The 44,765-nt window shown below is 67.2% G+C and carries 34 protein-coding genes and 3 pseudogenes; 18 read left to right on the top strand and 19 right to left on the bottom strand.

All coding sequences use genetic code 11. The features are described 5' to 3' along the window. Positions 1–13 precede the first annotated feature (13 nt). Positions 14–358, top strand: a pseudogene (locus A9W96_RS30380) (AMP-binding protein); the annotation flags it as partial. Positions 359–406: 48 nt separating this feature from the next. On the opposite strand, the pseudogene A9W96_RS11445 reads toward A9W96_RS30380, so the two are convergent. The 5 genes and pseudogenes from A9W96_RS11445 to A9W96_RS11425 all read right to left on the bottom strand — a co-directional run. Further along, positions 407–2,524: pseudogene (locus A9W96_RS11445) on the bottom strand (AMP-binding protein); the annotation flags it as partial. Position 2,525: 1 nt separating this feature from the next. Continuing rightward, positions 2,526–5,573 (bottom strand): mycobactin polyketide synthase MbtD, encoded by a 3,048-nt coding sequence (mbtD, locus tag A9W96_RS11440; RefSeq protein ID WP_067139856.1) that lies wholly within the window; start codon positions 5,571–5,573, stop codon positions 2,526–2,528. Next, positions 5,573–6,913 carry a polyketide synthase gene (locus A9W96_RS11435; protein WP_369830828.1) on the bottom strand — a complete coding sequence of 447 codons (1,341 nt, stop codon included), beginning with the start codon at positions 6,911–6,913 and terminating at the stop codon, positions 5,573–5,575. The genes mbtD and A9W96_RS11435 overlap by 1 nt, the downstream gene beginning before the upstream one ends. Next, a complete protein-coding gene (locus A9W96_RS11430; protein ID WP_066867791.1) occupies positions 6,910–7,671 on the bottom strand; it encodes a thioesterase II family protein in 762 nt (253 codons plus the stop codon). Before A9W96_RS11430 ends, A9W96_RS11435 begins: the two co-directional genes overlap by 4 nt. A gap of 8 nt (positions 7,672–7,679) precedes the next feature. After that, positions 7,680–11,183, bottom strand: a complete 3,504-nt coding sequence (locus A9W96_RS11425; protein WP_067139844.1) for a non-ribosomal peptide synthetase — start codon at positions 11,181–11,183, stop codon at positions 7,680–7,682. A 106-nt stretch (positions 11,184–11,289) separates the two neighbouring features. On the opposite strand from A9W96_RS11425, the gene A9W96_RS11420 reads away from it, so the two are divergent. Beyond that, positions 11,290–12,954 (top strand): (2,3-dihydroxybenzoyl)adenylate synthase, encoded by a 1,665-nt coding sequence (locus tag A9W96_RS11420; protein WP_067139841.1) that lies wholly within the window; start codon positions 11,290–11,292, stop codon positions 12,952–12,954. A 27-nt stretch (positions 12,955–12,981) separates the two neighbouring features. Here A9W96_RS11420 and A9W96_RS11415 read toward each other — a convergent pair whose 3' ends face one another. Both A9W96_RS11415 and A9W96_RS11410 read right to left on the bottom strand, forming a co-directional pair. Further along, positions 12,982–14,043, bottom strand: a complete 1,062-nt coding sequence (locus A9W96_RS11415) for a 3-deoxy-7-phosphoheptulonate synthase (RefSeq protein ID WP_066867800.1) — start codon at positions 14,041–14,043, stop codon at positions 12,982–12,984. 313 nt (positions 14,044–14,356) lie between these two features. Beyond that, the gene (locus tag A9W96_RS11410) at positions 14,357–15,217 is read right to left on the bottom strand and encodes a LysR family transcriptional regulator (RefSeq protein WP_067024315.1); all 861 of its coding nucleotides are present in this window, start codon (positions 15,215–15,217) and stop codon (positions 14,357–14,359) included. Positions 15,218–15,322: 105 nt separating this feature from the next. On the opposite strand from A9W96_RS11410, the gene A9W96_RS11405 reads away from it, so the two are divergent. Further along, on the top strand, positions 15,323–16,033 hold the full coding sequence (locus tag A9W96_RS11405; protein WP_066878427.1) for an SDR family oxidoreductase: 711 nt from the start codon (positions 15,323–15,325) through the stop codon (positions 16,031–16,033). A 29-nt stretch (positions 16,034–16,062) separates the two neighbouring features. On the opposite strand, the gene A9W96_RS11400 is transcribed toward A9W96_RS11405, so the two are convergent. The 3 genes from A9W96_RS11400 to A9W96_RS11390 form a co-directional block, all read right to left on the bottom strand. Then, the gene (locus tag A9W96_RS11400; RefSeq protein WP_066867806.1) at positions 16,063–16,680 is read right to left on the bottom strand and encodes a TetR/AcrR family transcriptional regulator; all 618 of its coding nucleotides are present in this window, start codon (positions 16,678–16,680) and stop codon (positions 16,063–16,065) included. A gap of 100 nt (positions 16,681–16,780) precedes the next feature. Then, positions 16,781–17,527 carry a maleylpyruvate isomerase family mycothiol-dependent enzyme gene (locus A9W96_RS11395; protein ID WP_082972134.1) on the bottom strand — a complete coding sequence of 249 codons (747 nt, stop codon included), beginning with the start codon at positions 17,525–17,527 and terminating at the stop codon, positions 16,781–16,783. A 211-nt stretch (positions 17,528–17,738) separates the two neighbouring features. Next, a complete protein-coding gene (locus A9W96_RS11390) occupies positions 17,739–19,397 on the bottom strand; it encodes an NAD-dependent malic enzyme (protein WP_067139835.1) in 1,659 nt (552 codons plus the stop codon). An 821-nt stretch (positions 19,398–20,218) separates the two neighbouring features. On the opposite strand from A9W96_RS11390, the gene A9W96_RS11385 reads away from it, so the two are divergent. The 5 genes from A9W96_RS11385 to A9W96_RS11365 all read left to right on the top strand — a co-directional run bounded on the left by A9W96_RS11385 (position 20,219) and on the right by A9W96_RS11365 (position 28,081). Then, the gene (locus tag A9W96_RS11385; RefSeq protein ID WP_067139832.1) at positions 20,219–21,610 is read left to right on the top strand and encodes a condensation domain-containing protein; all 1,392 of its coding nucleotides are present in this window, start codon (positions 20,219–20,221) and stop codon (positions 21,608–21,610) included. 36 nt (positions 21,611–21,646) lie between these two features. Then, positions 21,647–23,293 (top strand): ABC transporter permease, encoded by a 1,647-nt coding sequence (locus tag A9W96_RS11380; protein WP_067139829.1) that lies wholly within the window; start codon positions 21,647–21,649, stop codon positions 23,291–23,293. Then, positions 23,293–24,633: a hypothetical protein gene (locus A9W96_RS11375; protein WP_067139826.1), complete on the top strand. Its 1,341-nt coding sequence runs from the start codon at positions 23,293–23,295 to the stop codon at positions 24,631–24,633. Before A9W96_RS11380 ends, A9W96_RS11375 begins: the two co-directional genes overlap by 1 nt. Continuing rightward, positions 24,633–25,880, top strand: a complete 1,248-nt coding sequence (locus A9W96_RS11370; protein WP_067139822.1) for a hypothetical protein — start codon at positions 24,633–24,635, stop codon at positions 25,878–25,880. The genes A9W96_RS11375 and A9W96_RS11370 overlap by 1 nt, the downstream gene beginning before the upstream one ends. An 836-nt stretch (positions 25,881–26,716) precedes the next feature. Then, the gene (locus tag A9W96_RS11365) at positions 26,717–28,081 is read left to right on the top strand and encodes a PPE family protein (RefSeq protein WP_067139819.1); all 1,365 of its coding nucleotides are present in this window, start codon (positions 26,717–26,719) and stop codon (positions 28,079–28,081) included. Between the two features lie 16 nt (positions 28,082–28,097). Here A9W96_RS11365 and A9W96_RS32605 read toward each other — a convergent pair whose 3' ends face one another. After that, the gene (locus A9W96_RS32605; protein WP_231999662.1) at positions 28,098–28,235 is read right to left on the bottom strand and encodes a hypothetical protein; all 138 of its coding nucleotides are present in this window, start codon (positions 28,233–28,235) and stop codon (positions 28,098–28,100) included. On the opposite strand from A9W96_RS32605, the gene A9W96_RS32600 reads away from it, so the two are divergent. Beyond that, the gene (locus A9W96_RS32600) at positions 28,228–28,422 is read left to right on the top strand and encodes a hypothetical protein (protein ID WP_231999661.1); all 195 of its coding nucleotides are present in this window, start codon (positions 28,228–28,230) and stop codon (positions 28,420–28,422) included. The genes A9W96_RS32605 and A9W96_RS32600 overlap by 8 nt on opposite strands. On the opposite strand, the gene A9W96_RS11355 is transcribed toward A9W96_RS32600, so the two are convergent. From A9W96_RS11355 to A9W96_RS11345, 3 genes are all read right to left on the bottom strand, one after another. Beyond that, the gene (locus A9W96_RS11355) at positions 28,419–28,916 is read right to left on the bottom strand and encodes a MarR family winged helix-turn-helix transcriptional regulator (protein WP_066867830.1); all 498 of its coding nucleotides are present in this window, start codon (positions 28,914–28,916) and stop codon (positions 28,419–28,421) included. The two genes, A9W96_RS32600 and A9W96_RS11355, sit on opposite strands and share 4 nt — an antisense overlap. Positions 28,917–29,129: 213 nt before the next feature. Beyond that, on the bottom strand, positions 29,130–30,074 hold the full coding sequence (locus tag A9W96_RS11350; protein WP_067139850.1) for an NADP-dependent oxidoreductase: 945 nt from the start codon (positions 30,072–30,074) through the stop codon (positions 29,130–29,132). A 188-nt stretch (positions 30,075–30,262) separates the two neighbouring features. Beyond that, positions 30,263–31,096 (bottom strand): helix-turn-helix transcriptional regulator, encoded by an 834-nt coding sequence (locus A9W96_RS11345; RefSeq protein WP_067139816.1) that lies wholly within the window; start codon positions 31,094–31,096, stop codon positions 30,263–30,265. A 101-nt stretch (positions 31,097–31,197) separates the two neighbouring features. Here A9W96_RS11345 and A9W96_RS11340 point away from each other — a divergent pair, with 101 nt between their 5' ends. Beyond that, complete coding sequence (locus A9W96_RS11340; protein WP_067139813.1) at positions 31,198–31,899, top strand: SDR family NAD(P)-dependent oxidoreductase; 702 nt, start codon at positions 31,198–31,200, stop codon at positions 31,897–31,899. A gap of 48 nt (positions 31,900–31,947) precedes the next feature. On the opposite strand, the gene A9W96_RS11335 is transcribed toward A9W96_RS11340, so the two are convergent. Further along, a complete protein-coding gene (locus tag A9W96_RS11335; RefSeq protein ID WP_067139810.1) occupies positions 31,948–32,538 on the bottom strand; it encodes a TetR/AcrR family transcriptional regulator in 591 nt (196 codons plus the stop codon). Between the two features lie 100 nt (positions 32,539–32,638). Here A9W96_RS11335 and A9W96_RS11330 point away from each other — a divergent pair, with 100 nt between their 5' ends. The 6 genes from A9W96_RS11330 to A9W96_RS11305 all read left to right on the top strand — a co-directional run bounded on the left by A9W96_RS11330 (position 32,639) and on the right by A9W96_RS11305 (position 38,405). Then, complete coding sequence (locus A9W96_RS11330) at positions 32,639–33,115, top strand: DUF1772 domain-containing protein (RefSeq protein ID WP_067139808.1); 477 nt, start codon at positions 32,639–32,641, stop codon at positions 33,113–33,115. 54 nt (positions 33,116–33,169) lie between these two features. After that, positions 33,170–33,484 carry an NIPSNAP family protein gene (locus A9W96_RS11325; protein WP_067139804.1) on the top strand — a complete coding sequence of 105 codons (315 nt, stop codon included), beginning with the start codon at positions 33,170–33,172 and terminating at the stop codon, positions 33,482–33,484. 22 nt (positions 33,485–33,506) lie between these two features. Continuing rightward, complete coding sequence (locus tag A9W96_RS11320) at positions 33,507–33,890, top strand: DUF4267 domain-containing protein (RefSeq protein ID WP_067139801.1); 384 nt, start codon at positions 33,507–33,509, stop codon at positions 33,888–33,890. 72 nt (positions 33,891–33,962) lie between these two features. Beyond that, positions 33,963–34,628 (top strand): TetR/AcrR family transcriptional regulator, encoded by a 666-nt coding sequence (locus A9W96_RS11315; protein ID WP_231997999.1) that lies wholly within the window; start codon positions 33,963–33,965, stop codon positions 34,626–34,628. Between the two features lie 409 nt (positions 34,629–35,037). After that, entirely contained in the window at positions 35,038–35,508 is a 471-nt protein-coding gene (locus A9W96_RS11310; RefSeq protein WP_304441480.1) for an MmpS family transport accessory protein, read from the top strand. Continuing rightward, positions 35,505–38,405: an RND family transporter gene (locus A9W96_RS11305; protein ID WP_067139797.1), complete on the top strand. Its 2,901-nt coding sequence runs from the start codon at positions 35,505–35,507 to the stop codon at positions 38,403–38,405. Before A9W96_RS11310 ends, A9W96_RS11305 begins: the two co-directional genes overlap by 4 nt. A 335-nt stretch (positions 38,406–38,740) precedes the next feature. Here A9W96_RS11305 and A9W96_RS11300 read toward each other — a convergent pair whose 3' ends face one another. Genes A9W96_RS11300 through A9W96_RS11285 form a run of 4 tightly spaced genes read right to left on the bottom strand, consistent with a single transcriptional unit; the run spans position 38,741 to position 43,612 of the window. Next, a complete protein-coding gene (locus A9W96_RS11300) occupies positions 38,741–39,943 on the bottom strand; it encodes a cytochrome P450 (protein ID WP_067139794.1) in 1,203 nt (400 codons plus the stop codon). Between the two features lie 17 nt (positions 39,944–39,960). Next, a complete protein-coding gene (locus A9W96_RS11295; protein ID WP_067139791.1) occupies positions 39,961–41,538 on the bottom strand; it encodes a bifunctional 3-(3-hydroxy-phenyl)propionate/3-hydroxycinnamic acid hydroxylase in 1,578 nt (525 codons plus the stop codon). Continuing rightward, entirely contained in the window at positions 41,535–42,473 is a 939-nt protein-coding gene (locus tag A9W96_RS11290) for a fumarylacetoacetate hydrolase family protein (RefSeq protein WP_067139789.1), read from the bottom strand. The genes A9W96_RS11295 and A9W96_RS11290 overlap by 4 nt, the downstream gene beginning before the upstream one ends. After that, positions 42,470–43,612 (bottom strand): VOC family protein, encoded by a 1,143-nt coding sequence (locus A9W96_RS11285; protein WP_067139786.1) that lies wholly within the window; start codon positions 43,610–43,612, stop codon positions 42,470–42,472. Before A9W96_RS11285 ends, A9W96_RS11290 begins: the two co-directional genes overlap by 4 nt. Positions 43,613–43,724: 112 nt before the next feature. Here A9W96_RS11285 and A9W96_RS11280 point away from each other — a divergent pair, with 112 nt between their 5' ends. Continuing rightward, entirely contained in the window at positions 43,725–44,444 is a 720-nt protein-coding gene (locus A9W96_RS11280; protein ID WP_067139783.1) for a TetR/AcrR family transcriptional regulator, read from the top strand. 244 nt (positions 44,445–44,688) lie between these two features. Further along, a pseudogene (locus tag A9W96_RS31390) lies at positions 44,689–44,765 on the top strand (VOC family protein); the annotation flags it as partial.

The following is a 44,765-nucleotide window of genomic DNA, read 5'->3' as shown; positions in this document are numbered from 1 at the left end:
CGGCACGTTGATCATGGGGGCCCGCTTGGTGATTCCGCGGCCCGACGGGCTGCGCGACATCGGCTATCTCACCGATCTTTTGGCCCGCGAAGGCATCACCTCCATGCACTTCGTGCCGTCGTTGCTGGGGCTCTTCCTGTCCCTGCCGGGCGTCAGCCAGTGGCGGACGCTGCGGCGCGTGCCGATCGGCGGCGAGGCCCTGCCCGGTGAGATCGCCGACAAGTTCCACGCCACCTTCGACGCGTCGCTGTACAACTTCTACGGGCCGACCGAGACCGTGGTGAACTGCACCAGCTACCCGGTGGAAGGCACCCAGGGCACCCGGGTGGTGCCGATCGGCCGACCCAAGATCAACACTCAGGTATATCTGCTCGACAATGCCCTGCAGCCAGTTCCCGTCGGCGTGATCGGTGAGATAGCCGATGTCGCGCAGCCCGTCGGGCCGCGGAATCACCAAGCGGGCCCCCATGATCAACGTGCCGAAGATCTCGCCCATCGACACGTCGAAGCTGGGCGAGGCGACCTGCAGCAGCCGGTCGGTGTCGTCGATGCGGTATTCGTCGCCGAACCAGACGAAGTACTCGGCGATGGGCGCGTGCGGCACCGGCACACCCTTGGGCAGCCCGGTGGAGCCCGAGGTGTAGATCAGGTAGGCGGTGTTTTGCGGGCTCAGCGGCCGGATCAACTTCGTGGGCGCGGTGCCCGGATAGCGTGCGGCGTCGGAAACCGGCTCGCGCAGCACCAGTTTGGCGTCCGCGTCGTCGAGAATGAAGCTCAGCCGGTCCTCCGGATAGGTGGGATCCACCGGCAGATAAACCCCGCCCGCCTTGAGCACCCCGAGCGCGGTGATGACCAATTCGGGCGACTTGTCCAGCAGCACCGCGACGCGGTCTTCGGTGCCGATCCCCTGCTCGATCAGCCAGTGCGCCAACCGGTTCGACTCTTCGTCGATCTCCCGGTAGGAGTAAGCACGCCCCTCGTAGACGACCGCAACGGCATCCGGCGTCAGACCCGCCCGGCGGCTGACCAGCTCGGGCAACGTGCTGGCCGGTGTGACGAACTCCTCGCCGGTCGACACCGCGCGCAGCCACTCGGCGTCTTCTGCGCCCATCAGCGCGCACGCCGACAGCTTCACGTCGGGGTCGGACAGCACGCCATCCAGCAGGGCGGCGTAGTGGCGCAGCAATTGCTCGACCAACTGCTGGTCCATCACCTCGACGAGGTATTCCGCCTCGATCACGCCACCGCCGGCGCCGTCGGGTGTCCGGTCCAGCTCGACCATCAGGCTCAACGGCAATTGGTTGAAATGGCCGCGCAATTCGCCGCGTTCGCAACGCACGCCCGGCGGGCAGAAGCCGCGGCCATCGGGCTCCCGCTGCCCGAAGCTCACCCGGGTCATCCGGTCGGCGCCATGCCGGCGATCGGGATTCGACTCGCGGACCAGCCAATCCAGGTCGGCGCGCGAATGAGCGAAGGCGCCCACCGCGCCGTCACGGGTCTGGCTCAGCAGCTCACGGAACGTCTGGTGCGGCTGCGGGCGCAGCCGGATCACCACCGTGTTGCCGTGGTAGCCGATGACATCCTCGGTGCCCACGCCGCGGTTGAGCACCGGGGCGGCCACCAGGAAGTCGGTCGACTGGGTATAGCGGTGCACCAGGGCGGCGAAGGCCGCCATCAACACCATGTACGGGGTGGCACCCGTGTCGCGGGCCAACGCCGCGGCCCGGTCGACGGTGTCGGGCGACAATTGCGCGACCGCGCGCTGCGCGCGCCAGGTCGTGGGCACGACCGAACCGTTGGGCCCGGGAAGCTCGAGTGGCTCCGGCAGGTCGGCCATCAGCGGGCGCCAGTAGTCCAGATCCGCCTGACGAACGGCGGCCGCATCCCCCGAAATGCCTGGGCGGACCTGCGCATCGCCGAAGGCGTCGGGGTCGGTGTAGGCGCGAGTCAGATCCGCGAAGAACGGTGCCCACGAGCCGTCGTCCCAGGCGATGTGATGCGCGGTGATCAGCAGCATCAGCTCGTCGTCGGCCAGCCGCGCCACCGTGACCCGCAGCGGCGAATCCTTGCTCAGGTCGAATGGGCGGCGAAAGTCGCGCTGCGCCAACACGTCCAGCCGCAGCCGGCGCGCCTGGTCGGTCAACCCGGCCAGGTCGTGTTCGGCCCACTCGGGCCGCAGGTCCTCGCGAATCACCGGATGCGGATCGCCCTCGGCGTCGCTGGCATACGTCGTGTGCAGCACCGGGTGTCGCGCGGCGACGGCGTCGACCGCACGATGCAGCTGTGCGATGTCGACGGTGCCGGACAGGCGGTAGGAGACGCAGATGTTAAGCAGCGCGCTGTCAGGATCGACTGACTGCACGAACCACATCCGGTGCTGGCCGACCGACATGCGTGGCCCGTCGTCGGCCGACGCGGGCGCCGCGCCCGCCGTCCTGGCCAGGCCGCGTTCGGTCAGCTTGCGGCGCAGCAGTTCCAGGCGTTCGTCGTCGAGCCGGGTGCTGACGCCGGTGGTGTTAGTCACGCTAGGAGTCCAACCTTTCTAGCATCGCGAGCGTTGAGTGGTGCGCACCGTTGGCGGCGCCGGCGCGCTCGAATGACGGCTTCGCCGCGGGCGCGCCGGTCGGGTCGGCACGCAGCGCGTCGATCAGCTCGGTCACCGTGATGCCGCCGAGCATGCGGGACACCGGAACCGAGTTCCCCACCGTCCGGCGCAGCCGTTTGCGTAAATCGAGTGCGAGCAAGGAGTCCACACCCAGGTCGATCAGCGAGGCGCCCGGGTCGATCGACAGCGAATCACCCAGGTGAAGCGTCGCCGCCAGTTCGGCCCGCACGATGTCGGCGAGCGGCTTCTCAGTCGAGGTGTCGGTTTCCTCGCCCTCGCCGGTGCGTGCATCGCTGAACGGCATTGGCATGCCCTGGCTTTCGAAGAAAACCTGAAGCCGCTCGAAGTCGGCGTCGAAGATCAGCGGATCGCCGTCGTAGCCGTACAGGCTGGCCTCGATCGCCCGCTGCGGGTCCATCGCCACCAGACCGGAACGCTCGGTGCGCGTGATCTCGGTGCCCACCACGACCCCGGCGCCCTGCCACAGGCCCCAGCGGATCGCCGTGCAGTCGCGGCCGGCGGCGCGCAACTGGGCGGCCAACACGTCGAGCATCCGGTTGGATGCCGCGTAGGCCGCGTGGTGGTGCCCGCCCCAGACCCCGAATACCGACGAGCAGGCCAGGATCCGGCAGTCCGGGCGCAGCGGCCACACGTCGGCCAGCAAGGCCAGTCCGCGGACTTTGGCCGCGCACACCGCCGCAACGTCAGCGCCGCTGAGATCCGATCGTGAAAGGGCCCGCGCGATGCCCGCGGTGTGGATCAGCAGTGACGCGCCCGAACCCGCATATTCGGCGGCGACGGCGGCCAGGGCGTCCCTATCGGTGATATCGCATTGGGGGGCGTGGACTTTGGCGTCATACTGGCCGACGAGCTCGCGCAGCACCGTCGGACCAACACCGTGGCGGCTCAGCAGGGTGACGGTCCGGGCGCCGCGTTCCAGGCAATACCGCGCGTACTGCAGGCCGATCGCTCCGCTGCCGCCGGTGATCACCACGTCGTCCAAGGCGGCGGTATCGAGCGGGCGCGGGGTCGCCGATTGGCGGCACGCACGGAACGTGCGGACGTGGCGTCGCGGCGATCCGGCGCCGCGCACGGCGACCTCGGCCACCTCATCCAGCAGCACGTCGATGGCGAGCCGTGCCGTTGCGGGGTCGAAATCGCGGTGTTCGAGGTCCAGGTGCCCGAATGCCTGGTCCGGGAATTCGAAGCCGATGCTGCGATGCATCGCCGCCAGCGCCGCCTGTGCGGGAGACACATTGGCGTCATCGCGGTCGACGTGTTCGGCACCGGCGGTGAGCAACCAGACGGTCCGGCACCGGGGGCCGATGAGTGCGGGGTAGTCCGGTAGGCCCGCGTCGGGGCGGCCTGCGATCCGCTCGATTGCGGAGGCGGGGTCGAGCGGGTCGAGTCCCGGGGCGGCGATCACAAGAATTTCCGCCTCGTCCGGTGGCACCGCTCGGCAAGCACCATGCGCGGCAACGGTTTCGAGCAGCCACTGCGTCAGGGTGCCCGCACCGACGAAGGCGATGTCGAGGCTGCTTGCGCCGGGTGTGACGGGCGCCGTGACCGGCTGCCAGTCCTCGACGGCCACGGTGAGCGCCGGCGCCGGCGCCGCTTCGGTCACCCGTTGCGGCGCCGCCCACAGGTGCACCGCACGCATCGGCGCGTTGGGGAAGCCGCGCAGCGCGGGCAGATCGGCCGTCGGGATCGCGTCGGCCCACCGGCAGCCGGGGTCGGCGGCCGCGAGTGCGGTGATGCTCGCCGACAGCGAATCGGTGATGGACCGGTCGCGATGACCCGAGCCGACGATGACGGCGGACTCGTCGTCGACGATGTCGCCCAGCGGGTACAGCAAGGACGGGTGCGCCGAGAGCTCAACGAACGCGTCGGCCCCACAACCGCGGGCATATTGCACGGCCAGGTCGAATCGTACGGTGCCGCAAAGGTTTTCATACCAATAGCCGGAGAAGTCGGTCGCCTCCCCCAGCTCGGTCCCCAGCGTCGATCCGATGAACCGCACCGGGGCATCCCGGAAGGTCGACTTCGGTGTCAGCTCGGCCAGGCTCGAACGCAACGGTCGGAGCGCACTGGTGTGTCCGGGATAGTCGACGGACAGTTGCTGGCTGAAGATGCCGCGCCGTTGGGCCAGTGCGACCGCGGCGGCCACCGCGTCATGATCACCGGCGACCACGGTCGACGACGGGCCGTTGACCGCCGAAACTTCCAACCAGCCCGGCGTTTCCGCGAGCAACGACTCCGCGATGTCCAGCCCGGTGCCCAGCACCGCCATTGCGTAGTGGCCGGTGAGCTGGTCGACCACGGTCGCGCGAGCAACCACCAAAGCGACCGCGTCGGGCAGTGCTATCGCCTCCGCCACATAGGCCGCCGCCACCTCACCGAGGCTGTGACCGATGGTGATGTCGGGCAGGACCCCGCGGGACCGCCATGCCTCGGCCAGGCTCACCGCGTGGGTGAACTGCGCGCCCTGGATCTCGGGGCGCGACCAGTTGCGCGGTTCGTCGCCCACCAGATACGGCAGCGGAGAAGCGAATCCGGCGGAAGCGAATGCCTGCGCGCACCGGTCGGCGGCCTCGCGGTAGGCCGGTAACCGTTGGTAGGCGCCGGCCCCCATCGCCTGCCATTGATTGCCCTGGCCGGGAAACACGAACGCGACCCGCGGCGGTGTCGTCCTCGCGGAGTACGAGACCAGCTCGTGCTCCTCGCCGTTGGCGATCGCGGACAGACCCGCGACGAGCTCGGTGCTGCCTGCCGCGCGCACCACCGCGCGGTGCCGTCGCAACCTCCGCAACCTCAGCAGGGTGGAAGCGACCGCGGCGGTCAGATCCGCCGAGTCCGGGACGCGGCCAAGGTAATCGGCGATCGCGGCGGCGTCGCGGCGGATCAGCTCTGGATCGTGGGCGCTCAGCAGCACCGGGATACGCCCGTCCGGCAGGCCGTGGGTGAGCATCATGCAACCTCGGGGACGGAGACGATCAGGTGCGCGTTGGTGCCGGCGATGCCGAACGCGGACGCCGCGGCGGTGCGCTGCCCGTCGACGGCCGGCCACGGTGTCAAGGTCTGGGCCAACCGCAGTCCTTGCTTGTCCCATTCGATTTCGGGGCTGGCGTCGCCGGCGTGCAGGGTGGGTGGGACGGCGCCGTGCTCGGCGGAGACCAGCACCTTGGCCAGACCCAGCGCGCCGGCGGCGGCCAACGAGTGACCGACGTTGGATTTGACCGAACCCAGCAATGCTCCGGCGCCGGGCTCGGTGTCGCCGTAGGTCTGGGCCAGCGAGCGCAGCTCGGTTCGGTCGCCCAGGCGGGTCCCCGTGCCGTGCCCCTCGATCATCCCCACCTCGGCGGGCTTGACCCCGGCCTGGCTGATGGCCCGCTGGAACAGCCGGACCTGGGCCTCGCCGCTGGGCGCGCTCAGACCGGCGCTGCGCCCGTCCTGATTCATGGCGGTGGCGCGCACCTCGGCGACGATCCGCCGGCCGGCACGCAGGGCGGCCGATTTGCGTTGCAGCACAAACATCGCCGCGCCCTCGGCCCACACGGTCCCGCTGGCCTGCGCGCTGTAGGGGCGGCAGTATCCGTCGTCGGAGAGCGCGTGTTGCTTGGAGAACTCGACGAAAAAGCCCGGTGAGCCCAGCACGTTGACCCCGCCCGCGATCGCCAGATCGCAGTCGTCGTTCTGCAGTGAACGCACCGCGACGTGGAAGGCCACCAGCGCCGACGCGCACGAGGAATCCAAGGTCAGCGCCGGCCCGGCCAATCCCAGCGTGTAGGCGATGCGACCCGAGATCACACTGAGCGCGGTCCCGGCGAGCAGATGACCGCTGTGTTCGGAGAATTGGGCCATGTCGGGTCCGTACCCAGTGGCCGAGGCGCCGACGAAGCAGCCCACATCGTGACCGGCCAGCTCGTCGGGATTGATGCCGCTGTTCTCGCACGCCCGCCAGGCCACCCGAAGCGCCACCCGCTGCTGCGGATCCATCACGACGGCCTCGCGGGGCGAGATCCCGAAGAATTCCGGATCGAAGGTGGTTGCCCCGGTGAGGAATCCGCCGCGGTCATGGATCTCTTTGAAGCCGTTGCGGCGCGAGCCGGCGAGCAGTTCTGGCACCGCCCAACCGCGGTCGGTGGGAAACGGGCCCAGCGCCTCACGGCCGTGGGCCAGCAGATCCCAGTAGGCCTCGGCGGTTTCGATGCCCCCGGGTGCCTCCACACCCATTCCCACGATCACGACCGGGTCGGCATACTCGGCGCCGCGGCCCGAGCCGAACCCCTCGTCAGACATTGGCATCACCCGGCATTCACCTGCGCGGCGATCGCTTCGACGTGGTCGTAGACGTAGAAGTGCCCGCCGTCGTACAACGACAGGGCGAAGGATCCGGCGGTGTGCCTTTCCCACTGCCGCAGCACGCCGGTGGCGATGCGGTGGTCGTCATGGCCGCCCAGCACGTGAATGTCGGCGCCGATGCGGACGTCGGGGCTGGGGTCATAACCGTTGAAGGCCTGATAGTCGGCGCGCACCGCGGTGGTCAGCAGTTCGGAGAACTCTTCGTCGGCAAGCAGTTCGGGGTCGGTACCGCCCAGATCGGCGATATCGGCCAGCAGCCCGTCATCACTGGTCGGCAGTTCGGGCATGTCGGCGACGACGCACGGTGGCGGGCCGGCCGACACCCACAGCTTTTGCACGGCCGTGCCGTGCGTCTCGGCGACCCGGGCGAACTCGAAGGCGACGACGGCACCCATGCTGTGCCCGAACAACTTCAGCGGCGCGACGCTGGACCACGGTGCCGCTTGGAAGAGGCTGGCGGCCAGGTCGTGCACGCTGTCGTGGCCGGGCTCGCTGAGGCGGTCGGCGCGTTGCGGGTACTGCACGATGTAGGTGTCGCCGCCGGCGGCCAGCGCCGCCGCCAGCACCCGATAGCTTGCGGCGGCCGCGCCGGCGTGCGGAAACACCACGGTGGCTCCGGTGGACGACCCGTTGTTGCGGCCCGGGGTCAGTTTGATCCAGGACGGGAACGTGGCAGACACGGTGATCAGATTATTCAATGTCATTGCGCAATCTACGATTTCGCGGGTTGCTGAGAGGCCGCCAGAACCGATTCGGCGTCCATGCCGATAACCTCCAGATAGAGCTCGGCGACCTGGTCGAGCCGGCCGGGGTCGTCCTCGCCGGCACTGAGCACCGCGGCCAGCGTCGACACGGTTCGATTGGCGAAGATGTCGGCGACCATGATGTCCGGCGCATCCAGCCAGGCCCGAATTCTCGCCACCGCCTGAGTGGCGAGCACCGAATCGCCGCCGAGGGCGAAGAAGTCGTCGTCGACCCCGATATGTTCCCGACCGAGCAGCTCGCCGACGATCAGTGCCAGCGCGGTTTCCAATGGCGTCGACGGCGCCCGGTGGCCCGGCCGCTGCGATTGCGCCACAGCGGCTTCCAACTCGCGTGCCACGGCCCGGCGGTCGAGCTTTCCGGCGTCGGTGAACCCGATCCGCTCCACCACCGCGATGTGGCGCGGGACCATGTGTGCGGGCACGAGGTCAGCGAGACGCTGCCGGATTCGCTCGGCGGTCAGGGCGGCGTCGTCGGTGCACACCTGGGCGGCCAGCACGTCGGATTCGCCGGACACCGCGATCAGGGCGGCCACCGCCGTGCGCACCCCGGGCACGCGCCGCAGCGCGGTCTCGACCTCACCCAACTCGACGCGATAGCCGCTGATCTTGACCCGGTGGTCGGCGCGGCCCACGAATTCGAGGGTGCCGTCCGGCCAGTACCGCACCAGATCGCCGGTGCGGTACCAGATTCGGCCGTCGTGCTCGACGAAGCGTTCGGCGGTGAGATCGGGACGCCCACGGTAGCCGCGCGCGATGCCGCGTCCGGACACCCAGTATTCGCCGGGCACCCAGTCCGGGCAGTCGGCCCCGGTGTCATCGACGACACGGCAGGCGTTATTGGGAAGCGGGACGCCGAACGGCAAGGCCGTCCAATCCTCCGGAATCGCTTCGGTCACCTCGAAAATGCTGTTGTGCACCGGGGTTTCGGTCGCACCGCCGAGGCCGGCGAAGCGCAGGTCGGGCGCTTCGGCGTGGAAGCGGCGCACCACCTCGGGCCGCACCCAGTCGCCGCCGGTCGGGATCACCCGCACCGAGGACAGCCGCCCGCGGCCGACTTCGACGAGCATCTCCAGCCAGCCGGGCATGAAGTGCAGCACGGTGATCTGGTGAGTCTCGATGAGCCGGGCCCAGGCGTCGGGATCGCGTCGCTGCGCTTCGTCGACCACCACGAGGGAACCGCCCGTGCGCAGGGTGACGAAGACGTCCATCACCGAGATGTCGCCCTCCAGGGTCGACAGCGCCAGGCATCGATCCGCGGGGCCGATCTCGAAGTGGCGGGCGATGAATTCCACGGTGTTCATCGCCGCGTCGTGGGTGACCTCGACGCCCTTGGGCTCGCCGGTGGAGCCCGACGTGAACAACACGTAGGCGAGCGCGGCGGGATCGATTCTCGCTGAAGTAATCTCGGCGCTCGCAGGGGCGTCGCGAAGGATATCGGCCAGCACCAGTTCTGGCACCGGCACGGACAGCGGTCGTCCGCCGCAGACGAGGGCCAGCCTCACCGCACCGGTTTCGAGGATGCGCTCGGCGCGATCGCGCGGCTGGTCGGCGCCGATCGGCAGGTAGACGGCACCGACGGACAGGATGCCCAGCAAGGCCGGAATCTGCTCGGCGGTTTTGGGCCCCATGATCGCGATGGTCTCGCCGGTGGCCACCCCGGCGGCGCGCAGCGCCGCGGCCACCGCCAGCGCCTGGTCGCGCAGTTGTGCATAGCTGAGGTCACCGGTGCTGGCGAACACCGCCGGGGCGTCGGGCTGCCGCTCGGCCTGCCGGAAGAACCCGTCGTGCAAGGCTTCTCCGCTGGGTTCCGCGGTGCGGGCGTTGGCCGCCTCGCGCACCGCGCGCTGCGCCTGGGGCAGTGCCGGCGGGCCCGGCGCCTCCCACGCGTCGTCGGCGCAGGCCAGCCGCAGCAGCTCGTCGATGTGGTAGGCGAACATGGCGTCGATGACGCCCGGGGGGAACATGCCTTCGCGCACATCCCAATTCACCAGGACGCCGCCGTCGAATTCGGTGACCTGCGCGTCCAGCAGCACCTGCGGCCCCTGGGAGATGATCCATCCCGGTGTGCCGAATCGGTCCGTCACCTCGCGGCTGAACAGTTCGCCGAGTCCCAGCGCGCTGGTGAATACCACCGGGGCGAGCACCTGAGTGCGGCGATGACGGCTGAGGTCGCGCAGCACCGACAGTCCCGGATAGGCGGAATGGGCGGCGGCCGTGCGCATCGCGCCCTGCACGGCCTGGGCCCGCGCCGCCGCGGTGTGGGCGCCGGCGAGATCGACGTCGAGCAGCAGCGAGGAGGTGAAGTCACCGACCAACGAGTCGACGTCGGGGTGCAGGGGCTGCCGCCCGAACAGTGGGACGTTCAGCAAAAAGCGCGACGTGGTCGACCAGCGCGCCAGGGTATTGGCGAATCCCGCGGCCAGGGCCATGGCCGGGGTGATGCCGCGCGCCTGAGCGCGGGCGAACAGCGCATCGCGGGTTTGCGGGTCCAGCCAGTGCCAGCGCCGCGTGCTCTGCTTCGAGCCGCGGCCACCGATGGACGGCAACGCCGGCGGGTCGGGCAGCTCCGGCAGACGCTGCGCCCACCAGTCCCGGTCGGCGTCGCGGGCCGGTTGCGGCTGGGCCTCTTCGGCCTCGATGGCTTGGCGGTACTGCCGATAGGTGTAGCTCAGCTCGGGGAGGTCGCGGCCGCCGTAGAGGGCCGCCAGGTCGCCCATCAGGGTCCGATAGCTCATCGCGTCGGCGGCCTGCATGTCCAAATCGACATGCAGCCGGGACCGCCCGCACGGCAACAGCGTCACCGCCAGTTCGAACACCGCGCCGTCGAGCTGCTGGTGTGATTTCGCGTCGCGGATGTCGGCGAGCCGCCGCTCGACCTCGTCGGTGCTCAGCTGGCGCAGGTCCTCGACCTCCACCGGGAAGGCGCCGCTCTGGTCGGCCGGGGGGATGTGTTGCGTGCCGTCGGGCAGGAACCGCACCCGCAGCATCGGATGGCGACGTGCCAGCGCGGTGGCCGCCGCGCGCAGCCGCTCCGGATCGATCGGGCCACCGTCGAATTCGACGTAGAGGTGCCCGGCGACACCACCGAGCTGCTGGTGGTCCTGGCGGCCCACCCACATCGCGTGCTGCATCGGGGCCAGGGCAAACGGCTCGTCCTCGGCCGACGGCTCAGCGCTCCGGTCCGTCTCGGCGGGAACGGTCCGCCGGTCGGCGCCGTGCCCGTCGGCGGCGACCAGCCGGGCCCAGGCGTCGATCGTCGGCTGCTCGGCCAGGGCGGCGAAGTCGATGGCGACGCCCCGGCGGCGCCACCGGCCGGCCAACGTCATGATCCGGATCGAGTCCAGGCCCTGGCTGATGAGGTTGTCACCCGGCTGAACTGCATCGACGTCGACGCCGAGCAGTTCGGCCACCTCCGCCCGGATGTCCTCCGAGCGTGCCGAGGCGTGCACCACAGACCCTCCCTGAATTAGCACAGGCTGCCCTAATTTTTTGGTTACCCTATCCTTACTCCCTGCGTCCCCGCTACTAGCCCCGTCCGAAGCCCCCGCTGAAGGAGCCATGAGCCCGAACACACCGCAGCCGCCGGCCGGAGTCCTCGACGGGTTCGTGCCCTTCCCCGCCGATCGGAGCGCCGCCTATCGGGCGGCCGGCTACTGGGCGGGGCGGCCCCTGGACACGATCCTGACCGACGCGGCCCAGCAATGGCCCGACCGAGTCGCCGTCATCGACGCCATGAGCGACACCGGCCTCAGTTATGCGGACCTGGACGACCAGGCTAACCGCGCGGCCGATGGACTGTGCGGCGCGGGTATCGCGCCGGGCGATCGGGTGTTGCTGCAATTGCCGAACGGCTGTCAGTTCGCGGTGGCGCTGTTCGGGCTGCTGCGGGCCGGGGCGATACCGGTGATGTGCCTGCCCGGTCACCGGGCCACCGAACTGGGACATTTCGCCACGGTCAGCGAGGCCACCGGGTTGCTGATCGCCGACACCGCAGGCGGATTCGACTACCGGACCATGGCGCAGCGCCTCGTCGAGCGGCACGGCGCGCTCAGGCACGTCATCGTCGACGGCGACCCGGGACCGTTCACCTCGTGGACCCAACTGCGCGATGGGACGACCACCGGCGCGCGGCCACCGGCACCCGATCCGGGATCGCCTGCGCTGCTGTTGGTTTCGGGCGGCACCACCGGCACGCCCAAGCTCATCCCCCGCACCCATGACGACTATGTCTTCAACGCGAAGGCCAGCGCCGCACTCTGCGGGCTCACCCGCGACGACGTGTATTTGGCGGTGCTGTCCGCCGGGCACAACTTCCCGCTTGCCTGTCCGGGTCTGCTCGGTGCGATGACGGTCGGCGCCACCACCGTTTTCGGCACCGACCCCAGCCCCGAGGCGGCCTTTGCCGCCATCGAACGCCACCGCGTCACGGTGACCGCCCTGGTGCCGGCGTTGGCCAAGTTGTGGGCGCAAGCTTGCGACTGGGAACCCGTGACACCAAAGACGCTGCGGCTCTTGCAGGTTGGCGGCGCCAAGCTGGAAGCCGAAGATGCCCGCTTGGTGCGCAGCGCATTGACCCCGGGCCTGCAGCAGGTGTTCGGGATGGCCGAGGGGCTGCTGAACTACACCCGGCTCGACGATCCCCCGGAACTCACCGAACACACCCAGGGCCGGCCATTGTGTCCGGCCGACGAACTGCGCGTCGTCGATGCGGAGGGCAACCCGGTGCCGCCGGGCGAGGAGGGCGAACTACTGGTCCGCGGACCGTACACGTTCAACGGCTACTTTCGGGCCGAGCGCGACAACGAACGCAGCTTCGACGCGCAAGGGTTCTTCCGCAGCGGTGACGTGGTGCGGCTGCGCAACGACGGCTATCTGGTGGTGACCGGTCGGGTCAAGGACGTGATTTGCCGTGGCGGAGAGACCATTTCGGCGGCGGACCTGGAGGAGCAGCTGCACAGCCATCCGACGATCTTCTCGGCCGCCGCCGTCGCGCTGCCCGACCCTTACCTGGGCGAGAAGATCTGTGCGGCCGTGGTTTTCGACGGCCCTGAACTGTCGCTGGCGGAATTGAACGGCTACCTCGACGAGCGCGGTGTGGCCGCGCACGCCCGCCCCGACGTCTTGGTGGCGATGACGTCCCTGCCCACCACCCCGATCGGCAAGATCGACAAGAAGGCGATCGCCGGCCAGGTTTCGTCGCGACAGGCGCCCGCCCCTCGGTGACGCGGGCCCAGCCCCCGTGGCCCGCGGTCAGCCCATCGCCGCGTAGAGGTCAGCCAACAGCCCCGCGGTCGTGGTGAAGTCCATGCACCGATCGGTCACGGACTGGCCGTAGACCAGCTCCCCGCCGAGCGATTGGGCGCCGGCGACCAGGAAGCTTTCCAGCATCAGTCCGGCGATACCGCGCTCGCCCCCGGCGATGCGTGCGGTCACCTCGGCGGTGACCTCGGCTTGGCGCACATGGTCTTTGGCCGAGTTGGCGTGTGAGCAGTCGATCATGACCTGCCCGGAAAGCCCGGCCTTGCCAAGCCGTTCGATGGCGCTGGCCACCGCGGCGGCGTCGTAGTTTGGTCCGGTGGTGCCACCCCGAAGGATGACGTGGCAGTCGGGATTGCCCATGGTCTCGACGACGGCCGCACGACCGAAGTCGTCGGTACCGAAGAAATTGTGCTGCGCCGCAGCGGCTTTGACCCCGTCGATGGCGACCTGAACGTTGCCATCGGTGCCGTTCTTGAACCCGACGGGCATCGACAGGCCCGACGCCAACTGGCGGTGCACCTGCGACTCGGTGGTGCGGGCGCCGATCGCGCCCCACGCGACGGCGTCGGCGATGTACTGAGGACTGGTGGGCTCTAAAAATTCGCACCCCACCGGCAGGCCGACGTCGATGATGTCGAGTAACAACCCGCGCGCGACGCGGATGCCCCGCTCGACGTCGAAGCTGCCATCCATGTTGGGGTCGTTGATCAGTCCCTTCCACCCGACGGTGGTCCGCGGCTTTTCGAAGTAGACGCGCATCACGATCTTCAGCCGATCCGCGTAGTCGGCGGCCATCGGCGCGAGCCGGCGTGCGTAATCGAGCGCGGCGACGGGGTCGTGCACCGAGCACGGGCCGACCACCAGCAACAGCCGATCGTCACCACCGGCCAGGATCGCCGAGATCTCGTCACGATCGCGCTGGACGGCCTGGGCGCGCCGGGCGGTCAACGGCAGTTCGGTGCGAATCACCGCCGGTGCCGACAGTTCCCGGAACGAGACGATCCGGTGGTCGGACGTGTCGATGGTCGCCGTCTCGTAATTGATGATGGACATGGAGGGTGTGTGCCTTTCTGTGCTGGCTCCCAGGGCACGCCCGCTGGTTCCCGATGCCCTGAAAAACGAAAAGCAGCGACCGTGTGGTCACTGCTGGGCTCCGGGTATCAGTCGTGCGCGTGCGTCAATCGGCCGCCGCATCGCCGGCTCCACCCGGAGCCACGATAAAGCGCCAATACGCGCGCACGCCGATAGTCACGTCGGCGAAGATACCACGTCGGGTCGGTGCGGCTGAAAACGCGTCGCGCCGCGCACGTGGTCACCGACAGCCACGAGTCCCGTCGGGGATCAAAACCGCGCTGGCCCAATCGAATCAGCGCAGATTCAGCGCGGCGATCTGGTCGAGGAATGCGCGCGCGGGGGCGGACGCACTCGCGGAGACCGCGACGCCGAGGCGCCGCACGGTCTGGGGCAGCAGCGGACGCACCGCGACGCCGGGCAGTTCTGGCAGGCCGGCGCTGGGCAGGATGCTCACTCCCAGGCCGGCGCGCACGATCTCGAGCGTCGCCGCGATCTCGCGTGCTTCGAAGGCCAGGTCGAATTCGACCCCGGCGCGGCGCGCGATCGGCATGAACACATCCGCACATCCGCCCGTACCACGAACGAAGGGTTCCTTGGCCAAGTCGGCGTAGGTGACGACGTCCTTGGCTGCCAGCCGGTGCTCGGCCGGCACCACCGCAACCATGTCCTGTTCGCCGAGGACGGCGACGTCAAGGCCCTTGCTGGGCAGGCTGACCACACCGGCTTCGGCGGCCCCCTGGTCGAGCCAATCCCGAATCTCTTGCTCACTACCCTCGAGCAGCCGGATGGTGACGGCCGGATGCCGCTGGGCGAACGCCCGGAGTTGGGGCGCGACGAGCGTTGCGGTGGCCGACGGCAGGCTCGCGAGGCTCAGCGTCCCGGTGATGTCGCCCGCCAGGCCGGCGACCTCGGTGCGCATCAACGTGAGGTGGCGCGCCGCCTCTCGCGCGTGCGTCAGCGCGATGGCACCCGCTTCAGTCAGGGAGAGCCCGTCTCGGCGGCGAACGAACAGCGGCAGGCCCAGCTCTTTTTCCAGCGTGGCGACGGTGCGGCTGACGGCCGGCTGGGATAACCCCAGCCGGCGGCTGGCCGCCGTGAAACCGCCCTGATCGACCACCGCAATGAACGTTCTGAGCTGCGCCAACGTCGTCATCGATCCTCCATAAGGGCAACGCCATCGCCCATAACAACAACGTTATGCAACATTTGCATTCCAGAACGTTTCAGTAATCATACGAAGCCGTTGAAGGAGGACACCATGACCGCAAGGCGCGTACTGATCACCGGGGCATCGAAGGGGATCGGCCGGGCAGTCGCCGACCGGGTGAAGAGGTCCGGCGACATACCCGTCGGCCTGGCTCGCACCGCGCCCGACGACTTCCCGGGCGAGTTCTACGAGGCGGACCTCACCGATCGGGTCGAGACCGACGCCGCGCTCGGGCGCGTGCTGGCGAACGGGCGCATCGACGCGGTGGTCAACAACGTGGCCGTCGCCCGGTTCGGCCGCATCGGTTCGATCAATCTGGACGATCTGGCCGTCACGTACGACCTGAACGTGCGCGCCGCCGTGCAGGTGGTCCAGGCGGTGCTGCCCGGCATGCTGGTCAACGAGTGGGGGCGCATCGTCAACGTCACCAGCTTGACCACACTGGGCACCTCGGAGCGCACGCCCTACGCGGCGACGAAGGCGGCACTGGAAGCGTGCACCCGGATCTGGGCCGGCGAGCTCGCGCAGTCCGGCATCACGGTCAACGCCGTGGCGCCCGGGCCCATCGAAACCGAGATGTACCGCGCGCTCAGCCCGGCCGGCTCCGAGCGCGAAGCGCGTATGCTGCAGACGATTCCGCTGCGCCGCCTCGGGACACCCCGCGAGATCGCCCATGCGATCTGCGCACTGTTGGACGACGACGCCGGCTACATCACCGGTCAGATCATCCGAGCCGACGGGGGCGGCAGCATCGCGGCGTAACGACACCTATCGGCGAGCGGTGCGGCGGACTAGCCAGAACCGTTGGCGCGCAACGCGTCGATGAGTCGGTCCATCACCGCGCCGGCTTCCGCGCGGGCCCGACGATGATCGTCGGCGCGGGCGATGTAGAGCGTCGCCTCGCGTAGTGCTCCCATGATCGTCAGGGCGGTCACCTCGACGGGCTGGCGGGGAATACTGCCGGATTCGATGGCGTCGGTGAGCAGTCCAGTCACGAACCCGATGTTGTAGCGGTGGCCGATGTCGCTCCAGCGTTCCCATCCCAGCACCGCCAGCGCCTCGAGCAAGACGATGCGCTGGATCTCGGGTTCGGCGCACGCATCCAACCAAAGTCCCGAACAGAGTCGCATGATCTCGACGGGATCGGAGTGTCCGGCGGCGGCGACCGCGTCGACCATCCGGGCGGCCATCTCCCCCTCGACGCGCTCGAACACCGCCGCGAATAACTCTGTCTTGTCGGCGAAATGGTGATAGAGGGCGCCGCGTGTCACCCCAGCGTTGCGGACGATCGTTTCCAGGGACGCGTCGGCGAATCCCACTGACGCAAACAACGGCCGGGCGGCACCGATCAACGCATCGCGTGTCTCAGCCGCGCGTTCGGCCTGCGTGCGGCGACCACCCTGCGCCATCGACCCTTACCTTTCACGCCTCCGTAGGCATTCTCATACATACCGTATGAAGGTCCGGGATCGCGCGACCGACCGGTGTGGCGTCGCGTTCGGACCCGGCTCAGAACACCCTGAGCCGGCGAACGACATCAAGCGACGACGGGTCACCCTCCGCCTGCACACCCAACTCCCCCCAGGTGCCGCGCTGGGTCACCCAGCGCACGAAGGCCTGCGAGTCGGACGTGACACGCGCCCCGACCTCGGCGCGCGGGCCGATGTGCAGGGTGCGGGCGCACAGCCCGTCGAGGCGAACCTCCACGCCCGTGTGTAAGTCGTTGAGCAGCGGCACATTCTGCTGTGGCAGTGCCGCTTCGATCCAATCGAGGGTGGGGGCAAGCCGCAGCTCGTCGACGGGCGGTGGGTCCCCCGGCAGCGGCCCGTCGGGGGCAAAGAGGTCGTAGCGAGTGTGGATGAGTGATTCGAAGACAAAGGTTGTCGGCACCACCGACGCCGGGTAGGTTCCGACGTCGCCGATGGGGATGTCGATGTCCTGGCCCTCTATCGCAGCGAGCACCTCGAGCCCTCGGGCACTGACCGATTCATAGTCGGCCACCACCTCTTCGGGGGTCATAGAGCGTCGCGATTCCACATAGAGATCGGCCGCGCGTTCGGCCGGCAAATCGCCGGGACTGGGCAGCCTCGACGGATCGACAGCCAGCCAGAAGCTGCACGCCATGTGCGACACGAGGTCTTGCACCGACCAGCCCGAGCAACCACTGTCCTTCGCCCACAACGGATCCGGCATTTGCGAGCAGAGCTCCAGAACAATTCTGCGTTCTTCCGCTATGGCGTCGAGCGTGGCGCTCATGAGACCCACCTTTCAGATACATACTGTATGTATTAACATACACACTGCATGTATGAAGTCAAGGTGATGTCGATATTGAGGCCGTACCGGGTCAACCGGTGCCGAGGAGGCGTTGCTTCTGCGTCGAAAGTCATTGCGCTTGGCCAAGACCGGTGCAGGTAGGGGCACTGAAATACTGACACCGCCATCCGGTGCCCATGACCACCACCCGTCACGGGTCGACTGTCGCGGGGTACTCGGGTTGCCAACGCACCTGCGCGATGCGTTCGGCGAGCTCTGCGTCGCTGCGCGTCGGGGCGACACCGTCCGCGACCGCCTGCACGGCGACGGCGTGCGCGATGCGCACGGCGACATCCGGTACGTCCGACCACGCCGGTAGCAGCGGCTGGTCGGGGTCGGCGAGGGCGGGCGAAGCCTCGCCCAAGGTCTGCGCCGCGACGCGCATCATCTCGTCGGTGACCCGGGTCGCCTGAGCCGCCGTCACCCCGAGCCCCATCGCGGGAAAGATGTAGACGTTATTACACTGCGCGACACCATGTTCCACGCCGTTGCGGTGTAGCGGCGCGAACGGCGAGCCGGTGGCGATCAGCGCCCGCCCGTCGGTCCACTGATCCAGCTCGGCTGGGCGCGCCTCGGCGCGGCTGGTGGGATTGGAAAGCGGGAAGATGATCGGCCGGTCGGTCTTACCGGCGAGCTCACGCACGATGCTCTCGGTGAAGGCACCCGCGGCGGTCGACAGGCCGAGCAGCACGCCCACCTCGACGTGGTGGACGACGTCGGCCAGCTGAGCGGGACTTGACAGACCCCATTGCGCGACTCGGGCGGCAGGCTGGGCGAACCCGCGCTGTGCATCGGACAGGTCGGTGCGGTCATCGGTGAGCAGGCCGACGACGTCGACAACCCAGATACGCTGCGAGGCAGCCTGTTCGGACAGCCCTTCGTTCATCATCTGCCGTCGAATCATGTCGAGCACTCCGATACCGGCCGAGCCGGCGCCGAGCATCACGATCTGTTGCTGCGAGAGCGGGCGGCCGGCGACCTTGGCGGCGCCGTGCAGCGCTCCGAGCGTGACGGCGGCCGTTCCCTGGATGTCGTCGTTGAAGGTGAGCAGCTTGTCGCGATAACGGGCCAGGATCGGCAGCGCATGCGTGGTGGCGAAGTCCTCCCACTGCAGCAACACATTCGGCAACTGCTCGCGCACCGCGGCGACGAACTTGTCGATGAACGCGTAGTAATCCTCGTCGTCGATGCGCCGGTGCCGCCAGCCCAGATATTGGGGATCGTCGAGGAGCTCGCTGTTGTCGGTACCCACGTCGAGCACGATCGGAAGCGTGCGCGCGGGATCGATGCCACCGATCAGGGTGTAGAGGGACAGTTTCCCGATCGGGATCCCCATGCCCCCGATCCCCTGATCGCCCAGGCCGAGGATACGCTGTCCGTCGGTCACCACGATCACATCGACCTCACGTTGCGGCCGGTTGTTCAGTACCTCGTCCAGGCAATCACCCTCGGTGTAGGACACGAACAATCCCCGAGGCCGCCGGTAGATCTCACTGAAACGCTGGCAGGCCTCACCCACGGTGGGTGTATAGACGACGGGCAGCGCCTCGGGAATGTGGTCGCGCAATACGCGGTAGAACAACGTCTCGTTGCGGTCCTGCAATGCCCGCAGATAAATGTGTTTGTCGAGATCGTCGCGCCGAGTGGAGAATTCGTGCCAACAATGCGCGGCTTGCTGCTCCAGCGTCTTCACCGTCGTCGGCAACAGACCCAAGAGACCCAGCCGCCGGCGCTCGGCTTCGGTGAAGGCGGTGCCCTTGGTGGTCAGCGCATCGAACAGTCTGGCCGGACCGCGGAGCTCATCGGGCATCGTCTAGGTCCCTTCTTTGCGACTCTCGCGAAACGGGAAACGGCGGTGTCCAGATCATCATCGATCATCGAGGGCGCTTTGTCTGCTGAGCCCTCGCGGCTTCGGCCCCGCGTGGCTCGCCTTTCGATGGGTGCTCAAGGATTGAACCCGCGCGTCACGCAGTTTGCTGCGGGCGCCACGGTTCTCACGATTTTTGATCCCCGAGTTGTCGTCGGCAGCGACGTAGGGCTCAGTGCCGCCGCACTTTTGGTGGATCGCTTGATTGTTTGCCCGCATCAGCGGCGCAAGAAATCTTTCACTGACAGTATTCCAATACGGCCGTGCATCACGATATGGTAACCCAGGCGCCGTTTCGGCAGGTCCGCAAGCATCACGTGGGGCCTAGTCAAGATTGCGCCGGCTCTGTGGGTGGGAATCGACAGGTTGGGTCATCACGTCGAGATAAATGCTTGTTCGAGTCGTAGTTCCGTGTTAACGACGCACGAATTAAATGACCCCGCGTGTCGACTACCTCACACGAGCACACGACCGGTTGGCAGAACTTCCTGTGCGATTGCGGGCCCGAGAGGGGAACTTTATGATTGCGCCGCGGAAGGGTCGGCGAGTCATTTGTCTGCGCCGCTTGACGATATGCGCATCACCGGCTGAAAACACCCTGGTCCGCACCGAACGTGCGCATTGTTCGACGCAGCGTGGCGCGAGGCACTTGCTGGGCCTGCGGAACCGGACCGCTTCGGCAACCGACTTACTCAGCAAATCACCTGCGGTGCCGCTAAGGTCATCCGGACCGGCGTCGCCAGCTGACGGACGAAAGGTAGCGCATGTTCTTGGGCACAGTTGAGGACTGGACAGCCGAGGGCACCGTCGTCTCCTGGTACCCCACTGCGGCTACCCATCGGCGCGCGGCCGAAGCTCAATACCATCCCGCCCCGGTGAGTTATCAGCAGGCGCAGCATCTTCGCTATTACCGCCGGCAGGTCAGTCGCGGCCGCGACATCCCGCGGTTGTGCATCGGGGCCTGGGAAATCAGCGGCACCTGCGACATCGACGCGATGACCCAAGCCGTGAATAGTCACCTCCGGCGACACGACACCTACCACGACCGGTTTGACTTCGGCGACAACGATGAGATTCTTCGCTATGTCATTCCCGACCCGGAGCTCATCACCTTGGCTCCAACGGATCTCGGGAAGATGGCGCCGAACCAGATCCGCAAACTGCTTCTCGATACGCCCGATCCGCTGCAATGGGACTGCTTTACCTTCGGCATCATTCAGGCCCAAGACCGGTTCACCATCTATATCGCCGTCGACCACCTGCGCGCCGACGGCATGTCGGCGGGGGTGATCTTCCTCGACATCCAGACCATGTACTACGCCGCGTTGCAGAGGGCGGAAAACCCACTGCCGCCGGCCCCGAGCCATCGCGAATACAGCGCGAACCAGCACGCGTACACCCGGGGCCTGAACGAGGAGTCGCCCGAGATCCAGTCGTGGCGGGCGTTTCTCGCGGCGAACAATGGGGCGCTCCCGAAATTCCCGCTGGAACTGGGTGAGTCGAATGCGGACACACCGGGGGCCATCGACGTATTCGACCTGATCGATGACGACCAGGGCCGCCGGTTCGAAGCGGTGTGCCGCGCGGCGGGCGCGCGTTTCAGCGGTGGCGTGTTCGCCTGCGCCGCGCTGACCGAACACCGGATAACCGGCGCCGCAACGTATTTCGGACTCACTCCATTCGACAACAGGCGGGAGCCCGCGTACGCCACCGCGGTCGGTTGGCTGGCCAGTTTCGTCCCGTTGGCGATTCCGACCGCCGGTGCGTCGTTCGCGGAGGTGGTCAGCGCCGCCCAGGCGTCTTTCGACGGCAACACGGCCCTGGGCGCGGTGCCGTACTACCACTTGCTCGAGTCGACGGACCCGTCGTCGAACCCCATCGAGGTTCCCGACCGCCCGGTCCCGATGCTGTCCTACATCGACATCCGCAAGTTGCCGTTCGGCGGCTACTTCGACGGCCTGCGCGCCGGCGTGTGGGGCGACAACCGGCTGTCGGAGACGGTGTGCATGTGGGTCAATCGCATGCACGACAAAACGCAGCTGGTGGTCGCCTACCCGGGCACCGACGTCGCCCGGAAATCCGTCCTGCGCTACGTCGAGACGATGCGCGCCGAATTCACCCGGGTGTGCGAGGCCGGACCGCATATCGATGCGTGATGCCCGTCCCGTCCTGTCGCCGCGGGAGGTCTCGGTATGAGTGCCCTCGTGGCACTCACTTTGCGCACGATGTCGGGATCGCGCCGCGATGCCGACCTACTCTTCGCGGCGCTGGCTCCGGTGGGCTGCTTCTTGGGGTTCACCCTCGTGCTGGGCGGCATCATCCGCACCGGCCCGATGACCTATGCGCAATACGTGCTTCCGGTGGTCATCGTGCAGGCGATGCTGTTCGGGGCGATGACCACAGCCGACCGCGCCGCGCGAGACCGGTTGTCCGGCTTCGGGTCCCGGCTTCGCACCCTGCCGGTCCCAGCGGCGGTGCCGCTGAGCGCACGGATGCTGTATTGCTTGATACGCGCGATCATCGCGCTGGTCGCTTCCGTTGCGGTCGGGTGGTCGTTCGGTTTCCGGATGCAGGGCGGCCCGGGCATCGCGGTTCTGTTCGTGGTCATCGTCGTGGCGTTCGCGATGGCGGTGTGTCTCGGCGCTGACGCTTTGGGCTCGCGCGTCGGCTCCGTCGAGTCGTCGAGCCAATTACTGCTGCTCCCCCAACTGGTCCTGGTGTTGTTGTCCACCGGCATCGCTCCGGCGGAATCTTTTCCAGCCTGGATCGGACCGTTCATTCGCTACCAACCGGTGTCGCAGGTCACCGAGACGCTGCGCGCTCTGTCCGCCGGTCACGTTCCGGGCCGGGAGCTCGCGGTGACGCTGGCGTGGTGCCTCGGATTGCTGGCGCTGTTCGGTGGACTCGCGGTGCGCATGCAGGGACGCGTCGGCGCGGGGAGTTCGGGCGCCGCCCGGCTCGTGCGCAAGCCCCGCCCGAACGCCTTACCGACGGGCGATGCGTGCGCCGAACAGGCCGCGATTGCCGTCAATACCGCTGCAGAGCAGAGGATTTCACGCCGGACACCGCTGACGGCCTTCGTCAGCCAAAGCGGGTCGGAGGCGGGACGGCTCCTGCGCCGCTGGCGGCGCGATCCGATCGTCGCGGTCCAGGCGCTGTTGTTTCCGACCTTTCTGCTCATCATCTACAAGCTGCTGGTCGGCAAATCCGTCCTGGCCTTCACCGGACACGACAGCCTGTACGGGCTGGTACCCATGTGCGCGGTGGTCGGCGCCGTGTTCGGCACCCTCGGCGCCGGTTTGGCTTTGCCGTCGGAGCGGGAGTCCGGTGTGCTGACCAGGCTGTGGGTGCAGCCAGTGCATCGAGCCAGCACCGTGGCGGGGCGACTGGTCGCCGAGGCCGCCCGAACCACCACGTCCGCCGTCGTGCTCACCGTCTTCGGGATCGCGCTGGGTCTGCGATTCAGCTATGGCTGGATGGCGATGCTGGCCTTCGTGCTGGTGCCCGTGGCGATTTCGGCGGGCATGGCGACGTTGGTCATCGCGATCGCGGCGCGCGCGGACGGCAAGGCGATGGTGACGTGGCTGGGTGCGGGGTGCGTCGTGCTGTTGTTCCTCAATACCGGTGTGGCGCCGGCCGAGGTGTTTCCGGGCTGGCTGCAACCCGTGGTGCGTTTTTCGCCGATATCGCCGACGATCGAGGCGATGCGCGCGCTCGCGGAGGGCGGACCGGTGCTGTCGCCGCTGTGGCAGGCGGGCCTGTGGGGTGGCGTCCTGGTCGCCGTGTTCGCGCCGGCGGCGGTGCGCGGGTATCGCGCCGCGGCCGAGGCGGGGTGCTAGTGACCAGGCTGGCGCTGTTGGACCAGGCCGCTTTCCTTCGGCTGCGCGCCACCGGTCAAGGCAGCACGGTGCAATGCACGTGGGTCTACGACCGTGACGTGAACATCGACGAATTGCGGGCCTTCAAGGACAATCTGGGTGCCGGCCTGCTCGGCCGGCGCATCGAGCGCTCGCCGTTGCCCTTCGGGCGTCATCGCTGGGTGGTCGACGGCCGCTCGCCCGACATCGCGTGGGAGCCGCGGCAACCGCGGCACGAGATCGGCGCGTGGCTCGAACGGCGCGCCCAGGTGCGGGTGGACCCCGAACATGGCCCGACGTTTCACCTCGGCGTGCTGCCGCTGGTCGACGGTGGCGCAGCGGTCACCCTGGTGGCCTCGCACTGCGTTGTCGACGGGCTCGGCATGGTTACGGCCGTTGCCGAAGCGGTCAAGGGAGAACAACGCAATCTCGGTTACGCTCGGCCGAATTCACGCGCGCGGTGGCGCGCGGTGGGCGAGGATCTTGTCGATGCCGTCATCGCGCTGCCGGCGGCGATCCGGGCGCTGATCGCGACGCTGCTGATATTGCTCAGGGTGTCGTCCAACCAGCAGCCCTCGCCGCGCACGCGGAACCCGGAGGCGCTCACGCCGACCGACGACCCGAACGCGGCGCCGTCGGTGACAATCCAAACCGACGCTGCGGCTTGGGAAGCGCGGGCGCGCAGCCTCAATGGAAGCAGCAACGCGCTCTTCGTTGCGTTCGTCGCTCGGCTGGCGCACCGGATGGGCAGAGTGCTGCCCGACGGGAACTCGGTGACGGTGGTGCTTCCGGTCAGCGACCGGACCCCCGACGACGACCGGGCCAACGCGCTGACCTCCATCACGGTGACGGTCGACGGCACGGCGGTGGCCGGCGACCTGACCGCGGTGCGCACCGACGTCAAGACAGCGCTGACGTCCTTGGAAGAACAGCCCAACGAAATGCTCGCCGGGTTGCCGCTCATCCCGTTCACGCCGCACTGGCTGGTCCGGCGCGCCGAAGGCATCGCGATGTCGTCTGGTCAGTTGCCGGTGGGATGTTCCAATCTGGGCGCCCTCGACGCCGCCGTCAGCCGCATCGACGGCGGGGACGCGTCCGAGCTTTCCATGCGGCTCGCCGAGCAGGGCATCACCCGGGCGCGTATCGAACAGGCACACGGCCAATTGTTCTGCGGCACAGGGACGGTCAACGGCAGCCGGTTTCTCACCGTCGTCGCCTATCAGAGCGGTTCCGGCGACACCTGCGCCGCCCGCGAGCTCGCGTGTGGTGCGCTGGCGGATCTACAGTTGTCCGCCACCACCGTGTACGAGGGCCGCAGCTGATGGTGGCCGTGGAAGTTGAGGCGAATCCGCTTACGCGAAACCACATCCTGTATGTGGGCGCCGCGATCGCGGCATGGTCGGCGGTCGTGTTGTGGTTCGCGATCAAGGTCGTTCCGCTCGACGTGTACTGGATGTCCTATTACGCCGCCGATTACCGGCACGGCTTCGTCCGTCGTGGCCTCGCCGGCGAATTGGTTCGCTCGGTCCCCGGACATTATTTCGCGGCCTCCCTCGGCCTGCGGTGGCTGTCCACTGGGATCTATCTGTGCGGACTGGCGGCGGTCGCGGGCGTGGTGGCGTTCAGTCGCCATCGCTCGCAGCGCCGGCTCCTGCTGGCGATGGCGATTCCGTTGCTGCCCTTCGGTGTACCGTTCGCGGCGTTTTCGGCCCGGCCGGACTTGTTCGGTGGGGCGGCCCTGGCGCTGTTCAGCTCGGCCTTGGCCATCACGCGTACCAGGGCCACCGCGATGGGCTGCTGCGCAACCTACGGCGCCGCGATCGCGGTGCTGACCCTGGTGCACGAGGCGAATGGGCTGCAGTACGCGTTGGGAGCCGTGCTGGCGATCATCGTTCTCGGCGGCGCGCTGGAAACCACCCAGCGTCGGGGCGTGCTCATGGCCGTGACACCGGGAGTGATCGCCGCGGCCGTCGTGGCGGGATTCGGCCGTCACGACATCGCCTCGCAACTGTGTGCGTCCGTACCGCATCGCGTGATGCCCAACCCCTTCGCCACGGTCACGTCGCCGCAAACGCTGATGCGCTTCGTCATCGACGGCCAGAGTCCCAGGACCGATTATCACGACTGGGTGTGCCGCAACGTGTTGCCGAACTACGACCACGGGATCGGGGACGCCGTCCGCGCCGTCGGTCACATCGGAATACTGGGCCTGACAATCTCTTTGCTATTCGGCGCCGCCGCGCTGGCGGTGACGCTGTGGGGAGTCAGCGGTGTTTCGGGCGTACCGCTGCGCGCGTTCGTCGCTGCCCTGCAAGGGCGAATGAACTGGGTGATCGCGGGCCTGGTGCTGGTCATCCCGGTATTCCTCACCGGTTACGACTGGACTCGCTGGCTGACGATCGTAGGGTTCGATGTCGCGATCGTGTTCGTTCTCTTCGCGGCCCGCCGACCGGAAATCGAGCAGGCGATGACCCCGAGAACGTTGCGACTGTTCATTCTGCTCTCGATCGCGTTCGCGTTGATCCCGGTGGGCACCGTCCCGGGTTTCGGCGGGCCCCGGATGATGTGACGCCACCGACGGCGTGGCTCGGGGCAGCCGCCGCGTCGCGGCTGGTAACGTAAGTGGCACTGTGAGTTTCGGAGTTACAAAGCCGTCACGCTGGTCACGACGACAAGCTGCGTCCGCCGTCGTTGCTGCGCTGGCCCTTCTCGCAGTTGTGCTCGGTTGCGGGGCTTTGCGCACCGAGAAGACAATCGACGCGGCAGCGGCGCCACCGGCGGTGGCGGCAGCGGCCAGCCCGGTTTCCGGCCCCACACAGCTGAGTAACGACTCGATACCGGTCCGTCGCGTTGGCGTGTGGTCCACCGTGAACGACGACAAGGCGTTCAAAGGCGGCGGGCTAAAGCGCTATCGGCCAACCACTTTGGCGTTTTCCACGCCCCGCTCCCCCGGATCCGCGACGCCCCCGATGGTCACGATTGTCCGCTCCGAGCAGCGGCTCGACCCGCCCGCTCGTGCGCCGGCGCCCAGCTCAGTTGACCAGAATTTACTGATTCGATTCTGCGTCGCCCGCTGCTGATCATGCATGGCGGACTCTCGCGGGCAACGCCGTCGCGGCAGGTCCGGCGTTAGCCGTCAACAGGTTTAGCTTGCCTGACGTCGGCTGATCCGCAGTCGCGGCAGTTGCATCGATGCGATCTTCGCGGTCGAAGCCAATCTGCCTCAATCGCCGCGAACCTCGGGCGTCGTCGTCAACCATGGCGCCTCTGCGCGTCGGCTTCGGCGATTTTCAATCAGCTACTTCATCTGCTGACCCGACGTGGGGCGCGACGCCACCAACGTCCAGCGACGCGATGGCCTCGGCACGGTCAGCCAACACAGGCACCAAAAAGTTAGGGAAAGACATGGATTTTGGCGCATTGCCACCAGAGATCAACTCCGGTCGGATGTACCTCGGTCCCGGGCCCGCCACCTTGCTGGCCGCCGCCGCGGGATGGGAGTCGCTGGCCGCCGAGCTGGCGGACGGCGCCGGAAGCTACCACGCCGTGATCGCGGGCCTCACCGGCGAGTCCTGGTCGGGGCCCGCGTCGATGTCGATGGCGGGCGCCGTGCTGCCCTACATGGCGTGGATGGCCGCCACCGCCGAGCAATGTGGGCAAACGGCGACGCAGGCCACGGCCGCCGCGGTGGCGTTCGAAACCGCTTACGCGATGACAGTGCCACCTCCGCTGATCGCAGCCAACCGCGCCCGGCTATTGGCATTAATCCAGACCAACATCTTCGGCCAGAACACGCCGGTCATCATGGCGACCGAGGCCGAGTACAGCGAGATGTGGGCGCAGGACGCCGCCGCGATGTACACCTACGCCGCCAATTCGGCTGCCGCGTCGAGGCTTTCGCCGATTGCGACGCCGCCGCAGACGACGAATCCGGCCGGCCACATCGGCACCGTCACGCGCGCGACGGCCCAATTCGGTAGCAGCGCACACACATCGGCGACGCAGTGGGCCTCTTCGGTGCCCCAGACTCTGCAGGGCCTCTCGACCCCCGGCTCAGCCTCGAGCACCGGTCTGTCGCAGGCGGCAATGGGCACGGGCGCGTCGCTCGGGTCGTCGGGAGCCTCCGCACCGCTCAGTTCCCTGTCGGGTTTGACCGGCGCCTCGGGCAAGGGTGCGACCAAGAGCGCGAGCACCGGTGCCGGCGCGGCCTCGGGCCTGGCCTCGGCACTCGCCGCCGCACCCGCGGCGGACGGGGCCACTGCGGGCCTGGCCTCCGAGGCGGCAGGATACGGCGCCGACGGCGCCGGTCTGATCGCCGACGGCGGTGGAATCGGCATCGACCTCTACGGCCTCGATTTGGATTATCAGGGCTTGGCACTGGACGAAGCGGGCGCCGGTTCCATCCTGGGGGCCGAGGGCGCCCAGGGCATAGCCGGCATGGGAGGGGCCGGCGCCGCGGCCGGCGTGGGAGGCCTCGAGCCGCTGGCGGGACTGGGCCAGGGCGCCGCGGCGAGCGTGGGCCAAGCCAGCGCGCTGAGCACCTTGTCCGTACCCCCGAGTTGGGCGACGACGGTTTCGTCCGTGGCCCCGCTGCCGGCGCTGGGCGGCGGTGCCGCGCCGGGCGGTTGGGCCGTCGCACCCGCGGCATCACCCGGCACCGCGGTGTCCAAGCTGCCATTGGGCGGCATGGTCGGACGCGAATCGGAGGGCGCCGTTCAACGCATCGGCATGCGCGTCTCGCTGATTCCGCATTCGCCGGTGGCCGGCTAGGGCACCGAATCGGTTATCACATCGTCAAAGGGTGGATAAGCTCTTCGACCGCAAAGGAAATCGCCATGAACATGCCCACAGCACACCAGACCGCGCGGCGCTCCACGCCGAACCGAAACCCGCTGTCTTTCAGCATGAAAGCGGTGATGTGCACCGCCCTGATCGTGGTGTTCGGCGCTTCGGTGGCGACGACGGCGGGCGCCGATCCGGGCGTTGGCGGTGAGCCCGATCCGTTCGGTGGCCTCAGTTGTAGCTGCGACCAGAGCGTTTCGACCGATGGTCCGGTCGCGAGGCAACAGGTCCGCCGGGGGATGCGGGAGGCGATTGCCAACGCGCACTAGCTGTGTCCCCTTGCGACCCGATTGCGTGGGGCGGCCGAGCGGGGCGGCCGAGCACGCATATGGTCGCGGGCACTGCTCATCATGTCGCCGAGGATTCGCACCTCGCGGGCGGACAGCGAGCCGAACAGCAGGTCTCGCACGACCTGGATGTGACCGGGCAGGACCTTGGCAACACGGGCCCGGCCCTTCTTGGTGATGTCCACGACCGTGGCGCGCTGGTCGTCAGGGGAAACCGCGCGAGTGATGAGCCCCTGCTTTTCCAATAGCCCTGCCTGATGGGTCAGGCCGGAACGGCTGTACACCACGCCGTCGGCCAACTCGGTCATGGTGAGCTTCCGTTGGGCGTCAGCGAGCTTGGCCAAAATCTCGAACTGCACGTAGCTCAGTCCTCCTTCGGCCTGCAACTGTTCGCGCACCGCATATTGCAGCAGGCTCACCGCCTCCATCAGGGCGAAGTAGGCCCGCAGTTGATTGGGGTTGAGGGCTTCGGCCATGCTTGGATTCTAATGTTTCGACATCGAAGTGGCTGGGTTTCGCTACGCGCTGGTAGCCTCCGCCCGGCGGCGACCATCGAGCGAGTGTGAAAGACACGGCGGCACAACTTTTCTCACCAGACATCTGTCGGGAGCGGCAGCGACCCCGCGCGCATGCGGGTAGACCGGAACCATAGCCCCGGTCTACCCGCGCTGAATGGTTGCGCCAGCGGTCTACTGCTCGGCGGGCAGGAGGATGGTCTTGCCGCGCAGCCGGCCGGCGTCGGATTCGGCGTGCACGGCCGCGGCCTGATCCAGGCCGCGGCGGTCGGCGACCTCGATGTGCAGTTGCCCGGCGTCGACGCGGCCGACCAGGCGTGCGAGCTGCTCAGCGTCGCTGCGGACGAAGACCCGCTGCGTGCGGACGCCGCGGCCGGGGTCTTCCGGCCCCGAAACCATGGTGCCGACGTGGAAACCGCCGTCGGCGACGACGTGGATGAGGGCTTCGGTCTGCTCTGGGGTGGTGGAGACCAGATTGAGTACCACGTCGAATGGCGCTCCGTCGACGGTGATCGGCGCGTGCGTGTAGTCGATGTAGTCGACGATCCGGTCGGCGCCATAGCCGCGCAGACGGTCGGCGTCGTGCGGCTTAGCGGTCGCGGTGACGACGGCCCCGGCCTGCTTGGCCAGCTGAACTGCATAGCCGCCGACCGCACCGGACGCACCGTTGATCAGGACCGTCTGCCCCACGGTCAGCCCGGCGATCTCGAACAGCGCCTGCCACGCGGTCAATCCGGCCTCCGGTAGCGCGGCCGCGTCGGCGAGAGCCACCGTTCGCGGCGCGGCGGCCACGGACTCGACCGGCGCGAGCGCGTAATCGGCCGCAGCGCCATCGGCATCCAACGGCAGAAAGGCCACGACCGCATCGCCGATTCTCCACCCCTGCACTTGCGCACCGATTTCGGCGATCGTCCCGGCCACATCGACGCCGGGGACGTGCGGGAAGCTGATTTTGTACACCTCAGACAGATATCCCCCGCGGATGCCGGCATCGACCGGGTTGAACGAGGTGGCGGCCACCTTCACCAGCACCTGCTGTGGTCCTGGCACCGGTCGCGGGGCCTCCTCGTACTGCAGAACGTCGCTACTGCCATAACGGTGGTATCGCACGGCTTTCATGATCTTCTCCTTTGTCATTTGCTTCGAATTCGAAGCAGCTACGTGAGTAGCAACCGCTTCGACATCGAAGCGATTTCCGCGACGCCTGTGATCGTCGTCACGATGCTTCGAGATTGAAGCATCGGCGATGGCACCCGTTGGGTAGATGGGCTCGATCGCGTCCAGGTGGCGCCTTAGGCGCCGACGAGCTAGCCGACGAGCGATTGAGCGCCGATGACCGCCAGCAGCGCCAGCCGCTCGGCGTCCTCCGTGCCGGGTTCGGCGGTGTAGAGCATGATCGTCAGGTCGGCGCCGGGAACAGTCAGCATGTCGCAATCCAGGGTGATCGCGCCGACCTGCGGGTGGACGATGGTCTTACGCGACGCCAGCTGATAGTTGACCACGGCGGACGAATCCCACAGCTCGGCGAACAGGCCACTCTCAGCCTTTAGCTCGTCGATCAACCGTCGCACGGCCTGGTCGGCGGGATAGCGTTGCGCCGTTGCCCGCAACGCCGCGACTTGGGCGGTTTGCAAGTCAAGCAGCGACTCCGGCGTGTGTCGTATCCGACCGCGGGCACCGAGAAAGTTGCGCCACAGCGCGTTTCGCTCCTTGCCGACATGCTCGCCCATGAGCGCGACGTAGAGCGGGCTGGCCATCAGCTGAGTCAGCGCCGCGTCGAACACGGCCACCGGCGTCTCCCGTAGCCGGTCGAGCATCCGTTGCACGCCCGGCGGAATATAGGCCGGTACCGTGCCCTGCCCCGGCGGCACCCGGCCGGCCAAGTTGAACAGGCGGACGCGATCCGCGCTGGACAGCCTCAACGCCCGGGCCAGAGCCTCGATGACCTGTTCCGACGGATTGACCGCACGCCCCTGCTCCAAGCGGGTTATGTAGTCGACCGAGATTCCGGCCAGCTGCGCGAGTTCTTCACGACGCAAGCCGGCGGCACGCCGATGACTCCCTCCGGAGAGTCCGGCGGCTTCCGGAGCCACTTTGTCGCGCCAGGCGCGCAGCGCCAGCCCGAATTCCGTCGTCGCCATGCGTCCACTTTGCCCTTATTCGGTTGAGCTGTCCTGGTATCGGCGGTCCTAGGAAAATTGGACTCCTGGCTCAGGGGGTGGCCGCATCGCATCGTGGGGTCATGACGACGACACTCATCACAGGAGCAAACAAAGGTATCGGCTTGGAAACCGCTCGCCACCTGGTGGGGCTGGGACACACCGTGTACTTGGGTAGCCGCGACGCAGAACGGGGTCGCCTGGCCGCTGGCGCCGTGGGCGCGCGCGCTATCCAGCTTGACATCACCGACGACGAGTCGGTGCAGGCCGCGGTTCGGACCATCGAGTCCGCCGGCGGGCTCGACGTTTTGGTCAACAACGCCGGGATCGAGGAACGCGCCGACGGCAACGCGGTGATCGGTCCCGCGGACGTGACCGCCGACGTGATGCGAAAGACGTTCGAGACAAATGTCTTTGGAACGGTCCGGGTGTTGCACGCGTTTTTACCGCTGCTGCAGAGGTCTGCCGCGCCGGTGGTGGTCAACGTCGGCAGCGGCCTGGGGTCGCTGACCCTGCTCTCGTCCGCCCCTGCGGACTTCTATCCCGGGGTGGCCTACCCGGCGTCGAAGGCGGCGCTGAACATGGTCACCGTGCAGTACGCCAAGGCGTTCCCGCACATCCGGATCAACGCCGTCGATCCCGGGTTCACGAAGACGGACCTCAACGGCAACACCGGTACGCAGACGGTGGCCGAGGGCGCCGAGGCGATCGTTCACATGGCACAGATTGGCGCAGACGGTCCGACCGGCACCTTCGTCAACCGCGGCGGTGCGCTGCCATGGTGATGATTGCTTGAAGAGCGTCGGCCGAGGCGCACGGCGCGGACGCGTTGCTTAGTCGACCGTTTCGTGTCTGCCGGCGAACTCCTTGACTAGCAGTTGGAGACGCTCCGCGTCGTGGTCTGGGCGCAACCGACCCGTGCGACTGAGTATCACCAGGCCGTGTAGCGCGGCCCAGAACACTTCGGTGAGGGTATCCGCGTCATGCTCATCAGCCACGAGTCGAACCGCTTGGCGCAGCTCATCGAACGCCGTCGTCAACTGCGGCGGTGTGTCCGGCGCGGCGAAGCGCAGGGTGGTCGCGCGCGTGAACATCGCGTCGTACACCGCCGGGTTGGCGCGGGCAAAGCCGAGGTAGGCGTGCGCGATTCGGCCCAGAGCTTCGGCGTCCGAGCCGCCGTCGGAGCGAGCGGCTCGAATGACGTCGGCGAGTTCGCCGAAGCCGTCGATAGCGACGGCCTCAGCGATTTGCTCCATGCCGGTGAAGTGCTTGTACAACACCGGCTGGCTGTACTCGATCTCGGTGGACAGCCGACGGGTCGTGACGGCATCCCAGCCGTCGGCCTCGGCCAGCTTGCGAGCCGTCGTGACAATCAGCCGCCGGCGCGCGGCACGCTCCCGCTCCCGGCGGTCCTCGATGCCCATGCCGGACGATAGCACGGCTAGAACTGCTAGCGCTGCTATTGACACGCCCAATACCCCGGGGTTAGCGTTGCTAACACCTACCACGGTGCGGAGTTTTGACATGACCTTGGACTTGATCGCCCGCGCCGCCGCCCTGGCCGCACTGCTCGGCACCGCGGTGGTCTACGGCACCGATGTGTTCTGCGCGATGGTGCTGCGACCGGCCCTGGCCGCGGTCGACGATCGTGCCCTGGTTGCGGTGACAGGAAGCGTGCATCGATACGGAGACCGGCGAATGCCGGTGCCGGGGGTACTCGGCGTTCTGGCCACCGCGGCAACCGCGGCGCTCGCAGCGGTGGCCGCGCATTGGCCACAGGCGATCGCCGCGGCCGCCGCCCTGATCGCGCTGTTGGTCTGGATCGTCCTCTACACGCGGGTGAGCGCCCCCATCAATCGACAATTGACCGCGGCCGCCGATACCGGCCAGGACCTGCCGAACGGGCGTGCGCTGCAAGCCAAGTGGGACAGCATCATCGGCCCCCGCGCCGTGCTACAGGGTCTGGCGGTGAGCGCCCTGTGCGTGGCGCTGATGTTCTAAAGCACCCGCATAGCCGCGGCAAAGGCGAAATAGATTGAAGGAGCGCTGAATTCGATGTTTCAGCTCAGGGTCTACACCATGCGATCACCCGAGGTTCTTGCCCAATACGCAACGGTTCACTGGGCCCGCCACTTGAGGACATTCACGTCGTTCGGCGTCACTACCCATGGCGTGTGGACCGAGCGCAGCGGCGCATCTCGCCTCATCACACTTATCGGCTACCCAGCGGGGGCCGACCCTGAACAACTCACGCGGCAGATCATGACCGGTTCCGAATTCGCTGCCGACATGGCCGGCTTCGACATCGGCGACATCGTCGGTGTCCAGACGATACTGCTTGATCCGACACCGTTTTCACCAATCCACTGACGCAAACCCGGGAGTCCGTTACATGTCCATCACCACCACCATCGGCTACGTCCTGGCCGGACTGCTAGCCGCGGGCATCGTCTTCATCGGCGCGCGATTCCTCGTCTCGCCCCGTGTGGCCGCCGCCGGCTACGGTGTGCTGCCAGATCTGGACCCACCGTCCGCTGGCGCCTACTTGAGCGTCAAGGGCATACGTGACATCGCCACCGGATTGTTCGTCATCATCCTGTTGGCCGCGGGCGCAACCCACCTGGTGGGCTGGGTGATGCTGGCCGCCACCATCATTCCGCTGGCTGACGCGTCGATCGTGCTGCGCAACGGCGGCTCGAGGTCGGTCGCGTGGGGAGTCCACGGCGTCACCGCCGCCGTCATGGTCATCACTTCTGCGCTCTTGATCATTGCGTAGGCAGGAGCGCCCCCCGGAGCGGATATTTCACATCCGTTTCGCTGGAGTATGCCGAAGATTACACTGAGCGACGTGCCGTCGGGGTGCGGGCCGTGCCGCCCGCTGCGGAAGGACGCTGAGCGCAATCGCCAGCGGGTGGTTGAGGCTGCCCGAGACCTCTTCGCGTCGAGAGGGCTCGAGGCGACCCTCAATGACGTCGCGCACCACGCCGGTGTCGGAGTGGGCACCGTTTATCGGCGATTTGCCACCAAAGACGAGCTGGTCGAGGCGATCTTTGAAGATGGCATCGATCAGATCACGGCGCTCGCCGAGTCCGCGCTGCAAGAAAAGAACTCGTGGCGAGGGTTTGTGTGGTTCGTGCAGCAGTTATGCGAGCTCACCGCAACCGACCGGGGGTTGCGGGAAGCCGTATTCAGCAAGGCTTACGGGGGTGACCGCGTCGAGGCTTCGCGGCTGCGGCTAACCCCTACGGTGACGAAACTCGTTGAGCGGGCCAAGGACGACGGCTATTTGCGCCCGGACATCTCACCTAACGACATGCCGTTCTTGGGCCTGATCGCGGGTACGGTCAGCGAGTACGCCGGCCATATCGAGCCGGAACTGTGGCGGCGATATGTGGCGATCCTCCTCGACGGTCTCCGCCACCGCAGGGGACAGAAACCGTTGACCGTCGAAGCGCTCGACGACGAACAGCTCGACGCCGCGATGCGCACCTGGTATCCCGCAGCGTCTAGCTGACCAGGCACCCGACCGATCGTCTCCGAGCGCGCATGACGGGCGAGCCATAGTCATCCACGGCACATGAGCCTTACCTCCGTTGCCGGCAGCATCGCACCCATGAGCGCCAACGGATCCCGAGAACGCCGACTCAACCGTGCAGATTGGAACCCGGTGCCGAAGCGCACGCCGGTCGAGGTGTCGACCCCGCGAGCCGATGTGACCACCGTCCCACAGAAGCGGATTGACTTCATCCACTTAGGCGGTTAGGTTACCTCTTACTCCCCCACGTCGTCGTCGGTCATCCACTTCGCGCTGGCCGCATTTCGCCGAAAGGCCCGTAGTTGACTGCCTTTTCCGATGCGACTCGAGTTCACACCATCCCGTCGGGCCCGAGCGTGACCCCGCCCGAACACCGCGGTGCGAGGCGATGGGCGCACGGCGAATCACGCGCCGGGTGCCGGCGATGAATGCGACGGTCGGACTCGTGCGGCGGGTGTGGCTGCCGCTGCTCATCGTGGTGGCAGTCGCGGTCGGTGGCGTCGCGGTGACGAAGTTGCGTGCGGTCTTTGGCTCCAACCCCATCCTGGTGGCGCCCAACAGTTCTGACAGCGCAGCGGACTTCAACCCCAAGGTCGTCACCTACGAGGTGTTCGGCTCTGCGGCCAGGGCGGTCATCAATTACCTCGACCTCGAGGGGAAGCCGCAGCGCGCCCCGGACGTGGTGTTGCCGTGGTCGTTGACGCTGCAGACCACCGCACCGGCGGCAACGCCCAATCTGCTTGCCCAGGGCGACGGCAGCTCCATTGCTTGTCGGATCACCGTTGATCGCGCGGTCAGGGACGAACGATCGGTGGCCGGGGTGAATGCCATGACCTTCTGCTTGGTGAAGTCGGCATGAGCGCCCTGATGGACCAAACCCAGACCGAGCCCATCCCGGCCGCCCGCCACGCGTCGCGCCCTGGGATACCGCGCACGATTCGGGTGCTGGCGGTGCCGATCATCCTTGCCTGGGTCGCCGTGGTCGTGGTTCTCAATACCGTTGTGCCGCAACTGGAGGTTGTCGGCAAGACCCGCGCGGTGTCGATGAGTCCCAATGATGCGCCGTCGATGATCGCCACCAAACGGGTGGGCAAGGTGTTTCACGAGTACGACACGAGCAGCTCGGTGATGATCGTGCTCGAAGGCGACAAACCGCTGGGTGCCGACGCCCACCAGTTCTATGACCGCGTGGTGCGCGACCTGCGGGCTGACCCGAAGCATATCCAGCACGTGCAGGATTTCTGGGGTGATTCGTTCACCGCCGCTGCGGCACAAAGCGTCGACGGCAAGGCCGCCTACGTGCAGGTCTACATCGCCGGAGATCAGGGAGAAGCACTGGCCAACGAGTCGGTGGAGGCGGTGCGCCATGTCATCGCCAGCGTGCCCGCACCGGCGGGCGTCAAGGCCTATGTGACCGGTCCTGCGGCAATGAGCGCCGATCAAAACGAGACCGGCGACAAGAGCATGCAGGTGATCACGCTGCTCACCTTTGCCGTCATCATCACGATGCTGTTGCTCGTCTACCGATCGGTGGTCACGGTGGGCATCGTGTTGGTGATGGTGCTGCTGGAATTGGCCGGTGCTCGGGGATTGGTGGCCTTCCTCGGCTATTTCAAGGTTTTCGGCCTGACGACGTTTGCGACTAATCTGGTAGTGACGCTGGCGATCGCCGCGGCCACCGACTACGCCATCTTCCTGATCGGCCGCTACCAAGAAGCGCGTCGGCTGGGCGAGGACCGAGAAGCCGCTTATTACAGCATGTTTCACGGCACGGCCCACGTCGTGCTGGCTTCGGGAATGACTATTGCCGGGGCGGCCTTCTGCTTGCGCTTCACCCGTCTGCCGTACTTCCAGACCATGGGAATACCTTTGGCGATCGGCATGACGATCGTGGTCGCTGCGGCGTTGACACTCGGGCCGGCGCTGATCGCGGTGGCCAGTCGCTTTGGCCGGGTTCTCGATCCCAAACACATGACCCAGCCACGGGGATGGCGGCGTATCGGTGCGGCGACGGTGCGCTGGCCCGGCGCCATCCTGATCTGCGCGATCCTGATCGCGCTGGTCGGCTTGCTGACGCTGCCCGGCTACCACACCACCTACAACGACCGCATCTATTTACCCGCTAGCGTCCCGGCGAACGTCGGCTATGCGGCCGCGGATCGCCACTTCTCCCAAGCGAAGATGAATCCCGATTTGTTGATGGTCGAAGCCGATCACGATTTGCGTAACCCCGCCAGTTTCCTGGTGATCGACAAGATCGCCAAAGCCCTTGTGCGGGTGCACGGTATCGCCCAGGTGCAAACCATCACGCGGCCCGAGGGACGGCCGATCCAACACACCTCGATCCCCTACAACATCAGCATGAACAGCACCGGCCAGGTGATGAACAACGACTACCAACAGACCGTCCTGCAAAACACCCTCAAACAGGCCGACGACATGCAGGTCAGCATCGACTCGATGGAGAAAATGCAGGCCATCACCCAGCAACTGGCCGGCGTCACCCACAACATGGCCACCAAGATGAAGAAGACCAGCGGGGACGTACAGGACTTACGCGATCACATGGCCGATTTCGAAGATGTCTGGCGCCCGATCCGCAGCTACTTCTACTGGGAAAAGCATTGCTTCGATATCCCGGTCTGCTGGTCGCTGCGGTCGGTGTTCGACGCCCTGGACGGCATCAGCACCATGTCCGACGACCTCTCCGATCTGGTTCCCGACCTTGACCGCATGGACGCGTTGATGCCGCAGATGGTGGCCCTGATGCCGCCCATGATCGCGTCGATGAAAAACCAGAAACAGATGATGCTCAACCAGTATCAGGCCCAGAAAGCCCAGCAAGACCAAACCATGGCCTTGCAGGACAACGCCACAGCCATGGGCCAGGCGTTCGACGAGGCCAAAAACGACGACTCCTTCTACCTGCCGCCCGAAGCATTCGACAACGCCGACTTCAAACGCGGCGTGAAGCTGTTCTTGTCCCCGGACGGTCATGCCGTGCGGTTCACCATCATTCACCAAGGCGACCCGTTGACAGAGGAAGGCACGTCGCGCACGGCGCCGCTCAAAATCGCGGCAGCAGACGCTATCAAAGGGACACCGTTGGAGGGATCAAGGATCTACCTCGGTGGAAGCGCAGCCATGTACACCGACATGCAGAAGGGCGCCAACTACGACCTGCTCATCGTCGCGGTCGCCGCACTGATCTTGATCTTCATCATCATGGTGATCTTGACCCGGGCCGTGGCTGCCGCGGCGGTCATCGTGGGAACCGTGGTGTTGAGCCTGTCCGCGTCGTTTGGGCTCTCAGTACTGCTGTGGGAACACATCATTGGCATTCCCCTGCACTGGATGGTGCTGCCGATGACGGTCATCATCCTGTTGGCCGTGGGATCCGACTACAACTTGCTACTGGTCTCGCGGATGAAGGAGGAGATCCACGCTGGGCTCAACACCGGCATCATCCGCGCCATGGTCGGCACCGGTTCCGTGGTCACCTCCGCCGGCCTGGTGTTCGCCTTCACGATGATGTCCATGGCCATAAGCAGACTCATCGTGATCGGACAAGTCGGCACCACCATCGGTCTCGGCCTGCTCTTCGACACTCTGATTGTCCGCTCGCTGATGACGCCCTCCCTGGCAGCCTTGCTGGGCAGGTGGTTCTGGTGGCCACGCCGCGTGCGGCCCCGCCCCCTTCCCCAACCATGGCCGCAACCGCTGCGTCACGAGTCCAAGGAGATGCAAAAAGTATGAGCAGCCCCGCACCACGCAGGTGACCCCCGGGCTGACTGAGAAGCGGGTCATTTCGGGACCACCCACTGGTTAGATGAAGAAGCTTTGGTGGACGGCTGATTCAGCATGCACCACACCGAAAATTCACCGCACTGAATCCAGTGGTACCGGTGGGCTTCCCCAGACCCTCGACTTCCCGGCCACCATCTCGGGTGTGCCTTAAAATCGTCAGGAGTAAACACTTTCGACAGCCGGGCGACCTCGACGCGGTGTACCGGTACCACGGCATCGACGCAGACAGCATCGTGCGCGCCGCGCTCGATGTCACGACGTGAATCAGTGGGAAGTCTGAGGCGTCACCGCCGGGTTGAGGCCGCGATCAGCCGCACCGGCAGGTGGTCGTGACGATGGATGATGTTGTTGACCGCCCAGGTCGGCTCCGCGGTTACCTCGATGCGCTCGACGCTCTCGGTGAGCGCTTTGAGCATTGCGGTGGTCTCGAGCCGCGCGAGGGCTTGGCCGGCGCAGGCGTGCGCGCCGTTGCCGAACCCGACGTGGCGTCCGGCGTCATTGCGGATGTCGAAAACGTCGGGAGCATCCCACTCGCGCTCGTCACGGTTGGCTGAGGCGTAGATGACCAGCAGCCGGGCGCCAGCAGCGATGGGCACACCCTCGATCTCCGTGCTGTGCACGGCCTTTCGAGTGAACGCGCGAAGCGGGGACTCGTAGCGCACGACTTCGTTGACGGCGTTGGGGATCAAAGAGCGATCACTTTTGAGCAGTTCCCACTGGTCGGGACGCCGGGCGAACAGGTAGATGGCATTCGAGATAGCGCTGATGGTGGTGTCCAGCGACGGGGCGATGTAATCGATCATCAGCGGCGGCACTTCGTCGACGGCGAGATTGCCCTCGTCGACAGCGGTCAGGAGTTCATGGGCCATGCTGCCGGGTAACACGTTGCGGTCGCGTACGACGCGGCGCGCGAAGCACAGCATCTGCAGGCTGCGCGGTACGGCTTTAAGCGCCTGCAGGTTCGCCGGTCCCAGGATGTCGAATGTGGCTGCGCCCCAATCGAGTAAGCGGGCTCGTTGATCGCGCGGCCACCCCACCAGATCGGGCACGACGGCCAGCGGTAGGGCCGTGGCGAGATCGGCGACCGCGTCCACCTGTTCCCGGCGCAGGGCGTCCTCGACGATGGAGCGGGCCTGGGCGTCGACGTCGTCGCCGAGCGCGCGCAGGGCGCGAGGCATCATGCGGTGCGCGAGGAGTTTTCGGCGCCGGTCATGGTCGGCGCCGTCGCTGTTGAGGGTGGTGCCGCGCGAGAGGCGGTTGGCCAGCGGGTTGGCTGCGACCCCGTGTCCGGACAGGAACTGGCCGTCGTCGCGCAGGGTGGCCTTGCATGCGGCGTAGCGCGGCAGCGCGTAGAGGCGGTGGCGGGCCAGCCAAACGACGGGCCCAAGTTCACGCAAGGCACGGTAGTGCGGGTGGGGGTCGAGAATCGCTGCGCGGGTGTAGATGTTGGGCCGGTACACCGGTACGGCAGAGGGGCGACGAAACACGGGGACGATTCCTATTCCTAGTGGGCCGGGCCGATACGTTGCGAGATGTCCGACGCTCGGTCGACCAGGAACAGCGGGACAGCGCGGCACAGGGTGGTGAGGTTGCGGCCGGCGATCATGACGGTGCGGTCGGGCCGGATCACCGCGGCCTTGACGTGGTGGCGGTTCAGCCAGCGGGCCAGCTCGGACCCGGCGGCGGCGTGGACCGTGCGGGCACCGCGTGCCACCACGATGTCCCGCTGCGACGGGGTCAGCTCGACGGTGGTGATCACGCCGAAGCCTGTTCCCAATGCGTCGTCGAGCCGACAACCGTTGCCCAGAAACGGGTTTGGGCAGAGCCGCCCCGTGATACCGCGGGTCGCCAGGGTGCGCCGAACCAGCGTCGAGGACCGCAGCGGCGGGGTCTGCGAATCGGTGACCTTCGCCCGCAGCCCGGGCACCAGGTGCACGCGGGGCAGCACGACGGCGCGGGCGGCCGCGCCGAGCCGGCCCCCGAACGTCATAACGCGTCCGACGTTGAGCGCCAAGGCGATCATGGCGCGGGCATGCGGCCGTCGCTCGGCCTCGTAGCTGTCGAGCACACTGGGCGCGAGACCTCCGCGCTGGACGGCGCCGATCTTCCATGCCAAGTTCATCGCGTCGCGCAGTCCGGCACCCATGCCCTGACCGATGAACGGCGGGGTGAGATGGGCCGCGTCGCCGAGCAGAAAGATGTTCCCACGCCGCCAGCGGTCGGCGATCTGAGCGCGGAAGGTGTACTCGGCGGCCCGCATCACGCGCAGGTCCGCGTCATCAACGTGTCGCGTCCACGGGGCGATCAGCGGCCGAAGGGCGGCCAGGGTGGCGTAGTCGTCGACCGATTCGTGATCGAGCAGCGCGAACTCCCAGCGGTACCTCGTGGGTCCGATACGCATGTAGGTCCCGGCCCGCTGCCCGTCGCAGACCTGATGCACGCCGTCCCACTGCTGCAGGTCGGCGGTGGTGGTGATGTCGACGACCAGCCAGCGCTGGTCGAACTTCAGGTTGCGCATCGACGCGCCTATGGCGCCGCGCACTGTGCTGTTGGCACCGTCGCAGCCCAGCACGTAGTCGGCGCTGAGTGTCGACTCGAGGTTGGTCATGCGGTCGCGGATCCGCAGGTGCAGTGGACCTGCCGCATCGTTTGCGGTCACCCCGAGAACCTCGACGTCACCTCGGAATCGGGCGTGCGGAAAACGGGCGAGGTTGCGGCGGAGCAACTCCTCGAGTTCGGGTTGGTCGAACATGCTTGCCGCTGGAAAGCCGTTCTGCGTCACCGGTGTATCGCGCCGGAATTCTGCCAGTACCTTCAGATTCCGGTCCACCAAGCGCAGACCGCGGGCCGGACGGGAGATCGCGGCGAAGTCGTCGGCGATGCCGAGCCGGGCCAGGATGCGGTAGACCTCATCATCGAGGTGCACGGCGCGCGGCTGCGGATAGACCTGCGGCCACCGGTCCAGCACCAGGGTGTCCACCCCGTACTGCGCGAGCAAGGTCGCCGCGGTGATGCCGGTGGGACCGCCGCCCACGATGGCCACCGAGACATGCTCGGCGGGCGCGCCACTGGGGGCGCTCATGCGTGGCGCACCGCCAACCGTTGGGCGCCGAGATCGATGGCGCCGTCGTCGGTGGCAATGGAGGCCTCGACGACGTCGCCGTGCTGCAGATACTTCGGGTTCTTCGCCTGTCGGGAGAAGAAGGCTTTCCACTTGACGGCCGGTGGTAGCAGGTTGCCGATGATCTCGATTGGCTTGGGCGGGGCGGTCAGCGCGGTGCCGGCCGGGGTGCCGGTGAGGATCAGGTCGCCGGCCGCGAGGTCTTGGAATCGTGTCAGCGATTGCAGTGCTTGTAGCGGTCGGTAGAGCATGTCGCCGTCGACGACCGAATTCTGGCGCTCCTCACCGCTGACGCTCAGGCGCAGCCGCAGGTCGCCGAATCGGGTCAGCTCGGTAGGGTCGACGAGCACCAGCGCCGGCCCTACCGGGGTGAAGGTCGGGTACGACTTCGCCTCGTAGAACTGCGTTTGCGGCAATTGGATGTCGCGGGCGGACACGTCATTGGTGATGGTCAGACCGGCGATGTACTCGGCCAGGTTCGCGTCGGTGATGGAGGTGCCCACCGGGATGTCGCGCCCGATCACCAAGCCGATTTCGACCTCGTAGTCCAGCAGCTGCACATGCGGCGGGCGGACGATCTCGCCGAAGGGCCCGGTGATGGACGCCGAGGACTTCCGGAAAAACGTCAGCGGCACCGTCTTTGGGTCCATACCGGAATCGATGACGTGGGATTCGAAGTTGGTCATCTGGGCGACGACGCGGCAAGGAGTGGTCACCGGGGACAGCAGCTGCAGTTCGTCGAGGGCGATGCTGCCGGCCGTGGCCGCAGCCGCGTCGATCGCGGCTCTGTCGGCGAGGAGTTCGGCCGTGGTCGCGGCGCTGGTGTCGATGCGGGCGGCGCCGGTGGGGCTTTGCACCCACCAGCCGTCCGCGGTGCGGAGGACGGAAATGGTCACGAGACCGCTACTTTCAGTAGTCCGATGAGCCGGTTGAGGTCGAATTCGTTGTCCGCGCGCAGGGCGGTGAGCATCGCGGTCAGCTGATGGCGCGCCGCGCGGGGGTCGGCATCGAGGAAGTCTTTGGTCGCCGGTGGCCCCCACTGCGCCAGGCCGGATGCGGTGAAGGGGGCCCAGCCGGGTTCGAGGGTGTTGTCGAACATGTCACCGTCGGTGAAGTGCTCGACGAGGAAGCCGTCCGGGTCGCGCCAATAGTCGAACAGTTGGCTGCCCTGGATGTGGCGACCGATCCCCCAGGACCGGTAGTAGCCGCGTTCACGCAGGTATTCACCACCGGCGGCCAGCGCGTCGAGATCGCTGACTTCGTAGGCGGAGTGGATGTAGCGGTTGGCCGGTCCGAGTGCCAGGGCGAGGGTGTGGTGGTCGGTCGGGGTGGTGCCGCGGTCGCAGCGGATAAAACTCATTGCCGGGCCGCGGGCGCGCTGGCCGGGGAAGAACAGGAAGTCGCTGACGATCATCCCGAAGGTGTCCAGATACCAGTTGAGTGTGCGCAGGTAGGTGGTGGACTGCAGTACGACGTGACCGAGGCGTTGCACGCGGGCGGGCACGCGAGGCGGCCGCACGGTGGCGTTGATCCGCGCGTCGTCGGGCCCGGTGTTGACGACCTGCGGGGCCTGAGCGGGTTGGGCCGGCAGCTCGTGGAGACCGGCGACGACCTTGACCGCCATCCCGCTGGGATCGGTCAGATGCACCGCCACTCCCCCGATCGATTCCGGGAGCGGCTGCAGCGAGGCGCCGGTTTTGTCCGCCAGACGGACCAGGTCGACCTCGTCGGCCGCGCGCAGCGCGAGTCCGGCGAATCGGCTGCGCTGCCCGCGACGCAGTACGACGCATGCCGAGCCGGCGTTGGTGCCGCGCAGATGCAGCTGCTGGGGCTCGCGTAGGGCGATGCCGAACCCGAAAGCTCGGGCGAAGGCCTCCGCGCGGACCAGGTCGGGCTTGTCGAACTCGAGCCAGGCGATGTCGGCCACCCGAATGATGGGATCCCGCGACCGGCCGGGATGTTCGCCGCGCAGGGCGCCCCGGTCGCTGTGCAGACCCGCGTGCCCGTCGCTCACTGGCGTCACTCTCTGTGCCACGCGCTGCCCTCCTCGCCTTTGATCTGACGAAATCGTCACATACGTACGAATGCTCAGTCAAGGGTTCTGACGATATCCTCAGGATTGAGCCGAACCTGATAACCTGTGGCCCATGGACATGCCCGAGCGCGATGCCGCTGAGTCGTCGAACACGCCGGTCAACCGCCTGGAACGACGCAAGATGCGCACGCGCAACGCTCTGGTGCGGGCGGCGAAAGGGTTTATCGCGCAGGGCAAACTCAGCGTTCCCATACTGGAAATCACCCAGGCCGCCGATGTGGGCATGGGGTCCTTCTACAACCACTTCTCGAGCAAGGAGGAGCTGTTCGCCGCGGCCGTGACCGACGCCCTCGATGACCTCGGTGCCCTGCTCGACGGCTTCACCGGATCGATCTCGGACCCAGCCGAAACTTTTGCCGCCAACTACCGCCTGAGCGGGCGACTGTTCCGTTACCGCCCGCAGGAGGCTGCGTTGCTGCTGGCGCACGGAGACTCGCTCATCCTGTCCGACCGCGGACTGTCGCCGCGGGCGCGACGCGACATCGCCGCGGCGATCGACCAGGAACGGTTCACAATCGGCGATCCCGAACTGGGCTTGGCCATCGCCGGAGGCATGTTCATCGGCCTGGCCACGCTGCTGCGGGAGCGTCCCGAACGTGACACCGACGCCACCGTCGACGCGGTCACCGAACGCCTCCTGCGGACGCTCGGCATGACGCCCAAACAGGCCAGCGCGCTGTGCCGCAAGCCGCTGCCCGACATCTCATCATTGCGCGAATCGCCCGTCGACTGGCCCACCCCGATAACACCCGCCTCGATCGACCCCCACTGAAACACGTTCGCCTCCGCGCGACCCCGATACCTTCTCGCGCTGCGAACGCGCGCCCGCGCGGTTAACATCGGTACATACTCCTGCGGCACAGCCAGCAGCCGCAGTTCTTCATTTCGCGTGGGACGCAGGACCGTGCAGGAGCCCGTCCCCACTTGATCCAAGGAAATTTCATGAGCGACCCTCTGTTTGCCGGTTTTTCGGACGCCGGCTGGGATCACGCACCGTGGGATGTCGAACCGATATTCTCGGCCTCGTCCGATCGCAGGCCGGGCCTCCGCACGCAGTGGTGTTCGAGACGAAGCCGATCGCGTTCGCACTCCG

It is taken from the genome of Mycobacterium sp. 1245852.3 (genome assembly GCF_001669335.1).
GTDB classification, from domain to species: Bacteria; Actinomycetota; Actinomycetes; order Mycobacteriales; family Mycobacteriaceae; genus Mycobacterium; species Mycobacterium europaeum_A.
The sequence above is the reverse complement of the archived record's forward strand: the minus strand, read 5'-3'. Positions and strand labels throughout refer to the sequence as shown.

Bases quoted from the DNA above. Each gene is read 5' to 3' on its own strand.
- mbtD (WP_067139856.1), bottom strand. From the start codon at position 5,573: ATGCTCACCCACGGCCTGCCGGACGGGCGTATCCCGGTGCTGCTGAGC.
- A9W96_RS11430 (WP_066867791.1), bottom strand. From the start codon at position 7,671: ATGACATTGAATAATCTGATCACCGTGTCTGCCACGTTCCCGTCCTGG.
- A9W96_RS11420 (WP_067139841.1), top strand. From the start codon at position 11,290: ATGAGCCCGAACACACCGCAGCCGCCGGCCGGAGTCCTCGACGGGTTC.
- A9W96_RS11415 (WP_066867800.1), bottom strand. From the start codon at position 14,043: ATGTCCATCATCAATTACGAGACGGCGACCATCGACACGTCCGACCAC.
- A9W96_RS11410 (WP_067024315.1), bottom strand. From the start codon at position 15,217: ATGACGACGTTGGCGCAGCTCAGAACGTTCATTGCGGTGGTCGATCAG.
- A9W96_RS11405 (WP_066878427.1), top strand. From the start codon at position 15,323: ATGACCGCAAGGCGCGTACTGATCACCGGGGCATCGAAGGGGATCGGC.
- A9W96_RS11400 (WP_066867806.1), bottom strand. From the start codon at position 16,680: ATGGCGCAGGGTGGTCGCCGCACGCAGGCCGAACGCGCGGCTGAGACA.
- A9W96_RS11395 (WP_082972134.1), bottom strand. From the start codon at position 17,527: ATGAGCGCCACGCTCGACGCCATAGCGGAAGAACGCAGAATTGTTCTG.
- A9W96_RS11390 (WP_067139835.1), bottom strand. From the start codon at position 19,397: ATGCCCGATGAGCTCCGCGGTCCGGCCAGACTGTTCGATGCGCTGACC.
- A9W96_RS11385 (WP_067139832.1), top strand. From the start codon at position 20,219: ATGTTCTTGGGCACAGTTGAGGACTGGACAGCCGAGGGCACCGTCGTC.
- A9W96_RS11380 (WP_067139829.1), top strand. From the start codon at position 21,647: ATGAGTGCCCTCGTGGCACTCACTTTGCGCACGATGTCGGGATCGCGC.
- A9W96_RS11370 (WP_067139822.1), top strand. From the start codon at position 24,633: ATGGTGGCCGTGGAAGTTGAGGCGAATCCGCTTACGCGAAACCACATC.
- A9W96_RS11365 (WP_067139819.1), top strand. From the start codon at position 26,717: ATGGATTTTGGCGCATTGCCACCAGAGATCAACTCCGGTCGGATGTAC.
- A9W96_RS32600 (WP_231999661.1), top strand. From the start codon at position 28,228: ATGTGCACCGCCCTGATCGTGGTGTTCGGCGCTTCGGTGGCGACGACG.
- A9W96_RS11355 (WP_066867830.1), bottom strand. From the start codon at position 28,916: ATGGCCGAAGCCCTCAACCCCAATCAACTGCGGGCCTACTTCGCCCTG.
- A9W96_RS11350 (WP_067139850.1), bottom strand. From the start codon at position 30,074: ATGAAAGCCGTGCGATACCACCGTTATGGCAGTAGCGACGTTCTGCAG.
- A9W96_RS11345 (WP_067139816.1), bottom strand. From the start codon at position 31,096: ATGGCGACGACGGAATTCGGGCTGGCGCTGCGCGCCTGGCGCGACAAA.
- A9W96_RS11340 (WP_067139813.1), top strand. From the start codon at position 31,198: ATGACGACGACACTCATCACAGGAGCAAACAAAGGTATCGGCTTGGAA.
- A9W96_RS11335 (WP_067139810.1), bottom strand. From the start codon at position 32,538: ATGGGCATCGAGGACCGCCGGGAGCGGGAGCGTGCCGCGCGCCGGCGG.
- A9W96_RS11330 (WP_067139808.1), top strand. From the start codon at position 32,639: ATGACCTTGGACTTGATCGCCCGCGCCGCCGCCCTGGCCGCACTGCTC.
- A9W96_RS11325 (WP_067139804.1), top strand. From the start codon at position 33,170: ATGTTTCAGCTCAGGGTCTACACCATGCGATCACCCGAGGTTCTTGCC.
- A9W96_RS11320 (WP_067139801.1), top strand. From the start codon at position 33,507: ATGTCCATCACCACCACCATCGGCTACGTCCTGGCCGGACTGCTAGCC.
- A9W96_RS11310 (WP_304441480.1), top strand. From the start codon at position 35,038: ATGGGCGCACGGCGAATCACGCGCCGGGTGCCGGCGATGAATGCGACG.
- A9W96_RS11305 (WP_067139797.1), top strand. From the start codon at position 35,505: ATGAGCGCCCTGATGGACCAAACCCAGACCGAGCCCATCCCGGCCGCC.
- A9W96_RS11295 (WP_067139791.1), bottom strand. From the start codon at position 41,538: ATGAGCGCCCCCAGTGGCGCGCCCGCCGAGCATGTCTCGGTGGCCATC.
- A9W96_RS11280 (WP_067139783.1), top strand. From the start codon at position 43,725: ATGGACATGCCCGAGCGCGATGCCGCTGAGTCGTCGAACACGCCGGTC.